General features: G+C 72.6%; 42 protein-coding genes (1 of these 42 running past the window's edge). 20 read left to right on the forward strand and 22 right to left on the reverse strand.

Annotated elements, in window-relative coordinates:
- Positions 1-362 precede the first annotated feature (362 nt).
- Positions 363-773 (reverse strand): MarR family winged helix-turn-helix transcriptional regulator, encoded by a 411-nt coding sequence (locus ADL15_RS37060; RefSeq protein ID WP_067701431.1) that lies wholly within the window; start codon positions 771-773, stop codon positions 363-365.
- Positions 774-949: 176 nt separating this feature from the next.
- On the opposite strand from ADL15_RS37060, the gene ADL15_RS37065 reads away from it, so the two are divergent.
- The 5 genes from ADL15_RS37065 to ADL15_RS37085 are packed head-to-tail and all read left to right on the forward strand — an operon-like array spanning position 950 to position 5,984.
- A complete protein-coding gene (locus ADL15_RS37065; RefSeq protein WP_067701434.1) occupies positions 950-1,834 on the forward strand; it encodes an SDR family oxidoreductase in 885 nt (294 codons plus the stop codon).
- Positions 1,831-2,706, forward strand: coding sequence for an amidohydrolase family protein (locus ADL15_RS37070; protein WP_067701436.1), 876 nt, complete (start codon positions 1,831-1,833; stop codon positions 2,704-2,706). Before ADL15_RS37065 ends, ADL15_RS37070 begins: the two co-directional genes overlap by 4 nt.
- Entirely contained in the window at positions 2,703-3,158 is a 456-nt protein-coding gene (locus ADL15_RS37075; RefSeq protein ID WP_067701439.1) for a MaoC family dehydratase, read from the forward strand. The genes ADL15_RS37070 and ADL15_RS37075 overlap by 4 nt, the downstream gene beginning before the upstream one ends.
- A gap of 9 nt (positions 3,159-3,167) precedes the next feature.
- Complete coding sequence (locus tag ADL15_RS37080) at positions 3,168-4,643, forward strand: acyl-CoA synthetase (protein WP_067701442.1); 1,476 nt, start codon at positions 3,168-3,170, stop codon at positions 4,641-4,643.
- 42 nt (positions 4,644-4,685) lie between these two features.
- Entirely contained in the window at positions 4,686-5,984 is a 1,299-nt protein-coding gene (locus ADL15_RS37085) for a DUF4832 domain-containing protein (protein WP_067701445.1), read from the forward strand.
- 215 nt (positions 5,985-6,199) lie between these two features.
- Here the strand turns inward: ADL15_RS37085 and ADL15_RS37090 are convergent, their stop codons facing one another.
- Entirely contained in the window at positions 6,200-6,976 is a 777-nt protein-coding gene (locus tag ADL15_RS37090; protein ID WP_067701548.1) for an SIR2 family NAD-dependent protein deacylase, read from the reverse strand.
- 1,074 nt (positions 6,977-8,050) lie between these two features.
- Here ADL15_RS37090 and ADL15_RS37095 point away from each other — a divergent pair.
- Positions 8,051-9,259: a hypothetical protein gene (locus ADL15_RS37095; RefSeq protein ID WP_157441832.1), complete on the forward strand. Its 1,209-nt coding sequence runs from the start codon at positions 8,051-8,053 to the stop codon at positions 9,257-9,259.
- Here the strand turns inward: ADL15_RS37095 and ADL15_RS37100 are convergent.
- Positions 9,247-10,059: an alpha/beta fold hydrolase gene (locus tag ADL15_RS37100; RefSeq protein WP_067701451.1), complete on the reverse strand. Its 813-nt coding sequence runs from the start codon at positions 10,057-10,059 to the stop codon at positions 9,247-9,249. The genes ADL15_RS37095 and ADL15_RS37100 overlap by 13 nt on opposite strands.
- Before the next feature lie 119 nt (positions 10,060-10,178).
- Between ADL15_RS37100 and ADL15_RS37105 the strand changes: the two genes are divergently transcribed.
- Entirely contained in the window at positions 10,179-11,843 is a 1,665-nt protein-coding gene (locus tag ADL15_RS37105; protein WP_067701454.1) for a GMC oxidoreductase, read from the forward strand.
- The gene (locus ADL15_RS37110; RefSeq protein ID WP_067701458.1) at positions 11,840-13,291 is read left to right on the forward strand and encodes a flavin-containing monooxygenase; all 1,452 of its coding nucleotides are present in this window, start codon (positions 11,840-11,842) and stop codon (positions 13,289-13,291) included. The genes ADL15_RS37105 and ADL15_RS37110 overlap by 4 nt, the downstream gene beginning before the upstream one ends.
- 337 nt (positions 13,292-13,628) lie before the next feature.
- Here the strand turns inward: ADL15_RS37110 and ADL15_RS37115 are convergent, their stop codons facing one another.
- From ADL15_RS37115 to ADL15_RS37145, 7 genes are all read right to left on the reverse strand, one after another.
- A complete protein-coding gene (locus tag ADL15_RS37115; RefSeq protein WP_083972252.1) occupies positions 13,629-15,341 on the reverse strand; it encodes a putative bifunctional diguanylate cyclase/phosphodiesterase in 1,713 nt (570 codons plus the stop codon).
- Positions 15,338-16,777 (reverse strand): PAS domain-containing protein, encoded by a 1,440-nt coding sequence (locus ADL15_RS37120; protein ID WP_067701470.1) that lies wholly within the window; start codon positions 16,775-16,777, stop codon positions 15,338-15,340. Before ADL15_RS37120 ends, ADL15_RS37115 begins: the two co-directional genes overlap by 4 nt.
- Before the next feature lie 48 nt (positions 16,778-16,825).
- A complete protein-coding gene (locus ADL15_RS37125; RefSeq protein WP_067701473.1) occupies positions 16,826-18,229 on the reverse strand; it encodes a glycoside hydrolase family 43 protein in 1,404 nt (467 codons plus the stop codon).
- A gap of 11 nt (positions 18,230-18,240) precedes the next feature.
- Positions 18,241-20,727 carry an alpha-L-arabinofuranosidase C-terminal domain-containing protein gene (locus tag ADL15_RS37130; RefSeq protein WP_067701476.1) on the reverse strand — a complete coding sequence of 829 codons (2,487 nt, stop codon included), beginning with the start codon at positions 20,725-20,727 and terminating at the stop codon, positions 18,241-18,243.
- Positions 20,728-20,943: 216 nt separating this feature from the next.
- Positions 20,944-23,784, reverse strand: coding sequence for an AfsR/SARP family transcriptional regulator (locus ADL15_RS37135; protein ID WP_067701479.1), 2,841 nt, complete (start codon positions 23,782-23,784; stop codon positions 20,944-20,946).
- A 693-nt stretch (positions 23,785-24,477) separates the two neighbouring features.
- Positions 24,478-25,257, reverse strand: coding sequence for an AfsR/SARP family transcriptional regulator (locus ADL15_RS37140; protein WP_067701482.1), 780 nt, complete (start codon positions 25,255-25,257; stop codon positions 24,478-24,480).
- Positions 25,254-25,913, reverse strand: coding sequence for a hemerythrin domain-containing protein (locus tag ADL15_RS37145; protein ID WP_198171178.1), 660 nt, complete (start codon positions 25,911-25,913; stop codon positions 25,254-25,256). Before ADL15_RS37145 ends, ADL15_RS37140 begins: the two co-directional genes overlap by 4 nt.
- Positions 25,914-26,248: 335 nt before the next feature.
- Here ADL15_RS37145 and ADL15_RS37150 point away from each other — a divergent pair, with 335 nt between their 5' ends.
- The 4 genes from ADL15_RS37150 to ADL15_RS37165 all read left to right on the forward strand — a co-directional run bounded on the left by ADL15_RS37150 (position 26,249) and on the right by ADL15_RS37165 (position 32,126).
- Positions 26,249-28,357 (forward strand): PhoX family protein, encoded by a 2,109-nt coding sequence (locus ADL15_RS37150; protein WP_067701487.1) that lies wholly within the window; start codon positions 26,249-26,251, stop codon positions 28,355-28,357.
- A 131-nt stretch (positions 28,358-28,488) separates the two neighbouring features.
- Positions 28,489-29,985: a glycosyltransferase family 39 protein gene (locus ADL15_RS37155; protein WP_067701490.1), complete on the forward strand. Its 1,497-nt coding sequence runs from the start codon at positions 28,489-28,491 to the stop codon at positions 29,983-29,985.
- Between the two features lie 19 nt (positions 29,986-30,004).
- On the forward strand, positions 30,005-30,943 hold the full coding sequence (locus ADL15_RS37160) for an NAD(P)-dependent oxidoreductase (RefSeq protein ID WP_067701495.1): 939 nt from the start codon (positions 30,005-30,007) through the stop codon (positions 30,941-30,943).
- A gap of 31 nt (positions 30,944-30,974) precedes the next feature.
- Positions 30,975-32,126, forward strand: coding sequence for a sensor histidine kinase (locus tag ADL15_RS37165; RefSeq protein WP_232344778.1), 1,152 nt, complete (start codon positions 30,975-30,977; stop codon positions 32,124-32,126).
- A gap of 74 nt (positions 32,127-32,200) precedes the next feature.
- On the opposite strand, the gene ADL15_RS37170 is transcribed toward ADL15_RS37165, so the two are convergent.
- Both ADL15_RS37170 and ADL15_RS37175 read right to left on the reverse strand, forming a co-directional pair.
- Positions 32,201-32,962 (reverse strand): enoyl-CoA hydratase/isomerase family protein, encoded by a 762-nt coding sequence (locus tag ADL15_RS37170; protein ID WP_232344779.1) that lies wholly within the window; start codon positions 32,960-32,962, stop codon positions 32,201-32,203.
- A 9-nt stretch (positions 32,963-32,971) separates the two neighbouring features.
- Entirely contained in the window at positions 32,972-33,553 is a 582-nt protein-coding gene (locus ADL15_RS37175; RefSeq protein ID WP_067701498.1) for a helix-turn-helix domain-containing protein, read from the reverse strand.
- A 74-nt stretch (positions 33,554-33,627) separates the two neighbouring features.
- Between ADL15_RS37175 and ADL15_RS37180 the strand changes: the two genes are divergently transcribed.
- The 4 genes from ADL15_RS37180 to ADL15_RS37195 all read left to right on the forward strand — a co-directional run bounded on the left by ADL15_RS37180 (position 33,628) and on the right by ADL15_RS37195 (position 43,724).
- A complete protein-coding gene (locus ADL15_RS37180) occupies positions 33,628-35,208 on the forward strand; it encodes a bifunctional NAD(P)/FAD-dependent oxidoreductase/class I SAM-dependent methyltransferase (RefSeq protein ID WP_067701558.1) in 1,581 nt (526 codons plus the stop codon).
- Between the two features lie 103 nt (positions 35,209-35,311).
- Positions 35,312-40,600 (forward strand): DUF3320 domain-containing protein, encoded by a 5,289-nt coding sequence (locus ADL15_RS37185; protein WP_067701501.1) that lies wholly within the window; start codon positions 35,312-35,314, stop codon positions 40,598-40,600.
- Between the two features lie 357 nt (positions 40,601-40,957).
- The gene (locus ADL15_RS37190; protein WP_067701504.1) at positions 40,958-42,166 is read left to right on the forward strand and encodes an acyl-CoA dehydrogenase family protein; all 1,209 of its coding nucleotides are present in this window, start codon (positions 40,958-40,960) and stop codon (positions 42,164-42,166) included.
- A 13-nt stretch (positions 42,167-42,179) separates the two neighbouring features.
- Positions 42,180-43,724: an AMP-binding protein gene (locus ADL15_RS37195; RefSeq protein ID WP_067701506.1), complete on the forward strand. Its 1,545-nt coding sequence runs from the start codon at positions 42,180-42,182 to the stop codon at positions 43,722-43,724.
- Here the strand turns inward: ADL15_RS37195 and ADL15_RS56645 are convergent.
- On the reverse strand, positions 43,721-44,305 hold the full coding sequence (locus tag ADL15_RS56645) for a hypothetical protein (protein WP_067701508.1): 585 nt from the start codon (positions 44,303-44,305) through the stop codon (positions 43,721-43,723). The two genes, ADL15_RS37195 and ADL15_RS56645, sit on opposite strands and share 4 nt — an antisense overlap.
- Before the next feature lie 37 nt (positions 44,306-44,342).
- Here ADL15_RS56645 and ADL15_RS37205 point away from each other — a divergent pair, with 37 nt between their 5' ends.
- A complete protein-coding gene (locus tag ADL15_RS37205; RefSeq protein WP_232344780.1) occupies positions 44,343-45,110 on the forward strand; it encodes a M23 family metallopeptidase in 768 nt (255 codons plus the stop codon).
- On the opposite strand, the gene ADL15_RS37210 is transcribed toward ADL15_RS37205, so the two are convergent.
- The 3 genes from ADL15_RS37210 to ADL15_RS37220 are packed head-to-tail and all read right to left on the reverse strand — an operon-like array spanning position 45,070 to position 50,092.
- The gene (locus ADL15_RS37210; protein ID WP_067701511.1) at positions 45,070-45,777 is read right to left on the reverse strand and encodes an HAD family hydrolase; all 708 of its coding nucleotides are present in this window, start codon (positions 45,775-45,777) and stop codon (positions 45,070-45,072) included. The genes ADL15_RS37205 and ADL15_RS37210 overlap by 41 nt on opposite strands.
- Before the next feature lie 7 nt (positions 45,778-45,784).
- The gene (locus ADL15_RS37215) at positions 45,785-46,786 is read right to left on the reverse strand and encodes a radical SAM protein (protein ID WP_067701514.1); all 1,002 of its coding nucleotides are present in this window, start codon (positions 46,784-46,786) and stop codon (positions 45,785-45,787) included.
- A gap of 45 nt (positions 46,787-46,831) precedes the next feature.
- Positions 46,832-50,092 carry an SIR2 family protein gene (locus ADL15_RS37220; protein WP_157441834.1) on the reverse strand — a complete coding sequence of 1,087 codons (3,261 nt, stop codon included), beginning with the start codon at positions 50,090-50,092 and terminating at the stop codon, positions 46,832-46,834.
- A 141-nt stretch (positions 50,093-50,233) separates the two neighbouring features.
- On the opposite strand from ADL15_RS37220, the gene ADL15_RS37225 reads away from it, so the two are divergent.
- Positions 50,234-50,782 carry a hypothetical protein gene (locus ADL15_RS37225; RefSeq protein ID WP_067701519.1) on the forward strand — a complete coding sequence of 183 codons (549 nt, stop codon included), beginning with the start codon at positions 50,234-50,236 and terminating at the stop codon, positions 50,780-50,782.
- Here the strand turns inward: ADL15_RS37225 and ADL15_RS37230 are convergent.
- Together ADL15_RS37230 and ADL15_RS37235 are read right to left on the reverse strand one after the other, a co-directional pair.
- Entirely contained in the window at positions 50,760-51,623 is an 864-nt protein-coding gene (locus ADL15_RS37230; RefSeq protein WP_067701522.1) for a MaoC family dehydratase, read from the reverse strand. The genes ADL15_RS37225 and ADL15_RS37230 overlap by 23 nt on opposite strands.
- A 1-nt stretch (position 51,624) precedes the next feature.
- A complete protein-coding gene (locus ADL15_RS37235; protein ID WP_067701524.1) occupies positions 51,625-52,965 on the reverse strand; it encodes a 3-oxoacyl-ACP reductase in 1,341 nt (446 codons plus the stop codon).
- Between the two features lie 69 nt (positions 52,966-53,034).
- Between ADL15_RS37235 and ADL15_RS37240 the strand changes: the two genes are divergently transcribed.
- The gene (locus ADL15_RS37240; protein WP_067701526.1) at positions 53,035-54,312 is read left to right on the forward strand and encodes an acetyl-CoA C-acetyltransferase; all 1,278 of its coding nucleotides are present in this window, start codon (positions 53,035-53,037) and stop codon (positions 54,310-54,312) included.
- A 3-nt stretch (positions 54,313-54,315) separates the two neighbouring features.
- On the opposite strand, the gene ADL15_RS37245 is transcribed toward ADL15_RS37240, so the two are convergent.
- The 4 genes from ADL15_RS37245 to dhaM form a co-directional block, all read right to left on the reverse strand.
- Positions 54,316-54,891, reverse strand: coding sequence for a hypothetical protein (locus ADL15_RS37245; protein ID WP_067701528.1), 576 nt, complete (start codon positions 54,889-54,891; stop codon positions 54,316-54,318).
- A gap of 31 nt (positions 54,892-54,922) precedes the next feature.
- Positions 54,923-56,275, reverse strand: a complete 1,353-nt coding sequence (locus ADL15_RS37250; protein WP_067701530.1) for an endo-1,4-beta-xylanase — start codon at positions 56,273-56,275, stop codon at positions 54,923-54,925.
- Positions 56,276-56,413: 138 nt separating this feature from the next.
- Positions 56,414-56,674, reverse strand: coding sequence for an HPr family phosphocarrier protein (locus ADL15_RS37255; RefSeq protein WP_067701533.1), 261 nt, complete (start codon positions 56,672-56,674; stop codon positions 56,414-56,416).
- Positions 56,658-57,041 (reverse strand): dihydroxyacetone kinase phosphoryl donor subunit DhaM, encoded by a 384-nt coding sequence (gene dhaM, locus ADL15_RS37260; protein ID WP_067701536.1) that lies wholly within the window; start codon positions 57,039-57,041, stop codon positions 56,658-56,660. Before dhaM ends, ADL15_RS37255 begins: the two co-directional genes overlap by 17 nt.
- 65 nt (positions 57,042-57,106) lie before the next feature.
- Here dhaM and dhaK point away from each other — a divergent pair, with 65 nt between their 5' ends.
- Positions 57,107-57,671 carry the 5' portion of a dihydroxyacetone kinase subunit DhaK gene (dhaK, locus tag ADL15_RS37265; protein ID WP_067701539.1) on the forward strand. It continues 428 nt past the right edge of the window, so only the first 565 of its 993 coding nucleotides appear in the window; the start codon lies at positions 57,107-57,109; the stop codon falls past the right edge of the window.

Below are 57,671 nucleotides of genomic sequence, written 5' to 3' on the forward strand. Positions count from 1 at the left end.
GCAACCTCTTACGTCCCTGCGGCCGACGATCACCACGGATCTCGAACACGAACAACTCCTGATCAGATCAGGTGTTGCAACGTTCCCTTGAACTCAAGCTGGTTCTCGGGGGTGTCTCCGGGGGTGCGAAGCACCCCTGGGAGCCAGCCGGGGTCCGGTGCGCGCCTGGCGGTCCGGTGGGGACTGCGTCGCGGGGCCCGGGATACACCCGTGCGGCGCCCAGCGATCCTGAGCGGGGCTGCGTCGCGGGGAGGCCCGGGACTCCGCAGCTGCTGTTGTGAAGGCACCCAGGTCGTAGCGGAAAAGGGCGGCGCGGAACCAGAAGCGGTCATGAGGCGGCGGCATGGTCGTGATCCGTCGCGTCAGGTGAGCGACTGCCAAGCGGTGATCAGGGTTTCGCGGAAGGCGGCGGACTCGGCTTCGGTGAGTTTGGCGATCATGCGGGTTTCCAGGTCGTGGACCGGGGCGGCGACCGATGCCAGCAGGCCGCGGCCGTCCTCGGTGAGGTGCAGGAGGAGCTCGCGGCGGTTGGCCGGGTTGCGTTCACGGCGGAGCAGGCCGTGGCTCTCCAGGGTGCGGACCATGTCGGCCATCGACTGCGCGGTGACGAACGAGTCGCGGGCGAGCTGGGCGGCGGAGAGGCCGTCGTGGCGTTCGAGAACGGTCAGCGCGGTGTACTGCAGCGCGGTGATGCCGTGGCCGCGGACCAGCTCGTCGAGGCGGGCCCGCACCGCGAGTTCGAGCTGTTTGACCAGGTAGAGCAGCGATGGCATCAGTGGATCTCCTCGGCGAAAGATACCGGCAGACTACCCCATTGACAGGAAACCTGATCGTCATGAAGACTCGGCATCAACAGGAATCCTGTTGATTGTGGGCGGCGCCGGATTCGACGGGCTGCGGGGCCCGAAGCCGTCGCGCCGCCCGCCCCCTTCGTGAGAGGTTGACACACATGGATCTGACCGGCAGGGTCGCCGTCGTCACCGGCAGCGGCCGGGGCCTCGGCCTCGCGTATGCCAAGGCCCTCGCGGCGGCCGGCGCGTCCGTCGTGGTGAACGACGTGGACCAGGCGGCGGTCGACGCCGCGGTCGCCGAGATCCCCGGCGCGGTCGGCGTGGCCGCCGCGGTCGGCGACACCGAGAGCGCGGAACGTCTGGTGGCCGCCGCGGTCGAGGCGTTCGGCCGGCTGGACGTGCTGATCACCAACGCCGGCATCCTGCGCGACCGGGTGCTCTGGAAGATGACCGACGACGACTTCGACGCGGTGGTCCGGGTGCACCTGCGCGGCACGTTCACCTGCGCCCGCGCCGCGGCGATCCGGATGCGGGCGCAGGGCACCGGCGGGCGACTGATTCTGATCGCCTCGCCGGCCGGCCAGCGCGGCAACTTCGGGCAGACCAACTACGCGGCGGCCAAGGCCGGCATCGCCGCGATGGCCCGCACCTGGGCCCTCGAGCTGGCCCGCAGCGAGATCACCGTGAACGCGGTGGTGCCGATCGCGGCCACCGAGATGACCAAGACGATCCCGGCCTTCGCCCCGGTGATCGAGGAGGCCGAGCGGACCGGGCAGCCCTATCCGGCCTGGCTGCGCCGCGACGAGGGCCTCGGCACGGTCGACGACGTCACCGGGCTGATCACGTTCCTGGCCTCGGACGCGTCGAAGGGGATCACCGGGCAGGCGATCGGGATCGGCGGCGACAAGCTGGCGCTCTGGTCGCACCCGGCGGAGAAGCAGGTCGCCTTCCGCGACGGCGGCTGGTCGGCATCGGACATCGCGGCGTCCTGGGACTTCCCGGCGGAGACCTACGGCATCCCGGCGCCCCGGGTTCCCTCGTGAAGATCGACGATCTCGTAGCCATCGACGTGCACACGCACGCCGAGGTGAGCAAGGACGGTCACAGCTCGCTGAGCCCCGAGCTGCTCGGCGCGTCCGCCGACTACTTCCAGGCGCACGGTCACCGGCAGCCGACCATCGCCGAGATGGCCGACTACTACCGCTCCCGCCGGATGGCCGCGGTCGTGTTCACCGTCGACGCCGAGCACGCCACCGGGCACCCGCGGATCGCCAACGAGGAGATCGCGTCGAGCTGCGCCGAGCACCCCGACGTGCTGATCCCGTTCGCCAGCATCGACCCGCACAAGGGCAGGGCCGGCGTCCGCGAGGCGCACCGCCTGGTCGACGACTACGGCGTTCGCGGTTTCAAGTTCCACCCCAGCATCCAGGGTTTCGCGCCGGACGACCGGCTGGCCTACCCGCTCTACGAGGCGATCGAGGAGCTCGGCGCGGTCGCGCTGTTCCACACCGGGCAGACCGGGATCGGCGCCCGGGTGCGCGGGGGCGGCGGCATCCGGCTCAAGTACTCCAACCCGATGCTCGTCGACGACGTCGCGGTGGACTTCCCGGACCTGCGGATCATCCTGGCCCACCCGTCGTTCCCGTGGCAGGACGAGGCCCTCGCGGTCGCCACGCACAAGGAACACGTCTACATCGACCTGTCCGGCTGGTCGCCTAAGTACTTCTCGCCGCAACTCGTCCGGTACGCCAACAGCCTGCTGCAGGACAAGGTGCTGTTCGGCTCGGACTACCCGGTGATCACGCCGGACCGCTGGCTCGCCGACTTCGCGCAGCTGGAGATCAAGGACGCGGTCCGGGAGAAGATCCTGCTGCGCAACACCGCCCGTCTGCTTTTCGGAGAGGAATCGACATGACCACGATCGTGAACGGTATCGACGGCATCAAGTCGCTGGTCGGCAAGGACCTGGGCGCCAGCGAGTGGCTGGAGATCACCCAGGAGCGGGTGAACACGTTCGCCGACGCCACCGACGACCACCAGTGGATCCACGTGGACACCGAGCGCGCCACGGCCGGCCCGTTCGGCGGTCCGATCGCGCACGGCTACCTGACCCTGTCGCTGGTCATCCCGCTCTTCGGCAGCCTGCTGAAGGTCGAGGGGATCTCGATGGGCGTGAACTACGGCCTGGAGAAGGTGCGGTTCCCCACGCCGGTCAAGGTCGGCGCTCGGATCCGGCTGGCGGCGACCGTGGTCAGCGTCGAGGACGTGCCCGGCGGGGTGCAGAGCACGTTCGACTTCACCGTGCAGATCGACGGTTCGGCGAAGCCGGCGTGTGTCGCCCGCACCGTCTACCGCCAGTACGCCTGAGGTCCGACCATGCACAACGCAGGGCTGGGCTCCTGGCCGGCGCGCCGGGCGGCGATGTCGCCCGGGCGCACCGCGCTGATCTTCGGCGAGCAGCGGATCACGTACGCCGCGTTGCACCAGCGGATCGCCCGGCTCGCCGCCGCACTCCGGTCGTCCGGGGTGCGGCGCGGTGACCGGGTCGCGTACCTGGGGCCGAACCACCCGGCGTTCGTCGAGACGATGTTCGCGACGTGGGCGCTCGGCGGGGTCTTCGTGCCGCTGAACTTCCGGCTGACCGCGCCGGAGCTGGCATATCAGCTCGAGCACAGCGGGGCGTCGGTGCTGATCCACGATCCGGCGATGCCCGCTGTCGAAGCGCCGGTGACCGTGTCGCTCCTCGGGTACGCCGCTTTTCTGGAAAATCCGATATTTCCGGACGAGGCGGTCGGGCTGGACGACGCGGCCTGCATCCTCTACACGTCCGGGACCACCGGGCACCCCAAGGGCGCCGTGCTCACCCACGGCAACCTGGTCTGGAACAGCTATCACCTGCTGATCTGCGTCGACGTGGCCAGTGACGAGGTGACCCTGGTCAGCGCGCCGCTGTTCCACGTCGCGGCGCTCGACCAGTGCCTGCTGCCGACGTTCCTCAAGGGCGGCACCTCGGTGATCATGCCGGGCTGGGACGTGGACGGCTGTTTCGACCTGATCGCGCGGCACCGGGTGACCTGGATGTTCGGGGTCTCCACGATGTACGCCGGGCTCAGCCAGTCACCCCGCTGGGCGGACGCCGACCTGTCCTCGGTGCGCAGCCTGATGACCGGGGGCGCCGCCGTGCCGGAAGCGCTGATCCGCCGCTATCAGGAGCGCGGGCTGGCGTTCTGCCAGGGCTACGGGATGACCGAGACGGCGCCCGGCGCCACGTTCCTGGAAGCGCGGGAGAGCCGGGAGCACGTCGGGTCGGCCGGGCTGCCGGTGTTCTTCGCCGACGTCCGGTGCGTACGGCCGGACCTGACCGACGCGGAGCCGGGCGAGCCCGGGGAGGTGCTGGTGCGCGGGCCGAACGTGACCCCGGGTTACTGGAACGACCCGCAGGCGACCGCGGCCGCGTTCGTCGACGGCGGGTGGTTCCGCTCCGGGGACCTGGCCGTGGTCGACGCCGACGGGCATTTTCACATCGTCGACCGGACCAAGGACATGTACATCTCCGGCGGGGAGAACGTGTACCCGGCCGAGGTGGAAGCGGCGATCTTCGAGCACCCGGGAGTGGCCGAGGTGGCCGTGGTCGGGGTGCCGGACCCGAAGTGGGGCGAGGTGGGGCGGGCGTTCGTCGTACCCCTGGACGGTGTTGATCTGAAGCCCGGTGACGTGCCGGTGTTCCTGCGGGAGCGGCTCGCCAAATACAAGATCCCGGTGTACGTCGACGTGGTGGCGGAACTGCCGAAGACGGGTTCGAACAAGGTGCGAAAAGGACCGCTGCGGGCGCTGCCATTACCTTCCCGCTGATTCCCTCTCAGCTCCGGTGGCGCTCCGACGATGAACGCGGGCATGCGAATCCTGCCGGTGGTAGCCGCTGCGACCGTTCTCCTGCTGCCCGGGGTGGCCTGTGCCGCACCGCCGGCGACGACGTCCAACACCCGGACCTACGACGCCTCCGACGCCGACTTCGCCAACCCGGGCCGCGGTTTCTTCTCCTGGTCCGAGACCCATCTGTACGCCGACGGCACCGGCTGGGCGCCGCTGGACGCCGACGCCCTGGCCGCGGCCCGGGAGTCCGAGGCGCACAGCGTCGTCTACCGGATCGTCTACCTGGAGCGCTACCGCGACAGCGACACCCTCGCGGCCGCCGACCTGAACCTGATCAAGGCGGACTTCGCCGCGGCCCGCCAGGCCGGTGTGAAGCTGGTGCTCCGGTTCGCGTACACCGCCGACGACGACGCCGACGCGCCGGTCGCCCGGGTGGTCAAGCACATCCGGCAGCTCGCCCCGCTGCTCACCCAGAACGCCGACCTGATCACCGCGTTGCAGGCGGGCTTCGTCGGCCGCTGGGGCGAGTGGTACTACACCCAGAACTTCGCCGCCTGGCCGGACCGCCGCAAGGTGATCAACGCGCTGCTCGCCGCCACCACGGCCCCGATCCAGGTGCGCACGCCGGAGATCAAGAAGCGCCTGGTCCCGGCGGCGTACGCGGCCCGGGTCGGCATCCACGACGACTGCTTCCTGGCCGGCACCGACGACTACGGCACGTTCCCGGCCGACACCGACTTCGCCTGGATGGCCGCGCAGAGCCCGTCGATGCTGGTCGGCGGGGAGACCTGTGAACCGTCCGACCGGTCCGGCTGGGCGTCGGCGTCGAGCGAGCTGGCGGCCTATCACTGGACGTACCTGAACCCGAGTTTCAACACCGACGTCCTCACCTCGTGGGGTGCCGACGGCCTGGCCGAGGCGTCCCGCCGCCTCGGTTACCGGTTGAGCCTGGTCTCGGCCGCGGCGCCCAGCACGGTCAAGGTGAACGGTGCGGTCACGGTTCGCTTGACGCTCACCAACCAGGGGTACGCGGCGCCGGCCCAGAAGCGCCCGGTCCGCCTCGTGCTGAGCGGCCCGATCACCCAGTCCGTGATGATCCCGGCGGACGTGCGTACCTGGGCGCCGGGGAAGACGGTCTCGCTCACGGTCTCGTTCACCGCCCCGTCGAAGGCCGGCGCGTATGACCTGGCGCTGTCGTTGCCGGACCCGTCGACGCGGCTGGCGGCGACCCCGGCGTATGCGATCCGCCTCGCCAACCCGGACACCTGGAACCCGGACACCGGCACCAACCCCCTCGGCCTCACGGTCACCGTCAAGTAGCGGCGCCCCGGCTGGCGCCCAGCGGCCACCGGGCTCGGCTCGCCGTGCTCGGCTGGTGCTGGTGGTGGTATCGGCGGCCTGGATACCACCATGGGCGCCAGCTGGACGTTTCCGGCTGGTGCCCAGCGGTGTCTCGGGGTGGGTGAGGCACCCCTCAGCGCCAGCCGGGGTGGGGAGGCGCGGTGCGGTCCGGGCTCGGCTGGTGGTGGCGGCCGTTATGGGGTGGACAGCGGCGGTCCGGGCCAGGTGGTGGTGAGCAGGGCGGGGAGCAGTTCGGCGGCGGGGCCGGGGAGGTTCACCGTGGCCAGGGGATCCAGCGGGGTGGGCTGGGGGTTGACCTGGATCACGGCGGCACCGGAGCGGGCGGCCAGGCGGGGAATCTCGGCGGCCGGGTAGACCAGGCCGGACGTGCCGACGGTGAGCAGGACGTCGCAGGACGAGGCGGCGCGGACGGCGGACTCCAGGGCCTGTTCGGGGAGGGCCTCGCCGAACCAGACGACGCCCGGGCGGACCGGGCCGGCGCAGTGGGCGCAGCGGGGCGGGGGCACCCGGCGGCCCCCGGCGGGCTGCTCCTCCGTGGTCGCGGGCAGCGGGGCCGGGCGGGAACAGGCGGCGCAGCGCGGGGCGAAGAGACTGCCGTGCAGGTGCGTCGGTGTGTCGGAGCCGGCGCGTTCGTGCAGGTCGTCGACGTTCTGGGTGATCACCGTGAGCTGGGGGACGTGGTCCTTCAGGCGGGCCACGGCGAGGTGGCCGTGGTTCGGGCGGACCTGCTGGACCTGCTGGCGGCGCCACTCGTACCAGCCCCAGACCAGGTCCGGGTCCTCGGCGAAGGCCTGCGGGGTGGCCAGGGACTGCGCGTCGAACCGGGACCACAGGCCGGTGAGCGCGTCCCGGAACGTGGCGACGCCACTCTCCGCCGAGATGCCGGCGCCGGTGAAGACGACCACGTGGCGGGCCTTCTGCAGCAGTTTCGCGGCGTCGCTCAGGGCCATCTCGGTGTGCTCCTCGTCCGGGGCGGGGCGCTCCCACGTATCGGTGAGAAGTGTGGCAGCGGCCGCGGCGGGCCGCATCACCGTTCCCGCCGTGGGTCGTTTGAGGAGCAGACGGCTCGGTGGTGGAGGTGCGGTGAAACGAGGACGGTTCCTCCTGATGGCCGCGGTGCTGGCCGTGACGCCGCTGGCCGGGTGCGGCGGGTCGGCTGCGGATTCGGCTCAGGCGCCGCGGATGTTCACGCCGGTGGCGGACAGCCTGCCGCCCGGCCCGGCCGGTGCTGGTCAGCCCGGCGGCAGTGACCCCGGCGCCGGTCAGCCCGGTGGAGTCCAGTCCGGCGCCGGCCAGCCGGGTCCTGCCGGTGTCGCGGCTCCACCGATCCCGGGTCAACCCGGTGCGGGTCAGCCCGGGGTCGGGCAGTCCGGTGGGCCGGGGCGGATCGTGCTCGCTCCGGAAGGGCCGGTGCGGGATGTCCTACCGGGTGACGAGCTTCCGGGTGACGAGACGTCGGCGGCCGGTGATCCGGCGGGAAGTGCCCACTCGGCCCCGGGAACCCTCAGCGCACCCGGAACCGACGGCGCGCCGCGAAACGCGACCAATGGTGCGAACCGCGACGGAACCGACGGTGCGCATCGCCACGGGGCCGACGGCGCGACGAGAAAAGCTGGGCCGGGCGCCGCGCGGCGGGGCGATCGGGCACGGCCTTCGGTGCGGTCCGGGCGGACGCGGGGGGACGACCGTCCCCGGCCCACTCGGGATCGATCGGGCATGCCGGACCGGCGGGGCATGCAGGATCCGTCGGTCACCTCGGATACCGAAACCCCATCGAAGCCGTCGAACCGGCCGAGGAAGCCGGTGAAGAAGGATCCGAATCCGGCGACCGAACCGGCCTCACCGGTGCAGCCCGACCCGGCGGACCCGCCGGCGGCTCCGGCGAAGACCGCCTCGCCGGCGAGGACCACGGCGCCGGAAAAGGCCGCGGCGCAGGGCAGGACGGCGGCCTCGGTGCCGGGCGCGGCCTTGGTGAGAGGTCTCGTACGGGAAAAGGGGCGGGCCGTGGGCTGCGGGAGTTCGGGGTGCCTCTGACGCCGGCGCGGGGCGTGGCGGACTGGCGGGAGCGGCTGGACCGGGTGGGTGGCCGGGCGATGACCGTGGTCGGGGACTGGCTGTCGCCCGGGGAGCGGGTCAGCCGGTCCGAGCCGCGGATCAGCGCGCTGGTCGCCGTGGTGGCGGTGGCCGGTGGGGTGCTGCCGATCCTGGTGATGGCGGTGACCTGGGCGGCCAAGCCGGATCCGGTGGCACACGTGCCGGCCTGCCGGGTGGCGCACGAGATGACCGGGTACGTGCTGGCCGACCGTCCCGCGGAGGACCGCTATCAGCCGGACCGGCAGTGCAACTCGGCGGACGCGCCGAACACCGTCGAACGCACCGGGACCGGGCGCTACCTGGTCGTGTTCGGCAAGCTCGGCCGGGACGGCGGCGTCGCCGCGGTGACACCGGTGACCGGTGATGACCGGATCTGCACACTGCCGGACTGGCGGCCCGAGGGTGACGACGAGCTGGTCCAGGTGGACTGCTTCGACAGGTCCGGCGCGGCGGCGGACAGTGGTTTCACCGCACACTTCTGGAACGTGAGCCCCGCGGGCGAGACCGGGGGGACCGCCGCCTACCTGCGACTGGGTGATCCGGGCCGGACCAGCCAGACCGTGGAGGACGCGTACAGCCACAACTCCGCGGGCGGGGCGAACTCGGCCGGGCGCGAGGACGTCGGGTCGTACGTGGTCTATTTCGGTGGGTTGGAAGCCGTCGAGGGCGGGACCGTGCGGGTCACGCCGGTGGCCGACGCGGCGACCGTGTGCGGGGTGGAGCGGTGGTTCGCCTACCCGGAGGGGCGCTATCTCGCCGCGCGGGTGCGGTGCCGCGACGCCGGTGGGCAGCCGGTGGACGCGCGGTTCGCGGTGACGTTCACGCTCGGTGTCGGCGCGCCCGGTGTCGCCGGCGCCCACGTGCTGGCCGACCGGCCGGCCGAGGCCTCCTACACGCCGGAGGGCGTGGCCCAGTTCAGCAGCGGCGGGCGGGCGGCGGCGGTCACCCGGTCCGAGCCGGGTGAGTATCGTGTCGAGCTGCCCGGGCTGGCCCTGAAGAGCGGGAATCTGCAGGTCACCGCGTATGACTCGGCGGCGTCCTGCGTGGCCCGGACCGCGATCGCCGACGTACGGATAACGTGCCGCGACCCGTCCGGCGCCGCCGCCGACACGAAGTTCCTGCTGACCTACTGGGACTGAGCCGACAGCAGCAGCTCGGCGCAGCGGTCCGGCGCGTCCGGGAACGGCAGGTGCCCGCAGCCCGGCAGCGTCACGTGCCGGGCACCCGGCAGCGCCGCGCGGGCCCGGAAAGCCTGTCTACGGTACGGCAGCACGGCGTCCCGGGTGCCCCACGCGATCGTCACCGGCACCCCGGCCAGCGGCCCGATGTCCGCTCCTGACCACGGCGTGAGCCCGCCGAACGCGGTCCGTGACGCCGTAAACCCGGGCGCCCGCGCCAGCGCACGGGCCGCCGACAGGCACTCCTGCGGGTCCAGCCGGGACGGGTGGGCGTAGAAGACCGAGCACAGCGCGGCCCGCCCGGCCCGGGTCGCCAGCAGCCGGGGCAGCAGCGGGTCCAGTGTGGTGCTGCCGGCCCGCGCGGCGCCGACCACGAACCGGCCCCAGCGCCCGCCGCCGGCCGGCCAGAAGCCGACCGGGGAGAACGCGGTGACGGCGCTCGCCCGGCCGCGCCGCCCGAGTTCGAGGGCGATGCCGCCGCCCATCGAGCTGCCGCCGACCTCGACGGCGCCGAGGCCGAGCGTGTCCAGGAACGACTCGACCAGGCCGGCGAGGTGCGGCACCGAGCCGGGCGTGACACCGGCGGCCGGCGCCGGCCAGAGCGGGGACGTGCCGAAGCCGGGCAGGTCGACGCTGATCACGTCGCGGTGCGGGGCCAGCCGGTCGAGCAGCGGCGCCCACACCTGCCAGTGGCTGCCGATGCCGTGGATCAGCAGCAGCGGCGGGCCGGCGCCGCGCCGGTCGTGGGTCAGCGAGGTCATCCGGGCACCCTGCCGGGAAACCGGCCGCAGCGGCACCCCGGCGCGGGTGGATTGACGCTGCGAGCAAGACCGGAAACACGTTGTTGACATGTTGCCAATAAGGGCGTGATGCTACGGCGATGTCGTACGACTACGACGTCCTCGTGATCGGCTCCGGGTTCGGCGGCAGCGTGACCGCGCTGCGGCTGACCGAGAAGGGCTACCGCGTCGGCGTTCTCGAGGCCGGCCGCCGATTCGCCGACGAGCAGTTCGCCACAACGTCCTGGCGGCTGCGCGACTACGTCTACGCCCCGGCGCTGGGCTGTTACGGCATCCTCCGGCTCACCCTGCTGAAGAACGTGCTGATCATGTCGGGGGCCGGTGTCGGCGGCGGCTCCCTCGGCTACGCGAACACGCTCTACGAGCCGCCCGCCGCGTTCTACGCCGACCCGCAGTGGTCCGCGATCACCGACTGGGAGCGGGAGCTCGCCCCCTACTACGACCAGGCCAAGCGGATGCTCGGGGTGACCGTCAACCCGGTGGAGACCGCGTCCGACCAGGTGCTCAGAGCCGTGGCCGAGGACTTGGGCGTCGGGCACACTTATCGGCGTACCCCGGTGGGGGTTTTGTTCGGCGAAAAACCCGGCGCCGAAACGCCGGACCCGTATTTCGGCGGGGTCGGCCCGAGCCGCAGGACCTGCACGCTGTGTGGCTCGTGCATGACCGGCTGCCGGGGCAACGCCAAGAACACCCTGGTCAAGAACTATCTCTACCTGGCCGAGCGGGCCGGTGCGCGGGTGCACCCGCTGACCACGGTCCGCGACGTGCGGACGCTGCCCGGCGGCGGGTACGCGGTGCACACCCGCCGGACCGGTGGCCTGCGCACCCGGACGTTCACCGCGGAGCAGGTGGTGTTCGCGGCCGGCGCGCTCGGCACCCAGCGGCTGCTGCACCGGCTGCGTGACCGCGGCCGGCTGCCCGGGGTCTCGCCGCGGCTGGGCGAGCTGAGCCGGACCAACTCGGAGTCCATCCTGGGCGCGCGGACCCGGCGCACCGACCGCGACTACAGCCACGGCGTGGCGATCACCTCGTCGATCCACCCGGACCCGGTCACCCACGTCGAGCCGGTGCGGTACGGGCCGGGCAGCAACCTGCTCGCGCTGCTCTCCACCGTGCTCGTCGACGACGCCGGCAACCGGCCGCGCTGGTGGGCGGGCCTGAAGACGCTCGCCCGGGCGGGCCGGGACCTGCGGTTGTACCTGTCGCCGCGGGACTGGTCCCGGCAGACCGTGGTGCTGCTGGCCATGCAGCCGCTGGACAACTCGATCACGGTGTTCCGCCGACGGGGGCGGCTGACCAGCCGGCCCGGGGTGGGCGAGCCGAGCCCGGAGTGGGTGCCGGCCGCGCACGACGTGGCCCGGCGGGTCGCGGAGAAGGTCGACGGGGTGCCGCTGGGTTCCTACACCGAGCTGATCGGCAAGCCGGTCACCGGGCACTTCATCGGCGGGTGCGCGATCGGGGCGGATCCCGAGCACGGGGTGGTCGATCCGTATCACCGGCTGTTCGGGCATCCCGGGCTGCACGTGATCGACGGGTCGGTGGTGGCGGCGAACCTCGGGGTGAACCCGTCGCTGACCATCACGGCCCTCGCCGAGCGGGCGGTGGCGCTGTGGCCGAACAAAGGGGAGAACGATCGTCGGCCCGCGGATAAATATGTACCGATAAATCCGACACCACCCCGCCATCCGGTGGTCCCGGACACCGCGCCGGCGGCCCTGCGGCTTCTCCACATCGAGAACCGATGACCCGGATCCTGATCATCGGGGCCGGGTTCGGCGGGATCGCGGCCGCGAACGAGCTGCTCAAGGCCGGGTTCACCGACATCACCCTGCTCGACAAGGCGGACCGGGCCGGCGGGGTGTGGCGCGACAACGTCTATCCCGGCTGCGCGTGCGACATCCCGGCGCCGCTCTACTCCTATTCGTACGCTCAGAATCCCACCTGGACCCGCCGCTTCCCGCCGCAGGCCGAGATTCTCGCCTACCTCGAACGCTGCGTGACCGATTTCGGTCTCGCCGGAAAGCTCCGGCTCGGTGTCGAGGTGACCGCGGCCGACTGGACCGGCACGGACTGGCGGGTGACCACGGCCGGTGGCGAGGTCCTCGAGGCGGACGTGCTGATCCCGGCGGTCGGCCAGCTCTCCCGCCCGCTCGTCCCGCAGCTGCCCGGAACGTTCGACGGCCCCGCCCTGCACACCGCGCACTGGGAACCCGGGCTGTCGCTGGCCGGCCGGCGGGTCGGGGTGATCGGCACCGGCGCGAGCGCGATCCAGCTGGTCCCGGAGATCGCCGGGACGGCCGCGCACGTCACCGTCTTCCAGCGGACGCCACCGTGGACGCTGCCCAAACCGGACCGCCGCTACGGCCGGGTCCGGCGCGCCCTCTACTCGCGCTTCCCGGCGCTGATGGGCCCGGCCCGCGCCGGGACCTGGGCGATGACCGTGGTCACCGGCGCCGCGCTGCAGGGCAACCGGGCCGCCGGCGCGCTGCTGCACGGCGCGTCCCGGCTCCAGCGGAGGCTGCAGGTGCGCGATCCGGAGCTGCGCCGCAAGGTCACCCCGGACGAGCCGATGGGCTGCAAGCGGGTGCTGTTCACCAACGCGTGGCTGCCGGCCCTGGCCCGCCCGGACGTCGATCTCGTCACCGAGCCGGTGGTCGCGGTGACGGCGGGCGGCGTGCGTACCGCGGACGGCGCGGAGCATCCGGTGGACGTGCTGGTCTACGGGACCGGCTTCGCGGCGACCGAGTTCCTGGTGCCGATCACGGTGACCGGCCGGGACGGGGTGCGCCTCGACGAGGTGTGGCGCGACGGCGCGCACGCCTACCTCGGCCTCGCGGTGCCCGGATTCCCGAACATGTTCCTGGTCTACGGACCGAATACGAACACCGGCAATACCTCGGTGGTCTACTTCCACGAGGCGCAGGCCCGCTGGATCAGCCAGGCCGTCCGGCAACTAGATCAAGATCAAAAACCCTTCGAGGTACGGGCGGACGTCGCCGAGGCCTACGACCGGGAGCTGCAGTCCCGCCTGGCCGGCAGCGTGTGGACGTCCTGCCGGAGCTGGTACCGCACGGCGACCGGCCGGATCGTCACGAACTGGCCGGGCATGGCCGCCGAGTACCGCCGCCGCACCGCGCGCCTGCGCCCGGCGGACTTCCGCGGCCGGGACGACGCTGCCCGGCACCTCCGCTGAACCGCCGCGGCACCTGACCGGGTCGGCGCTGATCCTGCTGCTGGCGGCGTTCGCCAGGTTCCAGCGGTCGCTCAGTGGCGCTTCGCCGGGTCGGCGTGGGTGATCGTGCCGATGGGGCGATGGAGGTCCGCGCTCGGCCCGGAACGCACGACCGTGCACTCGCCGGCACCCCCGGTCACCGTATCACCGCCCGGCCCGCCCGCATCACCGCCCGGACCGCCCGCACGCTCGGCGTTCCCGGCTGGTGTTCAGCGGTGTCTCGAGGACGGGCAGGCACCCCTGAGGACCAGCCGGGAACCGGCAGGCGCTGGGGTGGTGCTCGGGTCGTACCGGGGGATCAGACGATCTGGGCCAGGGGGCGGACCGGGAGCAGCGGGACTGCCTCGGGTGGGGTGGGGCGGTTGAGGTGGAAGCCCTGCAGCAGGTCGACGCCGGCGTGGGCCAGGTCGGCGGCGGTCTGTTCGTCCTCGACGCCCTCGGCGACCACCTTCATGCCGAGCGCCTTGGCGATCGCGATCACCGAGTCGATGATGGTGGCGTGTGCCGGTGAGTCGTGCATCTGGACCACGAAGGAGCGGTCGATCTTCAGCTCGTCGATCGGCAGGCGGGGGAGCAGGCCCAGCGACGTGTAGCCGGTGCCGAAGTCGTCGATCGCCACCCGGACGCCGCGCAGCCGCAACTCGGAGAGCTGTGCCGCGACCTGATCCGGATTGGTCAGCACCGCGGTCTCGGTGATCTCGACGGTGAGCAGGTCCGGTGACACCCGTTCCAGCTCGAGCATGGCCAGGATGGTCCGCACCGCGCGGTCCTGTGCCAGGTACGCGGCCGGCAGGTTCACCGACACCGGCACGTGGTGGCCGTCGCGTTTCCACGCCGCGGCCTGGTGCAGCGCCTCGGCGAGCACCCAGTCGGTGAGCTCCAGGATCACGTCGGAGCGTTCCGCGTCGGGCAGGAAGACACCGGGTGGCAGCAGTCCGCGCTGCGGGTGCTGCCAGCGGACCAGCGCCTCCACGCCGTGCATCTCCCGGGTGGTGGCGTCGTGCAGCGGCTGGTAGTGCAGCCGCAGGTGCCCGGCGCGCAGCCCGGTCCGCAGTTCGGTGAGCTGCCGCAGGTCGACCCGCTGGGTGCTGTCCAGGCCGGGCGTCCACTCGACCACGCCGGTGCGGTCCTGCTTGGCGCGGCGCATCGCGGCGGCCGCGCGGCGCTGCAACACGGTGATGTCGTGATGGTCGGCGGCACTCACGCCGATGCTGACCTCGACGCTGATCGGCAGGCCGTCGATCGGGTGCGGCCCGCGGATGCCGGTGGCCAGAAGCCGGCCCATGCTCTGCGGGGTGTGCCCGGCCGGCAGCTCGGAGACCAGCACCAGGAACTGGTCGCCGTCCAGCCGGGCGACCAGGTTTCCGGGACCGCGGACGGCGCTCAGCGTGGCCGCGACCCGGTGCAGCAGGGTGTCCGCGCCGTGGTGGCCGAGCACGTCGTTGGCATCCTGGAACCGGTCCAGGCCCAGGTGCAGCACGGCGACCAGGCCACCGGCGTCCAACCGGCTCTGCCCCTCGGCCGCGATCATGCTGCGGTTGGGCAGGCCGGTGAGCTGGTCGGTGCGGGACAGCCGGGCGTACCGGCCGGCCATCGCGGCCAGCAGGTCCATCATCGGTGCGATCCCGTAGCGGCCGTCCGGCCAGCTGACCAGCACCGGCTCCTCGCGGTCGTCGGCCGGGCGGGCCAGGGCGGCCTCGGCGGCCACGTCGATGTCGGTGCCGGCCGGCAGGGCCTGCGCGTCGGCGGGAGTCAGGTCGCCGGCGGTCCGGTGCACGGTCAGGGCCCGGCCGAAACCGAGGCGCCCGGTTGCCGTCCGTTCCAGCAGGGAGCGGCTGACCAGGCGGTGCCCGGTCTCGGTGCGGAGGATGACGCCCGGCCGGTGCCGGTCGTCGCGCAGCAGCGCCTCCAGCTCACTGACCGGGGTGTCGGCCGGCAGCGGGGTCATCGGGATGCTGATCTCGCCGAGCTTGCGGGGCAGGCGCGGTCCCGGTCGCCCCGGCTCGGTCACGGACGTCCCTCCAGGTGGAAGCCGGCGCCGTCGACGACCAGGCGGTCGTCCTCGGTGCGCGGGCGCAACCGGACCCAGAGCCGGCCGCCGTCCGGGCCGGCCGCGGCGAGTTCGGCGTCGGCCGGCTCACCGGCCCGGGCGACGGCCCAGATCCGGGTGAGTTCGGCGTGGTCCGCCGGGTCGACCAGCGCGGCGACCGGGTCGGTGCGGTCGTCGGCGGCGCGGGTGAACGAGATGCTGGCCAGCCGATGGGCGAGGTCCTCCAGCTCGCGGCGGGCGACGTGCTCCCGGGTGCGGTCCAGCAGCATCCCGTCCCAGACGGTGGCGCCGCCCGGCTCGCGGTGCGGGCGGGCGATGCCGTAGAGCCAGCGGCGTTCACCGTCGCGGCGGACGATCCCGCCCTGCCACTCCCAGGGTTCCAGGGTGCTCGCCGAGCGGCCGACCGCGGTCCGGTAGGCCGCCCGGTCCTCCTCGACGATGAAGTTCATGATGTCGGCCTCGGACGTGGTGATCTGCCTGGGCTCCAGCCCGAACAGGCTCCGGCACGCCTGCGACACGAAGCTGAAGCCGGAGCTGCCGTCCGGCTCGATCCGGAACTGGTAGAGCATGCCGGGCGCGTTGTTGACGGTGTTCCGGAACCGTTCCTCGCTCGCGCCGAGGGCGGCCTCGCTGCGGCGGCGGTCGGTGTCGTCGATCGCGATCGTGCAGACGCCGTAGACCGAGCCGTCCGGGTCGGTGAGCGGGACCCGGGTGACCACGTACTGGCGGATGTCGTCGCCGAACGGCAGCTCTTCGAGCACGGTCCGGGCCGCGCCGTTGCCGGCCACGTCGATGTCGTGGGCGCGGCTGCCGGCGGCCACCGCGGCGGGCAGCACGTCCTCTTCGCCCCGGCCGACCATGTCGGCGGCGGCGACCTGGAAGACCCGCTCGTACTCGCCGTTGACGAACAGGTAGCGGCCGTCCAGGTCCTTGGCAGAGATCACCGCGGTGGTGTGCTGCAGGATCGCGGTGATCAGCTGGTTGCTGCGCTGCAGCTCCTGGCGGGCCTGGTGCCACTCGGTCTGGTCGGAGATGAACGCGCAGAAGCCGTCCGGGCCGAGGGTGTCCATGGTCATCGAGATGCTCAGCTCGGAGCCGTCGCGGTGCACGGCGGGCATCTCGAAGCGGTGGCTCATCCCGGGGCCGTCACCGTCGGCGAGCCGCCGGGCGAACCCGGCGTTGTGCGCCGACCGCAGCGCGGCCGGGATGATGGTGTCCGCGAGCGACCGGCCGACCACCTCGTCGCGGCGCCAGCCGAACAACTGCTCGGCGGCCGGGTTCCAGTCCTGGATCAATCCGGTGCGGTCGACCTGCACGAAAGCCAGTGCGGAGGCGTCGACGGCCCGGTACCGGGCGTCGGCCACCGGCTGCTCGATGATCTGAGGGGCGCTGAACACCCCCGCCTCATCGGGCCGCCGGTGGCCGACCTGAGCCTTGCTCTCCGGTCAGCTGAGCCGGAACACCGTTCCGCTCTTTCCTGCCGTGATCACTCCGGCGGTCTTCCGCAAGTGGATCGCCGGGTCGGCGGCGCTGCGGATCAGCACGCCGCCGCGGGCCGGTACCCGGCGGACCGGGGTGCCGGTGGTGGCCAGGGCCACCGTCGCGCCGTCGATCCGGACGAACAGGGTCGGCTGGTCCACCGACTGGATCGTCTCGGTGCCGTCCGCGGCGGCCACGAACCGGAACTGGGTGGCGGCCAGGTCCCGTGGCGCCTGGGCGACGTCGACAACGGTGCCGGTGTGGTGGACGTACTGCGCGCTGGAGTCGGCCGGGGACAGCCGGACGATCGGGCCGCCGTCACCGACCGGGACGCCGAACAGCGGGGTACCGTCCGGGTGCCAGTAGAGCTTCTGCACCCGGGCGTGCCGGTTCGGGTCGTAGAGCGGGTCGCCGGTGATGTCCCGGTAGTCGCGGGCGTGGTAGACCAGCACGTCGGTCTTGCCGTCCTCGGCCACCGTGAACGAGTTGTGGCCCGGACCCCAGCGCTCGGTCGCGTCGTTGCTCACGAAGATCGGGTCCGGGGTCTTCACCCAGCTCGCCCGGTCCAGCAGGTTCGCGCCGGCGTCCGCGGTGAGCAGGCCCATGCAGTAGCGCGCGTCGGTGGCGCTGGCCGAGAACGTGAGGAACACCCGGCCGTTGCGGATCAGCACGGCCGCGCCCTCGTTCACCCGGTACCCCTGGATCTCCCAGCTCTTTGTGGGCGTGGTGATCCGGGTGGGCTTGCTCTTCAGCGTCCACGGGTTCGCCATCTCGGCGATGTACAGGCTGGAGTTGACCGCGATCTCCGGCTCGCTCTGCGCCCACACCAGGTACCGCTTGCCGCGGTGCGCGAACGTGGTCGCGTCCAGGGCGAAGCTGTCCCACTCCAGGGCGACCTTGCCCTTGAGGGTCCAGCCGGCCGGGTCGCGCGGGTCGGCCAGCGACGACTCGAGCACGTAGATCCGGACCCGGAACACGTCGTCGGCGTCACCGGCGGCGAAGTAGACGTACCACTTGCCGTCGATGCGGTGCAGCTCCGGCGCCCAGATGTGCCCGGCCATGGTGCCGGTGGCCGGCCGCGTCCAGATGGTGGTCTCGGCGGCGTCGGTCAGCCCGGCGAGGGTGTCCGCGCCGCGCACCACGATCCGGTTGTACTCCGGCACCGAGCCGGTGAAGTAGTACGTGCCGTTGACCCGCGGGGTGATGAACGGGTCGGCGCGCTGGCTGACCAGCGGCTGGGTGGTCGGCACGCCGTAGATCGTGGCGTCACCGACGACCGGGTCGGCCTGGGGCGCGCCCTCGGCGCCGGCCGGCAGGACCACGGCGAGGGCTCCGGCGGCGCCGCCGATCAGCAGGGTTCGACGATTCATGATCGGGCTCCTCATCGGGTCCGGATGCGCAGGAAGGTGACCGAGTTCGCCGGGAACTTCCGGGTGAAGGTCGACGCGACGCCGTGGATGGTGCTGGTCACCGGCAGGATCGGCTCGGCGGTGCGGGTGTTCTGCTCGCCCGGGTCACCGGCCAGCACCGTCGCCTTCGCCGTCGGCGCGACCTTGCGGCCCCCGAGGTCGATCTTCGTGACCGCCGGCTTGTCCTGGGCGTTCACCACCTTGACGATCAGTTCACCGGTCTTCGCGTCGCTTGTGACGACCTGGGCGAACGGCTCGGTGACCGCGTTGTCGTCGAAGCTGGCCCACTCGGCGCCGTCCAGGAAGAGCGTCACCTTCGTACCCCGGACTTGGATCTTGAGGTTGTAGGTCTGCCCGGTGTTGACCGTGTTCGGCTTGGTGAGCAGCTGCTCCTTGGCCGAGGTGACGCCCTTCTCGACGGCGCCCTGGGTGTTGTTCCAGCCGCCCAGGTTCCACCAGTAGAAGTTGCCGGTCTCCTGGATGCCGAACGCGACCAGGAAGCCCTCGGCGCCGGCCTGCTTGGTGGCCTTGAGCGTGTAGTCGTAGTCGGTGTCCGTGACGGTGGCGGCCTTGACCATGGTGTCCTCGGAGACCGTGTCGGTCTGCGCGTATCCGCCGCTCGCCGCGGTCCACGTGCCGCGCGGCTGCACCGCGGTCCAGCCGTCGGCGTTACCGTCGTTGAAGTCGTCGGCGAAGATCGTGCTGCCGTCCGGGCGGGTGACCGTGACGTCGTCGTAGGTCGCCGCGGTGCGCCAGGTGGAGAGGCCGATCGCGCCGGTGATCGGCTTCGGGGTGATCACGCCGCCGCCGGTGACCGTGCTCGGCACCACCCGGTCGCCGACGTTCGTCATGAACAGCTTCTGCATCTGGTAGCTGGTCGAACCCCACGACTCGTCGTTGTCAAACCAGATCATGTCCGGTTTCCACTGCACGTTGTCGATGTTGGCGAGCAGCGGCGCGTAGCTCGCCATCTTCACCACGTCGGCGTTGCGCTCCAGGCCGGTCATGTAGGCCGCCTCGGCCAGTGAGTTGGCGAACTTCGCGTCCAGCGAGGCATATTCACCGAGGAAGACCTTGGGACCCGAGCGATCGTACGAGTCGTAGCGCGCGTTGTTCTGCAGGAACCAGGCCGGGCTGTTGTAGTAGTGCTCGTCGACCAGGTCGGTGCCGTTCGCCTTGTTCTTGGCCCACAGGTTGTCGAACGTGCTGCCCTGGTCGTCCGGGCCGGAGTTGCTGACCAGCGCGATCTCCGGGTGGGCCGCCTTGATCGCGGCCTGGAACTGCAGGAAGTTCGCCCAGTACTCCTCGGGCAGGTTCTCCTCGTTGCCGACCGCGACGGTGGTCAGGCCGAACGGCTTCGGGTGGCCCATCGACGCGCGCACCTTGCCCCAGGTCGAGGTGACCGGGCCGTTGGCGAACTCGATCAGGTCGAGGGCGTCCTGGACGTGCTGCTGCAGCAGGGCCGGGTCGTTGGTGGCGCGGTTCTGGCCGCAGCCGGTGACCAGGGCCGGCAGCACCGGCAGCGGCATGGCGCCGATGTCCTCGGAGAACTGGAAGTACTCGTAGTAGCCGAGGCCGTAGGACTGGTTGTAGCCCCAGAAGTTCTTGTTCGTGGCCCGGGTCTCGACCGGTCCGACGGTGTCCTTCCACTGGTACGACCGGGCGCGCGGGTAGTTGTTCGCGGCGTCGTACGGGTACATGCTACCGGTGTTGACCAGGCAGCCGCCGGGGAAGCGGACGAAGCCCGGCTTCAGCGCGGCGATCTTGTCGGCGAGGTCCTCGCGCAGGCCGTTGGCCCGGCCTTTGTAGGTGTCCCGGGGGAACAGCGAGATCTCGTCGAGGCTCACCGGCGCCGCTGAGCCGACCGTGAGCCGGCCCTGGTCGCTGGTCGCGGTGGCCTTCAGCGTGCCGGTGTACTTGGTCCAGGCGTCGCCGGTTGGGCTCACTTCCACCGGCGCGGCGAGGGTGACCCCGGCCGCGGTCTGCAGCGTCACCTGGAGCGGCGCGCTGCCCCCGGCCCGCGCCCACACCGAGAAGTCGTATTTTTCGCCCTTTTTGACGGCGATTCCGGTGTTGTACCCGGCGTTGGTGACCGTGCCGGTCAGCTTGAGGTAGTTGCGGTTGCGGTCGTTGAGCCGCTGGGCGTCGTTGACCACGGTGGCGGTGCCGGTGGTCGTCCAGGCGGTCAGGCCGGTGTAGCCGCCGGCGTCGGTGGCGTTGAACTCGAACGAGCGGTTGCGCACCAGCTCGGCGTAGAGGCCGCCGTCGGCCGCGTAGTTGATGTCCTCGAAGAAGACGCCGTACTGGGACTTGGCCAGCGCGGGGCCGTCGGCCTTCGGGCTCAGGGCGATCGTGTAGTCGGGTTCGACCGCGGCCGCGGAGACCGGCGGGGCGATCGCCAGCGGCAGCGTGACCAGCAGGGCGGCCAAGCCGACCAGGCGGGTTTTGTTTTCAGGCATGAAGAGTCCTCCGGTGCGGGGTGGAGACGCAACGTGAGTGTGTCGGGGATGTTTCCGTAGGGGCGTAAGAGCAATGTGTACGCAAACATCGATGCCGCTGTCAAGAGGAGGCCGTCGATGTCCTGGCTGGTAATACCCTGCTCTGGCGCTGTTTCCGGCAACTTGTTAGCGTTAACGAAAACGCCTGGCCGATCCTCTGGTTAGGACGGTTTCCTGTCAGATCTGCGGAGCGCCGAGCACCGCTTGGATCCGGGCCAGATCCGGGTACCGCGCGGTCTCCAGCAACCCCAGCGCCTCGGCCCGGGCCCGTTCCGCCGCCGCGTCGTCACCGGCCGACCGGTGCGCGGTGTACAAACCGATCAACGGCTCGATGCGCCGGCTCGGCATCGACGTGCCGTACAGGTCGAGGGCCTGCTGGAACGCCGCGATCGCCGCCGGGAGATCGCCGCTGGTCTGCATCAGCAGGCCCATCTGGATCGCCGCGCCGGCCGCGCCCAGGGTGTTCTCGCCCCGCATGTGGATCTCGAAGCTCTGCTGGAACAGCTCGCGGGCCTTCGCCCGGCCGCCCGGCTGGTAGAAGTGGTACCAGCCGATCGGGTGCAGCGAGCTGGCCTCCTCGAACCGGGCCATCTCCGCGTTGTCCAGCCGGTACGCCTCGAGCGCCTCCTGGCCGTACGGATACGCCGCGATCGCCTGCTCCCGGGTCGGCGCGCTGTTCAACCCGATGATCGCGACCGCGGTGCCGAGCAGCCCGTGCGCCAGCCGCAGCTTGTCGCCGGTGCGCCGGCCCACCTCGATCGCCTGCTCCAGGTAGGGCCGGGCCTCGTCCATCCGGTTGAGCCACAGGTGACCGCGACCGATCACATAGCTCAGGAACCCGATCCACCACTGGTCGTCGCTGCGCTCGGCGACGGCGAGCGCCCACCGGGACAGCGTGAACGAGTCCTCCAGGTGGAACCGGATGTCCTGCTGGTAGGGGATCAGCGCCCAGACGAACGGCCCCAGGTAGCGCTCCCGCCCCGGGGTGCGGCACAGCTCGGCCAGCGCCATGGTGGTCTCGTACTCGGCGTCCATCCAGGCCAGCGCCGCCTCGCGGGAGGTGAACCGGTCCGGCACGATGTCCGCCGCCATCGCACCGCCGCGGACCGGGCGAGGGTACGACAGGTAGACGTCCGCCGCGCGCAACGCCGTGTGCAGGTGGTACTCGACCAGCCGGCGGAGCACGTCGGCGCGGGCGGCCGGCTCGTCCTGCCGGTGTGCCAGCTCGACGGCGTACGCGCGGACCAGGTCGTGGTAGCCGTACCGGCCCGGGCGGCGCTCGCTCATCAGGTGCGCGTCGCAGAGCGTGCGCAGCAGCGCCCGGGTGCCGGCCCGGTCCCGCCCGGCCACGTTCACCGCGGCCGCCAGGGGCAGATCCGAGCCGGGGTGCAGCGCCAGGTGCCGGAACAGCTCGGCCGCGGCGGCCGGCAACCGCCGGTACGACCAGGAGAACACCGCGCGCAGGTCGTGCTTGACCCCGTCCACCGCGAACGCGGCCAGCCCCTCCTCCTCGGCCAGCTCCTCGGCGACCGTGCCCAGGGTGAACCCGACCCGGGCGCAGACCACCGCGAGCGCCAGCGGCAGGCCACCGCAGCGGGCCACGATCGCGTCCCGGGCGGCCGGTTCGCCGTCGACGAGCGCCGCGCCCAGCCGCCCGCGCAGGTACGCCCGCGCCTGCTCGTCGCGGAACCCGTCCAGGTGCAGCGGCCGTGCCCCGTCCGTGACCAGCAGCCCGCCGAGCCGGTTGCGGCTGGTCACCACGACCGCGCAGCCGGCCGCGCCGGGCAGCAGCGGGCGCACCTGCTCGGCGTCCCGGGCGTTGTCGAGCACCAGCAGCATCCGCCGGCCGGCCAGCACACTGCGGAACAGCGTGGTGCGCTCGGTCTCGCCCGGCGGCACCCGGTGGTCGGCCACGCCGAGCGCGCCGAGGAAACCGAGCAGCACGTCGCCGGGGGCGAGCGGGGTGTCCTCCGGGCCGTATCCGCGCAGGTCGGCGTAGAGCTGGCCGTCCGGGTAGCGGCCGGCGGCCTGGTGCGCCCAGCGGACCGCGAGAGTGGTCTTGCCCACCCCGCCGACGCCGCTGATCACGGTCAGCGGGGTGCCGTCCGGGTCGGCGGTGTGCCGGTCCAGCTCGGCCATCTCGGACTCGCGGGCCGCGAACGTGGCCGGTGACCGGGGGAGCTGGGCCGGGCGTACCGGAAAGGGGTCGTCCGCGGGCAGGCCGAACCGCAACTCGGCGGCGAGCACCTCGTGGCGCTGCTCCAGAATGGCCTGTTCCAGATCGGCCAGCGCCGGCTCCGGCTCCAGGCCCAGCTCGTCGGCGAGATGGCGGCGGTGCCGGCGCAGCACGTCGAGCGCCTCGGCGGACCGGTGCGCGGCCCACAGCGCGACCGCCCACAGCCGCCAGGCCAGCCCGCGCAACGGTTCCGCCTCGGCCAGCGCCCGGGTCGCCGGGACCGCCTCGCCGAACCGGCCCAGCACCAGCAGCGACGCCGCGATCCGTTGCCGGGCGATCAGCCGGGACTCGGCCAGCCGGGTGATCACCGGGCCGGCCCAGGGCTCGTCGGCGAACTGCTCGTACGGGTCGCCGTGCCAGAGGGCGGTGGCGCGGCGCAGCAGGGTCAGGGCGGCCTCCGCGTTGGCCGGTGACAGGCCCAGCGTGCGCATCTCCTGGACCTGCTGCAGCAGGTGCTCGAACTCCCACGCGTCGACGGCGCCGGCGGGCAGCCGCAGGGCGTACCCGGAACCCTCGCTGACCAGGACCACGGCGGCGGCGCGCGGCAGGCGGTCCGGTTCCAGGAGGCGGCGCAACCGTGAGACGTACGCCTGGAGCGACACGAGGGGCCGCGGTGGCGGGGTCTCGCCCCAGAGCTGGTCGACGATCCGGTCGACGGTGACCACCTCGCCGCCGGCCGCGACCAGCATGGCCAGCACCGCCTGCTGCTGGTGGCCACCGAGCGGGACGACGTCGCCGCGGACCAGAGCCTCGACCGGGCCGAGCACACGGATCTCGATCATCGGGGGGGTCCTTCGCTCGGTCCGTTGTCACGCTGGGTGATTGGCGAGATGGCGCTCCGTGCTGCCGGTCGGTGCCCGGCGGTGTGGTTCCGGAACCACACGCAGGGTTACCGCACGTGGTGTCGTCCCGGGATCTTAAGGGGTCACGCGAGTCGTTCTCGTTTCCTGTGCGGCTCTCGTCGGCAACGCGACAGTAAGGCGATTTCCCGTTGTCGATCACCCGTCGAGGCGGTTGACCGGCAACGGTGCGGGCCCCGGCCGCCCCTACTGTCAACAAAGCGGGGAGTAATCGCCAGGGGGCCGGTCGGCGGTGCTCGCCGCCGTGGTGGCCGGGGCGCCGCCCGGCACGCACCGTGCAGATCGTCACCGCGGTGGCCGTGCTCGCCTCGCTGTACCCCGGCTGGTGCTCAGGGGTGTGTCCCGGCCCTCGAGGCACCCCTGAGCACCAGCCGGGAATCGGGGGCCGCGGCACGGCGGTGGGTTCCGGGGGCGGCGCGCGGGCGGTTCGCGGGCTGGTCGTGAGGGGTGTCTCGCGGACCGCGAGACACCCCTCACGACCAGCCGGGGCCTGGGGCGCGGCGCGGCCGGGAGGCGGCAGGACGTCGCGCGAGGCTGCCACGGGACGTGGCTGATGCCTGCGGACGGGACTCCTCACGCGTACGGAATCGCGGTGAATCCGGTGATCGGGAGCGGTCAGGTGGGGGAGGGCAGGAGGCGGCCCGGGTCGCCCAGCAGGATCCGCTGGTGGAGGTGGCGGAGGGCCGGAGTCGGCTCGACGCCCAGCTCGTCGGCGAGGATGCGGCGGACCTTGCGGTAGTGGGACAGTGCGTCGGCGGTGCGGCCGGCGCGGTAGAGAGCGGTCATCAGCAGCGCGTGGCAGCGTTCGCGCAGCGGATCCTCGGCGACCATGGCGCGCAGGTCGGCGATCGCCTCGGGGTAGCCGCCCAGCTCGACGGTGACCGCGACCAGGTCCAGGGCGGCGCTGCGGCAGAGCTCGGTCAGGCGGGCGCGCTGGCCCTCGACGTAACCGCCGGCCGCGCCGGCCAGCGGGGTGCCCCGGTGCAGGCCGACCGCGGCGCGCAGGGCCACCGCGGCGGCCGGGTGGTCGCCGCGCCGCATCGCGTCGGCGGCCTGGGCGGTGTGCTGGTGGAACAGCTGGACGTCGAGCGAGCCGGGCGGGGCGGACAGCACGTAGCCGCCGCCGATCCAGCCGATCCGGACCGCGTTCGGCGAGCCGGACGGCCCGCAGAGCAGCCGGCGCAGCCGGGACAGGTAGGTGCGCACGGTGGCGACCGCGGAGGCCGGCGGGTCGACCGGCCAGATCGCGTCGACCAGCTCGTCGACGGTGGTCAGCAGGCCCTCGCGGAGCAGCAGCACGGTCAGGGCGGTGCGCTGCTGCGGTGAGCCGAGCGGGACCTCGGCGCCGTTGCGCCAGGCGCGGACCGGCCCGAGCAGGGCGAAGGTGACCGTCATGCGACACCGCCGCGCAGCGTCGCCATCTGCCGGCGGTACTGCCGCCGGCCGACCAGACGCCACAGCAGCCGGCCGGGCGCCGGCACCTTCTTCAGGAACTCGGCACGCTCGGCCGGGGTGGCGTCCTCCAGGATCGCGCCGAGGGCCAGGAAGATCTTCGACTTCGGCACGTTCTCCAGCCCCTGCTTGCCGACCTGCTCCCACTCCGGCGGGGTGAGGAAGTCCTCGACCAGCGGCATCACCAGCGACTCCTCGTCGGCGAGGTGCTGGTGCAGGATCCGCAGGTGCACCACGAGCGCGTCGGCCAGCGCGGCCCGGTCCTGCTCCTCGGCAGTGGCCTCCCAGCGCGGCAGGTGCGTCTGGATGTCGGTGAGGGTGCCGTCCAGCGCCTCGTGCTGCTGCTCCATCCGGACCACCAGGTCGTCGTAGACCTGGGCGCGGGCGTGCAGCAGCGGCCAGATCAGCTCGTCCTCGGTGGTGTGGTGGTGGTGCAGGGCGCCGATGTACTCGCGGACCGCGTCGGCCACCTGCCGGGACCGCGCGACGTCGCCCTCCCCGGCCACGCCGACGAACTGCAGCAACAGGGCGGCCTCGCGGCGGAACACCCGATGGATCATGATCATTTCTTGGGTGTACGGGGTGCTCGTGCCGGGCAAGGGGTCGCTCCTCGGTGTGACTGTCGGCTTCGGAGCGGACAGTGTTCCCGGACCCACTTGCCTGTCACTTGCATCGGTGCTCAGAGCCCCTTGCGCACGACGGCGGGCGGCGAGCGCCCGGCGGCCGCCCGCCACCACGTACCCGCCGCCCCCGCCGTCAGTAGGGTGACGGCCCGTCGCTGTCGTGCCCTCGCATGCTGGCCGGGCCGGGTAGACGACGGATATACGACATCGACGTTCATCGCCCGTTCACCCGGATCCGGTGGCCGGCGCCGGGCGGTGCACCTACCTTCCCGGGAGCCGCCATCGGCGCGGACGACCACGAGGGAGATGCGATGACGGACGAGAAACGCCGCTTCCTGCCACTGCTGGGGCACAGCGGTGGCAGCCGGGACGCGATGACCTGTCTCTACCGCTGCGGGAACGCCTGCGACCACCCGGCGCCCAACGCGTCCGCCAACCCGTACCTCGGTGACGTGGTCAACGCCGAGATGAGCCGCCGGGGCGTGATCCGCGCGGGTGCGGTCGGCGGCATGGTGCTCGGCTTCGGCGGCGCCGCGGCCGCCCTGGCGAGCCCGGCGACGGCCGCGCCGGCCACCGAGGTCCTGAGCAGCGGGCAGCAGCTCAAGCCCTCGAAGGCCGGCGCGCTGACCTTCGAGACGGTCGCGCCGAACACCCGGGACGCGGTGACCGTCCCGGCCGGCTACGAGACCGCCGTGGTGATCCGCTGGGGTGACCCGGTGGTGGCCGGCGCCCCGGCGTTCGACCTGCACCAGCAGACCGCCGCCCGGCAGTCCCGGCAGTTCGGCTTCAACAACGACTTCGTCGGCGTGCTGCCGCTCCCCGGCCGCCACGACCGGGCGCTGCTGGTGGTGAACCACGAGTACACCAACGAGGAGCTGATGTTCCCGGGCTTCACCAGCCTGGACGCGCTCACCGTGGAGCAGCTCGAGGTGGCCATCGCCGCGCACGGGCTCTCCGTCGTGGAGATCGAACGGGCCGGCCGCTCCGGCCGGTGGACGCCGGTGAAGAGCCGCCACCTGCACTACAACCGGCGGCTCACCGCGCTCGCGTCGACGTTCCGGCTGACCGGCCCGGCAGCCGGCTCGGCGTGGCTGCGGACCGCGGCGGACCCGCGCGGCACCACCGTGGTCGGCACCCTGAACAACTGCTCCGGCGGTGTCACGCCGTGGGGCACGGTGCTCTCCGGCGAGGAGAACTTCAACCAGTACTTCGTCGGCGCCGACCAGTCCCCGGAGGCCCTCAAGCCCAAGCTGACCCGGTACGGCATCACCACCACCGCCCGCTACCCGAGCGGCTCGCGCAAGTGGGACCGCGCGCAGGAGCGGTTCGACCTGGGCAAGCACCCGAACGAGGCGCACCGGTTCGGCTGGATCGTCGAGGTGGACCCGTTCGACCCGGAGTCCGCCCCGCGCAAGCACACCGCGCTGGGCCGGCTCAAGCACGAGGGCGCGAACGTCATCGTGGCCAGGGACGGTCACGTGGTCGCGTACATGGGTGACGACGAGCGGTTCGAGTACCTCTACAAGTTCGTGTCCGACAAGAAGTTCCTGCCCGGGCACTCGCACCTGGCCCGCAAGCACAACCTGACCCTGCTCGAGTCCGGCACGCTCTACGTCGCCAAGGTGACCGGGGACAGCCCGGCCGGTGAGATCGACGGCACCGGCACGCTGCCCGCCGACGGCCGGTTCGACGGCAAGGGCCAGTGGATCAAGCTGGTGTCCGGGAGCCGGTCGTACGTGCCCGGGATGACCGCGGCCGACGTGCTGACCTTCACCCGGCTGGCCGGCGACGCGGTCGGCGCCACCAAGATGGACCGCCCCGAGGACGTGCAGCCCAGCCTGCGCACCGGGAAGATCTACGCGGCGATGACCAACAACACCAACCGCGGTGTCGGCACGAACGCGCCGGCCGACGAGGCGAACCCGCGCAACGCCAACAAGCACGGCCACATCTTCGAGGTCACCGAGGACCACGGCGACCACACCGGCACCACGTTCACCTGGACGCTGCCGATCGTCTGCGGTGACCCGGCCGCCGCCGACACCTATTTCGGCGGGTACGACAAGTCCGCGGTCTCGCCGATCTCCTGCCCGGACAACGTCGCCTTCGACAGCGCCGGCAACCTCTGGATCTCCACCGACGGCAACGCGCTGGGCAGCAACGACGGCCTGTTCGCCACGCCGATCGAGGGTAAGGAGAAGGGCCACCTCAAGCAGTTCCTCACCGTGCCGCGCGGCGCCGAGACCTGCGGCCCGTTCATCACCGGCGACGACAAGTCGGTCTTCACCGCGGTGCAGCACCCGGGCGAGATCTCCGGCGCCACCGTCGACAAGCCGGCCTCGTTCTGGCCGGACGGCGGCTACGCCAAGCCCGCCGTGATCGTCACCTGGCGCCCGGACGGCGGCCCGGTCGGCAGCTGAGCGAGCGTCCCGGAACGGCCCCGGCGCACCACGCGCCGGGGCCGTTCCCACGCATGACTTAACTCACGGTAAGGGCTGGCGGCGACGAGCTACGTTTCTATCGCCAGCAACCGGCCGGGGGAGAACACTGAGTGATCGAGTCGCCGTCCGTCCGTGACCGGATCCGTGCCGTGCTGCCCGGGCTGGTCTCCGGCCTGCTGATGCTCGTGGTCGCGCTCTACGCCGCCACCCGTCCCCGGCTCAGCTGGGACGAGGTGACCTCGGCCGAGGTGGCGACGCGGACCACCGGGCAGATCTGGCAGCTGGTCCAGCACGTCGACGCGGTGTTCGGCGCGTACTACTGGTTCCTGCACTTCTGGACCGGGATCTTCGGCGACAGCGAGCTGTCCCTGCGGCTGCCGTCGATCCTGGCGATGGCCGGCGCGGTCGGGCTCACCGCCGAGCTCGGGCGGCGGCTGTTCACCCCGCTGATCGGCCTGACCACCGGCCTCATCCTGGTGATCATTCCGAACACGTCCCGGTACGCGGCCGAGGCCCGTCCGTACGCGTTCGTGTGTCTTTTCTCGATCCTGGGTCTGCTTCTGCTGCTCGCCGCGGTTCGCGGCGGCCCGGCCGGTCGGGTGCCGAAAGCCGTCGTCTGGGCGCTCTACGGGCTGTCGGTGCTGCTCCTCGGCGGCTTCAACCTGATCGCGCTCACCGCGCTGGCCGCGCACGCCACGGTGGCCGGCATCGTCGCCTGGCGCCGCCGGGACTGGCGGCCCGCGGGGGTCTGGCTGCTGACCGTGGCGCTGGCCCTGCTGCCGCTGGCCCCGCTGGTGTATTTCGGCACCCAGCAGGACAGCACCCAGCTGCACTGGGTCAAGCCGATCACGGTCGCCGCGATCCGCGCGATGCCCGGCGAGATCACCGGGTCCAGCCGGGTGGCCTGGCTGCTGATCGGCCTGGCGGTGCTGGCCGCCTGGCAGCCGGCCCGCCGGCTGACGCCGATCGTGGTGCTGGCGCTCGGCCCGTTCGCCGCGGTCGCGCTGGCGTCGGTGCTGCTCTCGCCGATGTGGGTGGCCCGCTACATGATCGTGGTGCTGGCGCCGCTGGCGATCCTGGCCGCGGTCGCGCTGGTCGCCGACACGCCGGAGCCCCGCGCGTGGCGGGACCTGATCGGCGGGCGGATGGTGCGGATCGGCGCGGTGCTGCTCCTGCTGGCCGCGATCGCCCTGCCCGGCCAGCGGTCGATCCGCCTGCCGACCGCGAAGAACGGCCCGGACTACCGCGGCCTGGCCACCCTGGTCGGCACGTACGACCAGCCCGGCGACGTGATCGTCTACCCGCCGAAGAACCGGGCGATGCGCGCCGGGATGGACTACTACCTGCGCGGGGTGCCGGACCGGCCGCGGGACGTGCTGTTTCAGACTCCGGCCGGGCAGACCGGGCTGCTGACCGCCGGTGAGTTCACCGACGACGCCGCCCGGGTGGCCGGCGCCACCGGCGTCTGGCTGGTCATCGCGGATCAGCGCGCCGATCCGCTCACCGCCCGGCCGCACCTGCGCGCGCTGCTCACCGCGAAGTACGTCGAGGCCGGGCGCTGGAAGAAGAAGCACGCCACCGCGGTGCTGTACCGGCTGCGCGGCTGATCTGGTTAGCTCACCGGTCATGAAGGTGCTGCTGCCGGACTCGGTGGAACTCGACGTCAGCCTGCCCGCCGGCGTCACCGCGGTGGTCTACCCGATCGGCGAGCCGATTCCCGACGAGCACTGCGACGCCGAGGCGCTGGTGGTCTGGGGCAACCCGGCGCCGCAGCTGGCCGACGCCGCCCGGCGACTCCGTCGGCTGCGCTGGGTGCAGAGCCTGGCCGCCGGGCCGGACGCCGTGCTGCAGGCCGGGTTCGCGACCGGCGTGCTGGTCACCGCGGGGCTCGGGCTGCACGACCGGACCGTCGCCGAGCACACCCTGGCCCTGGTGCTGGCCGCCGCCCGCCGGTTGAACCTGCTGATCCGGGCACAGGTCGGGCACCGGTGGGCGGGGGAGCTGGGCGGGTTGCAGCCGGTCCGGGAAGAAGGATCCTTCCGTACGCTGCGCGACGCGCACGTGGTGATCTGGGGGTTCGGCGGGATCGCCGGGACCCTCGCGCCGCTGCTCGCCGCGCTCGGCGCCCGGGTCACCGGGGTGGCCCGTACGGCCGGCGAGCGGTACGGCTTCCCGGTGGTCACCGCCGCCGAGCTCCCCGCGCTGCTTCCCGCCGCGGACGTGCTGATCTCGATCCTGCCGGCCACCCCGGAGACCGCGGGCGTGCTGGACGCCACGGTCCTCGGGCAGCTCCCGCCGCACGCCTGGGTGGTGAACGTCGGCCGGGGCAGCACCCTGGACGAGGCGGCCCTGCTCGCCGCGCTGCGGTCCGGCCGGATCGCGGGCGCGGCCCTCGACGTCTTCGCGACCGAGCCGCTGCCGCCGGGCTCCGGGTTGTGGGACGAGCCGAACGTGATCATCTCGCCGCACGCGGCCGGTGGCCGTCCGCTCGGCGCCGCCGCGCTGATCTCGGAGAACCTGCGAGCGCTGCTCGACGGACGCCCTCTCCGGAACCAAATATGCTGACGTAGTAGAACAGACCGGACCATTTCGCCTGTTGGGTACCGGGCCGCGTGCCGCGGCCCGGCAGTCGGCTGCGCTCCTGGCCCTGGCCGGCGCGCTGGCCCTGCTCGGCATCCTGAACGATCCGGGCCAGTCCGCGAAGCTGCTGCTGGTCGCGGTCTGTGACGGCGTGGTGTCGCTGTTCGCGTTCCTGTTCCCGTGGCACCGGACCGGCCGGAACGCGGCGGCCTGGCTCGGCCTGCCGGCGTTCGCCGTGCTCGGCCTCTCCACCTGGTCGTTCGGCGGGGTGGCGACCGGCACCGGCCCGTTCCTGGTGCTGCTCTACGCCTGGGCCGGCCTGCACTTCCCGCGCTGGATCCTGCTGGCCTACCTGGTGCCGGCCACCCTCGCCTACCTGGTGCCGCTGATCGTCACCGATCAGCCGGAATCCATCCTGGGCAGCGCGTTCGTGCTGATGCCGATCGCGCTGGCGGTGGCGATGCTGATCGAGGCGCACGCCCGGCACCTGCGCGACGACCGGGAACGGCTGGCCCGGATCGAGCAGTGGCGCTCGGCGATGATGAACACCCTGGCCCACGACGTGCGCAGCCCGCTGAGCGCGATCCAGATCGTGCTGGACGAGCTGCGTGAGGACGCCACCGGGGTGCCGGCCCGGATGCTCGACATGGCCCGGCGGCAGACCGCCCGGATCAACCGGCTCGCCGACGCGCTGCTGGACGTGCAGCGGATCGACAGCACCGGGCACCTCAAGCTGGACCGGCAGCTGTACCCGGCCCGGGAGCTGGTCACCGACGCGCTCTCGTACATCCGGGTGGACCCGCCGATCGAGGTCGAGATCGACGCGGGCACCACGATCTGGGTGGACAAGCAGCGGTTCGAGCAGGTGCTGCTCAACCTGGTCAGCAACGCGCATCGGTACGGGTCGGCGCCGATCGTGGTGCGGCTCGCCCGGGACGGCGACGTGGACCGCCTCGAAGTCCGCGATCACGGGCCGGGCATCCCGGACAGCCTGCGGGAGAACCTGTTCGGGCAGTTCGCGGTCGGTGGCGCGGAGGGGGTCGGGCTGGGGCTGTTCATCGTTCGGCAGCTGGCCGAGGCGCACGCGGGGCGGGCGGTGGCCGAGGCCCGCGACCCGGGGGTAGCGATGGTGGTGACGTTCCCGGTGACGCCGGATTTTTCCGGATAAAAGCGTTTTTGGCCTGCTCGGAGAGTGGCTGTTCCCCGAGCCGACGAGCGGCTTTTCGCGGGCTCGGCGAGCGGCTATTCGCCGGTGAAGACCGGCGCGCGGCGTGCCAGGCTCGCCGCGATGCCCTCGGCGCTGTCTTTCGTCGCCCAGTGCACCCGCTGCTCGGCCAGCTCGTGATCGAGCGCCTGCCGGACCCGGGCGGCCAGGTCGCCACGGAGCGTGGCCCGCATCGACCGGACCGCGAGCGGCGCCGACGCGGCGATCTCCAGGGCCAGCGCGCGGGCGGTGTCCCGGACCCGGCCGGGCTCGGCGAGCCGGTCGGCCAGCCCGATCCGGAACGCCTCCTCGCCACCGACCCGGCGTGCGGTCAGCAGCATGTCGGTGGCCTTCTGCGTCCCGATCAGCCCGGGCAGCGTCACGCTGAGACCGAAACCCTGGTGGAAGCCGAGCTTGCCGAAGTTCGCCACGAACCGGGTCGCGGCCTCGGCGACCCGGAAGTCCGCCGCGCACGCCAGGCCGAGCCCGCCGCCGACGGCCGTGCCCTGCACCGCGGCGACGATCGGCGTCCGCAGGTCGAACAGCTGCGCGGCCCGCCGGTACAGCCGTTCGGCCGCGGCCACGTGATCCACCGCGAAGTCACCGCCGCCGAAGTCCGCCCCGGCGCAGAAGTGCCGGCCCTCGGAGGCGAGCAGGATCACCCGGCAGGCCGGGTCGTCGTCGAGCGCGGTCGCGGCGTCCACGATCCGGCCGATCAGCGCCTCGTCGAAGTGGTTGGCCGGCGGCCGCCGCATCTCGAGCAGCGCCACCCCGCCGTCGACCGTCACAGAAAGATCCACGATCAAAACCTATCCTTTGGTACGGGCGCGCACGTGCACGCGCTCGCCCTGCGGGCCGAACAGGTTCAGCACCTCGGCGGGTTCCTGGTCCGGATTGAGGATCTTGTGGGGCAGTCGGGTGTCGAACTCGGCGGCCTCACCCGGGGTCAGCACGATGTCGTGCTCGCCGAGCAGCAGGCGGATCCGGCCACTCAGCACGTAGATCCACTCGTACCCCTCGTGGGTCTGCTGTTCCCGGTCGTGGTCGGCCGCGTTGAACGGGATGATCTGCTTGAACGCCTGCATCCCGCCGGGCCGCCGGGTCAGCGGGATGTACGTGTGCCCGTTGCGCTCGATCGGCCGCTGCCGGACCCGCGGATCGCCGGTCTCCGGCGCGTCCACCAGCTCGTCCAGGGTGACCTGGTACGCCTCGGCGAGCGGCAGCAGCAGCTCCAGGGTGGGCTTGCGGTCGCCGGACTCGAGCCGGGAGAGCGTGCTGACCGAGATGCCGGTGGTCTCGGCCAGCTGGGTCAGGGTCAGCTCGCGCCTCTGCCGCAGGGTGCGCAACCGGGGGCCGACGGCGGCCAGCGCGGCATCCAGGTCTTTTGCCATAACAGCAACGATACTTGCCGGTTTTGCGGCTCCGGGGGCACGGTGGGTTCCCGGACGACGAGAAGGAGCGGGCGATGGACGAGCGGACGTACGACGTACTGGTGATCGGCGGCGGCGCGGCCGGGCTGAGCGGGGCGGTGACCCTGGCCCGGTCGGCCCGGTCGGTCCTGGTGATCGACAGCGGCGACCCCCGCAACGCGCCGGCCGGGCACGTGCACAACCTGCTGGGCCGCGAGGGTGTGCCACCCGCCGAGCTGTACCGGGCCGGCCGGGCCGAGGTCGCCGCGTACGGCGGGGAGTTCCGCGAGGGCACCGCCGAGCAGGCGGAGCGCACCGCGGACGGCTTCCTGGTCACCCTGGCCGGCGGCGCCCAGGTGCGTGGGCGGCGGCTGCTGGTCACCACCGGGCTGACCGACGAGCTGCCGGCCATCCCCGGCCTTGCCGAGCGGTGGGGGCGGGATGTGGCGCACTGCCCGTACTGCCACGGGTGGGAGCTGCGCGGCAAGCGGATCGGCGTGCTGGTGGCCGGCCCGATCAGCATGCACGGCGCCCAGCTCTGGCGGCAGCTCAGCGACGACGTGCTCTACCTGCTCGACGGCGGACCGGCCCCGGAGCCCGAGCAGGCCGAGCAGCTGGCCGCCCGCAGCATCCCGGTGGTCGGCGAGCAGGTCGAGGCGGTCGAGGTCACCGACGACCGGATCACCGGCGTACGCCTGGCCGGCGGCCGGGTGATCCCCCTGGAGGCGATCGCGGTCGCCCCGCGCTTCGTGGCCCGCTCGGCGTTCCTCGAGTCGCTCGGCCTGAAGCCGGAGCCGCTGGAGATGAACGGGCACGTGATGGGCCTGCGGATCCCGGCCGAGGAGACCGGCGCCACCACGGTGCCCGGCGTCTGGGTGGCCGGCAACGTGACGAACCTGGGCGCGACCGTGGCGGTCGCCGCCGCGGCCGGGCAGGCAGCAGGCGCCATGATCAACATGGATCTGATCGCCGGGGAGACCCGGGCCGCGGTCGAGGAGTACCGGCGTCAGCAGGAGAGCATGCACGAGCCGGCCGCCTGGGAGGAGCGCTACCGGTCCCGGCCGGCGATCTGGAGCGGCAAACCGAACGTGCAACTGGTCGCCGAGGCCGCCGGGCTCCCGGCCGGGCAGGCCCTGGACGTCGGGTGCGGCGAGGGCGCCGACGCGGCCTGGCTCGCCGAACGCGGCTGGCAGGTGACCGGGACCGACATCTCCACGGTCGCCCTGGAGCGGGCCGCCGGGCACGCCACCGCTGCCGGGCTCGCCGAGCGGATCACGTTCACCCACGCCGACCTGCGCGCCGACCCGCCCGCCGAACGGTCCTACGACCTGGTCTCGGCGCACTTCATGCACCTGCCCGGCCCGGCCCGCCGCGAGCTGTACGCCCGGCTGGCCGCCGCCGTCCGGCCCGGCGGCACCCTGCTGATCGTCGGTCACCACCCGGACGACCTGGCCACCGTCCCCGGCCGGATGCACTTCCCGGACATGATGTTCACCGCCGAACAGGCGGCCGCCGACCTGGATCCGGACGTCTTCGACGTGCTGACCACGGAGAAACGCCCCCGCGCCGCCACCCTGCCGGACGGGACCGAGGGCATCATCCACGACACGGTGCTGGTGGCCCGCCGCAAGCGCTGAACCCGTCCCCGGAACGTCGCCCGCCGCGTCTCGAACCGATAGTGGCGGGTGTCATTCGGACGAATCGCCAGCATGGCACCGGTTGCCTTGCTGCAATGGGCACATGCGGCGCGATGAAGCAGATGGACAGCTCGGGCCGGGCGACGACGCCCGCACGGCGCTCGCCGCCTGGCGCGCCGGGATCGGCGACCCCGGCGCCGCGGACCGGCTCCTCGATCTTCCGAGGGCCGGCGCCGACCTGGTGGAGATCACCGGCCCGGGCCCGGCCGCGGTGACCGACCGGCTGCGGCGGGGGCGGGACTGGTCGTTCGGGCCGGGTGGCGCCGAGCGGCTGGAGACCGGGCTGCCCGCCGACACCCTGCAGACCCTGCTGCGGCACCTGCGCCGGCACTCCCACCAGGAGAGCCTGGACCACGGCGAGGACGTGCTGCACCTGGCCACCGGCCTGCTGCACTGGCAGGACGCCGACGGCGCCCGGCACGCCAGCCCACTGCTGCTCACCCCGGTCGAACTGGTCGCCCTGGGCCCCGGCGACGTGCCCCGGCTGCGTGCCGGCACCGGCGACCCGGTGCTCAACCCGGCTCTCGCGCACCGGCTGGAGCCGCTCGGCGTCGAGCTCACCGCCGACCTCGACGAGCTGCGCAAGCGCCTCGAGGGCAGGAACGGCTGGCGGATCGCCGACGCGGTCGTGCTGGCCCGCTTCGACCTGGCCGGCGAGGCGATCCGGCAGGACCTGGCCGAGCACGAGGACCTGATCCTGGCCCACCCGGTGGTGCGCGCGCTGGCCGCCGAGGACGGCGACCTGGAGTTCGAGCCGATCGGCGCCGACCGGCTCGACGAGGCGGAGACCCCGCTGCTGCTGGACGCGGACGCCGCCCAGCGGGCCTGCGTCGCGGCCGCCCTGGACGGGCACAGCTTCGTGATCGACGGGCCGCCCGGCACCGGCAAGTCGCAGACCGTGGCCAACATGATCGGCGCGCTGGCGCATGCCGGGAAGCGGATCCTGTTCGTCTCGGAGACCGCGTCCGCGCTCGACGTGGTCCAGCACCGGCTGGCCGCGGCCGGGCTCGGCAACTACCTGCTCGACCTGCACGGGCACCGGGCCGGGCGCAAGCAGGTCGCCGCGACCCTGGCCGCCGCGCTCGAGGCGGTGCCGCTGCCGTCGCCCGGGATGGACGAGCTGGACCGGCAGACGCTGCGCGACCGCCGGGAACGGCTGGACGCCTACGCGACGGCGGTCAACGAGGACCGCGCCCCGCTCGGGCGGAGCCTGCACGACGTGCTGGGACGGGTGGCCGCGCTCACCGGCGTACCCGATGGTCCTGTTCCTGCATGGCAGCCTCTGGCCCTGACCGACGACGTCCTGGACCGCATCCGGACCGCCACCGACCGGCTGACCGGCGCGTGGCGGCCGGCCACCGAGCGCAGTGGCTTCCGCTGGCGTGAGGTGATCGAGAAGGAGCCGCTCGGCGCCGCGCTGCAGGACGCGCAGCTCGCGCTGGAGGTGCTGACCGAGGCCACCGACGGGTACGCCGCGCTCGCCACCGCCTTCCACCTGCGGCTGCCGGTGGACGTCGCCGAACTGGCCGACCTCGCCGGTGCCGCCGCCGGGCGGCCCGCCGAGGTCGCCGACGCCTGGCTCACCGCGGCCGGCCTGCGCCCGGTCCGCGAGGCCGTGCAGACGCTGACCCGGCAGCTGGCCGAGATCCGCGCCGCCGAGGAACTGGCCCGCGAACGCACCGGCCTGCCCGCCGCCGAGCTGGCGCAGCAGGACGTCACCGCACTGCCGGAACGGCCCGCGCTGGACCCGCCCGCGATCGACCTGGCCCCGCTCACCGCGCCCGCCGCCAAGGCCCTCGCGGGCCGGTTCGCGGTGGACGCCGACGAGCTGGAGCACCAGCAGCGCGACCTCGACCGGATCACCAGCCGGCTCGGCCTGCCCGACGTGGTCAGCTTCTCCGACGTCGAGCTGGTCACCGTGGTCGCCGAGCTCGGCTCCCGGCCGGACAAACCCGAGCCGGCCTGGTTCGGCCCGGGCGCGCAGGCCGGCGTGCACGCCGCGGCCGGCCAGCTGCGGCGGCACGTCGAGGCGGTCGCCCAGGCCAGGGCGCAGGCCCGCGAGTACTTCACCGAGGCGGTGCTGCACGAGCCGGTCGAGGACCTGGCCGAACGGTTCGCCACCGTGCACCGCGGGCTGCGCCGGTTCCTGGCCGGGTACCGCTGGGACAAGGAGACCGTGGCCGCGCTCGCCGAACCCGGCGTCAGCGCCGAGGCGGCCGTCGCCCAGCTGCCCCTGGCCGTCGCCTGGCGCCGCGCCAACGAGGGCCTGGTCGCCGCGGAACGGCAGCACGCCGCCCTGCTCGGCCGGTTCTGGAAGCGGCTCGACACCGACTTCCTGGCGATCGGCCGGGCCCTGGAGACGGTCAACGAGGCACTCCGGGTCACCCCGCCGGAAGCCGTCCCCGCGGTCATCGAGTACGTCTGCAACCGCGGTGGCGACGGCGAGACGCTGCGCGCGGTCACCGAGGCCCGCGACGTGTTCCGGCACTGGCGCGGCACCCTGCGCCCGGCGCCGGAGGCGGCGGCCCGGCCGGAACTCGGTCACGGCACCATCGCCGCGGCGATCGGCTGGCTGCGCGCGCAGACCGGTCCGCTGCAGGCCGCCGCCGAAGCGCTCGGGCAGCTCGGCAACGTGGCCGGGCGGGAACTGGACCTGGCCGAGGCGCAGGCCATCGCCGAGGTGCGCGGCACCGTGCTCGGCACCGCGCAGGAGCTGGCCGAGAGCGCGCCGGCCCTGGCCGCCGCGCTGGGCGACGTCTACCGCGGCCGCGACACCGACCTGCGGGCCGTGGACCGGGCGCTCGACTGGGCGGCGCACGCCCGGACCCTGCGCAGCGGCGCCGACGTGGCGCTGACCCCGGACCAGGCGGCCGCGCTGGCCCCGGCGCCGGCGGCGGTGCCGGCCGGTGAGCTGCGCACCCTGATCGACGGCTGGCAGCAGGCCCGGCAGCGGATCCTGGACGCGTTCGGCCCGGCCCGGCAGGTCCGCCTCGGCACCAGCCTGGACCGCTACGAGACCGCCCGGGACCTGCTGCGCGACCTGCACGACGACGACAGCGGCCAGCGTGAGTGGTTCGACTACCTGGCCGCCCGCGAGGTGCTCGCCGAGCACGGCGTGGACACCGCCGTCGACTTCTGCGCCGACCACGGCGTCGAGGTCGGCCGGCTGCGCCCGGTGATCGAGCGGGCGCTCTTCCGGGCCTGGGCCGACGCGGTCATCGAGGGCGACGAACGGCTCGCGCCGCTGGCCGCGATCGAGCGCAACGAGCTGGTCGAGGAGTTCCGACGGCTCGACGCCGAGCTGGTCCAGGACGCGGCCGGCACGATCATCGAGGCGGTCAACGCGCGGCGCCCGGCGGTCACCGCCGACGGGGCGCCCGCGGTGATCCGCGCCGAGGGACTCAAGACCGATGGTCACCTGCCGGTCCGTGAGCTCCTGGACCGTACGTGGGAGGCGACCGCCGCTCTCAAGCCGTGCTTCGTGATGCCACCCGCGGCGGTCAGCCGTTACCTGCCCGCCGAGCGCCGCTTCGACGTGGTGATCATCGACGAGGCGTCCCGGATGACCCCGGCGGCCGCGGTGGCCTGCGCGTACCGGGGTGACTCGCTGATCGTGATCGGTGACGACGCCCAGCTGCCCCCGGCCGGCGGCCGTACCTCGGTGCTGGTGGCCGCGAACGACTCGGCGGCCTTCACCCGGCTCGCCCTGACCCGCCACTACCGCAGCCGGCACGAGTCGCTGATCGCGTTCGCCGGCCGGACGTTCTACCAGGGCCGCCTGGTCACCTTCCCGAGCGCGCACCCGGCCGGCCCGGACCTGGGCCTCGCGCTGCTGCCCGCCGTCGACGCGCCGGTCGAGGCCGCGCTGGTCGCCGAGCGGGTCGCGCACCACTTCAGCACCCGGCCCACGCTGTCACTCGGCGTGGTCACGCTGACCGCCGGGCAGGCCGACGCGGTCGCCGACGCCGTCGACACGGTCCTCGGCGCCCGCCCCGACCTGGAACGGTTCCTCGGCGACGACCCGCTCACCGGGTTCTTCGTCAAGCCCGCCGACGCGGTGCAGGGCGACGAACGCGACGTGATCATCCTGTCCACCGGCCCGGACCCGGCGGCGGCGGGCGGCCCGGCCGGCGCGCGCCGGCTGGACGTGGCGATCACCCGGGCCCGGCAGCGGGTCGAGGTGGTCACCTCGATCCCGGAGAGCCGGCGCGAGGAGCCCGCCGACGAGGGCGAGCGGTGCCTCGCGGCCTATCTCGACTTCGCCTCCGGCGCCACTTCCGGTGACGCCTCCGCCGCCGCCGACGCCGGGCCGCTTGCTGACGCGGTCGCCACCACCGTCGAGGGCTGGGGTTACGCCGTCACGCGCCAGGTCGGCGCGGGTCGATGCCGCATCGAGATCGGGGTACGGCACGCCGACCCGGCCGTCGACGCCTACGCCCTGGGCATCCAGTGCGACGGCCCCTCCTACGGCGACGCCGCCGTGGCCCGGGACCGGGACCGGCTCCAGGAGCAGGTGCTGCACGGCCTCGGCTGGCACCTGCACCGGATCTGGAGCGTCGCCTGGTACTCCGGCCGCGCCGAGGAGGAGGCCCGGCTGCGCACCGCGATCGAGAACGCCCTCGCCGTGCCGGACGTCTTCGCCGAGCCCGACCTGGACCTGGTCACCCGGCCCGCCCAGCGTCCGGAGTGGGCGCTGCCCTACCGGAACGCCGAGCTGGAGGCGCTGCCGCCGTCCGCCCGGGTCAACGACCAGGTGGTCCGGGCACTGCTGGTGCGCACCGTGGAGCGGATCGCCGAGGTGGAGGGGCCGGTGCACATCGCCGTGCTGATCCGCCGGATCCGCGAGGCGTGGGGGATCAGCCGGGTCACCCAGCCGATCCGCCAGGCCGTGGAGTCGGCGGTCATCGAGTCGGCCGCCGGGTTCGACGGCACGTTCGTCACCGCGGCCGAGGCGCCGATCCCGGCGGTCCGGGTCCCCGGCGACGGGGTGGCCCGCAAGCCGGAGCAGGTCGCCGAGTCGGAGCTGCAGCTGGCCCTGGAGTACCTGGTGCTGGACGCCGGCCTGGTGGAGAGCGACGACCTGCTGGCCGCGGCGGCCCGGCTGTTCGGCTGGAACGCCAACAAGGCGGGCGCGGCCCGGCTGGCCGCGATGCTCGACGACCTGGTGGCGGGCGGCCGGCTGATCGCGCACCGCAACGGCCTGATCGCCGCACCGGCCGACGACCTGCTCGACCTGCCCGACCCGGCCACCCTGCCCCGCCGCGACGACGCCCTGCCCTCCACCGCGGACGCGTCCCACGCCGGGTCGGAGAGCTCCAGCACGAACCGGTGAGCGGCGGGGCGACGGGTAGCACCGCACGTCCCGACCCCGGCTGGCCCTCAGGGCCGTTATCCGCTTGTTTTACGGGCCGTCAGGGCCAGCTGCGCGTGCCGGGCTGGTCCTGACGGCCGTTATGGGGCTGTTTTACGGGCCGTCAGAGCCAGCTGCGCGTGCCGGGCTGGTCCTGACGGCCCTTATGGGGCTGCTTTAAGGGGCGTCAGAGCCAGCTGGTCCCGGTTGCCCGCCGACCGCGGCGCGAGCTGGGCATCCCGTAGTTGAAAACCTCGGGGGGTTGTGATGTGGGTTACCCGGACCGTAGGGTTACCGGCGAGTTAAGTCGCCGTCACGCGCGAAGGGACCGGCCCCGCTGTGGAGTTCTGGCTCGACCTCAACGAGGAACAATCCGATCTGCGCGAGTGGGTGCACGGCTTCGCCGAGTCGGTGATCCGGCCGGCCGCGTCCGAGTGGGACGAGCGCGAGGAGACGCCCTGGCCGGTCCTCCAGGAGGCCGCCAAGATCGGGCTCTACGGCTTCGAGTTCCTGATCAACACGTGGTCGGACAGCACCGGGCTGTCGCTGCCGATCGCCAACGAGGAGCTCTTCTGGGGTGACGGCGGGATCGGCATGGCGATCTCCGGCACCTCGCTCGCGGTCGCCGCGATCTACGGCTCCGGCACGCCGGACCAGCTGGTCGAGTGGGTGCCGCAGTGCTTCGGCGACGAGGCCGACCCCAAGGTCGCCGCGTTCTGCAGCACCGAGCCGGAGGCCGGGTCGGACGTCGGCTCGATGCGCAGCCGCGCGGTCTACCACGAGGCCTCCGACGAGTGGGTGATCACCGGGCAGAAGGCGTACGCGACGAACGGCGGCATCGCCAACGTGCACGTGGTCACGGCCAGCATCGACCCGTCGCTGGGGTCGCGCGGGCAGGCCGCGTTCATCGTCCCGCCCGGCACGAAGGGGCTGGCCGGCACGAAGAAGCTGAAGAAGCTCGGCCTGCGCGCCTCGCACACCGCCGACGTGTTCTTCGACGAGGTGCGCGTCCCGGGCAGCTGCCTGCTCGGCGGCAAGGAGGCCCTCGACGAGCGCCTGGCGCGGGCGAGGTCCGGCACCCGGAACAAGAATTCCGCCATGCGGACGTTCGAGCTGTCCCGCCCGGCGGTCGGCGCGCAGGCGATCGGCATCGCTCGCGGCGCCTACGAGTACGCCCTGGAGTACGCGAAGAACCGCGTCCAGTTCGGCCGCCCGATCATCGAGAACCAGGCGATCGCGTTCGCCCTCGCCGACATGCGGATGGAGATCGACGCCGCTCGCCTGCTGGTCTGGCGGGCCGCCTGGATGGGCCGTAACGACAAACCGTTCACGGCCGGCGAGGGCTCGATGTCGAAGCTGAAGGCCGGCGAGGTGGCCGTCGCCGTCACCGAGAAGGCGGTGCAGATCCTCGGCGGCGCCGGCTACCTGCGCGAGCACCCGGTGGAGCGGATGTTCCGGGACGCCAAGATCTACACGATCTTCGAGGGCACGTCGGAGATCCAGCGCCTGGTCATCTCCCGCGCGATCTCCGGCATGCAGATCCGCTGACGGGGAGCCGACCGTGGACGCGCTCTTCATCGGCGGCACCATGCTGCGCCGCGGCCTGCTCACCCCGGGCAACCCGGCCCGGATCGTCCGGCAGTTCGCCGCCCTCGGCCGGTGGGGCTTCGGCCTGGCCGGGGAGCTGCGCCAGGCCGCCGCGCGCAGTCCGCAGCAGATCGCGATCATCGACGATCAACGGCAGATTTCGTACGAGACACTGCTGGACCGTGCGGAGCGCCTGGCCCGCAGCCTGCCCGTGGCGCCGGGCGAGCGGGTCGGCCTGCTGTGCCGCAACTCGGCCCGGATGATCGAGGCGCTGATCGGGGTGACCACCCTGGGCGCCGACCCGGTGCTGATGAACACCGGCCTGTCACCGCACCAGCTGGCCACGGTCGCGAAGGATCAGGGTCTGCGGGCGCTGATCCTCGACGACGAGTTCGCCCCGCGGGTCGCGCTCGTCGACGGCGTGGAGAAGATCGGCGAGGAGCGGTTCGAGCAGCTGATCGCGGGTGCCCCGGCGGCGGTGACGCACCCGCCGGAGCGCCCCGGCCGTACCATCGTGCTGACCTCCGGAACCACCGGCGTGCCGAAAGGGGCCCGGCGGCCGACACCCGGCGGATTCCGCCCGCTCTGCTCGGTGATCGACCGGATCCCGTTGCGGGCCCGCGACCGGGTGCTGATCGCCGCGCCGCTCTTCCACACCTGGGGCTTCGCCGGCCTGCAGATCGCCCTCGCGTTGCGCGCCACCGTCGTGCTGCGCCGCAAGTTCGAGCCGGCCGCGATCCTCGACGACCTGGACCGGCACGGCTGCCACGGCATGATCGCGGTGCCGGTGATGGTCCAGCAGCTGATGGAGCTGCCGCCGCCGGCGCGCCGACCGGCGTTGCGGGTGGTCGCGGTCAGCGGTTCGGCCCTGCCCGGCGGCCTGGCCACCAGGTTCATGGACCGGTACGGCGACGTGCTCTACAACCTCTACGGCTCGACCGAGGCGTCCTGGGCGTCCATCGCGACGCCGGCCGACCTGCGGGCCGCGCCGCACACCGCGGGCAGGCCACCCTACGGCACGAGGGTCGCGGTGCTCGGCGAGAACGGTGAGCCGGTGCCGGCCGGTGCGGTGGGCCGGCTGTTCGTCGGCAACGAGATGCTGTTCGAGGGGTACACCAACGGGTCCGCCCGCACCATGCACGGTGGACTGCTGGCCACTGGCGACCTGGGCCACCTGGACGCCGACGGCCGGGTCTTCGTCGACGGCCGCGAGGACGACATGATCGTCTCCGGTGGGGAGAACGTCCACCCGGCCGAGGTGGAGGACCTGCTCGCCGACCTGCCGCAGGTGCGCGAGGTGGCGGTGATCGGCGTGCCGGACGACGAGTACGGCCAGCGGCTGGCCGCCTATCTGGTGCTGCGCGACGGCGAGACGCTCGACCCGGAGGCGGTCCGGGAGCACGTCCGGCAGCACCGGGCCCGGTTCAGCGTGCCCCGGGACGTGGTCTTCCTGGCGGCGCTGCCGCGCAACGCCACCGGCAAGGTGGTCGGCCGCGAGCTGCCCCGCCCCGCGGCCTAGAGAACGACCACCAGGGCGAGCCAGCAGGCGAAGGTGATCGCCCAGGCCTGCCAGTAGGGGCGCTCGGAGAAGCCCATCGAGCGCGCCTTGCCGGCCCGCAGGTAGGCGAAGATCAGGCCGAAGATGCCGAGCAGGAGCGTGAGCACGACCACCGGCCAGACGGACGGCCGCGGACCGGCGATCACCGGCGGGCCGTAGCCGTAGGGGCCGGCCTGGGGCTGGCCCGGCATCATCGGCGGGGCGGCGACGGGGTATCCGGGCTGCGGGTAGCCGGACTGTTGCGGGTAGCCGGGCTGCGGCGGGTAGCCGGGCTGGGCATAACCGGTCTGTGGCGGGTAGCCGGGCTGCGCGTGGACGGCCTCGGCGTAACCGGGCTGGGCGTAACCGGCCTGCGGGGGATAGCCGGGCTGCGGGTAGGCGGGCTGGGGGTAGGCGGTCTGCGGTGGATAGCCGGGCTGGGCGTGGACGGCCTCGGCGTAACCGGGCTGGGCGTAGCCGGCCGGTGGGTAGGTCGCCGGGGCGGGCATGGGCGGTGCGTAACCCAGCGGAGTGCTCACGTCGGTGTGCTGACTGTCCGGCACGGCTGATCCCCTCGGCGGTGGGCGGTTGGTGACGGCCATGAGGATCGACAGCGTCCCGCCGGACCTGAGCGGTCAGCCGGTCCGGTCCGGACCCGGCATGCTGGAGACCATGACACCCCTGCTGCTGCCGTTCCGGGGCACCTGGATCGTGGAGAACAGCCCGGCCCGCCGGGTGCCCAGTCACGGCACGACCGCGTTCGGGTCGAGCCACGCCATCGACTTCGTCGCGGTGCGCGACGGGCGGACCGCACCGGTCCGGGACTGGCGGACCGCGGTGGCGACCGAGCCGGTCGACCGGTTCTACGCCTTCGGCCAGGAGATCCTCGCCCCGGCCGGCGGCCTGGTGGCGGCCGTTCAGGACGGTGTGCCCGACCTGGTGGCCCGGCGTTCACCCGTGGCCCGGATGCGGTACGCGCTCACCCAGCTCTCCCGGGCCCGGCAGGGCGCGCGGGGGCTGGCCGGCAACCACGTGATCCTCGACCTCGGCGGGTCGTTCCTGGTGGTCGCGCACCTCCGGAACGGCACGGTCGCGGTGCGGGCCGGCGAGACGGTGACCGCCGGCCAGCCGATCGGCCGGTGCGGCAACTCCGGCAACTCGACCCAGCCGCACGTGCACCTGCAGGTCATGGACCGGCTCGACCCGTTCGCCGCGACCGGCCTGCCGATCCTGTTCCGGGACTACGTGCTGCACCACCCGGACGGCACCGAGCAGTTCGTCGCCCGCGGGCTCCCGGACACCGGCACCGTCGTCGAGGACCGGAGCCTCAGTGGTCGCGCCGGCGCCGCTGACGGGGCACCGCGGTGAACTGCCGTACGTCGGCGATGTCCTTGATCTGGAACCGGGCGGTGCTCGGCCGGTGCGAGCGGACCAGGTGCACCGCGCGGATCCCCGCGCTGGCCGGCCCGAGCACGTCGGCGGCGAGGCTGTCGCCGACGAACAACGCGGACTGCGAGGTCGCCCCGGCCGCCGCCAGCACGCGCCGATAGATCTCCGGTTGCGGTTTGCGCAGGCCGGCCCGGGCCGACGACACGACGACGTCGACCATGTCGAGCAGCCCGCAGTCGGCCAGGTCGTCCTCCAGGTCCCACGACCAGTTGCTGCAGACCGCCACCTTGACGCCGCGGTCGCGCAACTCGGCGAGCAGCTCCATGACGCCCGGCAGCGGCGCCATCCGGCCGGGGTGCAGCTGCTCCAGCGCGGGGACGATCAGCGGCGCCGACCCGGTGGTCACCCCGAGCGCGGCGACCTCGTCGAGGGTGTTCGCGCACCAGGCCAGATAGGACGAGCGGGAGGCGGACGGGTCCCGATGGACCAGGCCCTCGCTGAGCCGCTGCAACTCGGGGAGCGTGCTCGGTGGCACGCCCCGCCGCTGCAGGCCGGTGGCGAAAGTGCCGTGCTGCCCGGCGCGGGGAAGCACGATGGTGTTGAACGCATCGAAGATGGTCAGTCTGACGTCAGCGTGAGCGGCCACGATGGAGTCATAACATCAGCCGATTGTAGATGCACAGCGGTGTGTAGCCGTCGTCACTCGACCGGAACGGGCAGCCGGTGCAGTCGTGGGCACGGGAGAGCTCGGTGTCGCCGGCGCGGGAGTAGAGCGTGCCGGACCGCCACTCGTAGGCGCTGCGGCTCTCGCTCTCCACCAGCAGGCCGCAGGAGAAGACCGCTCCGCTCGGCAGGAACTGGAGATTCGCCCGGTCCCGTACCGCGCAGTAGTCGCGGTCCTCGCCGGGCAGCCCGTACGCGTAGCTCAACTCGACGTCGACCACGTAGTCCGGCCGGGGTGGCCGGTACCGCCGGACGACCTCGAGCACCTGGGTGCGCCAGTCGGCGGGGCTGACCACCTCCCCGGCGGCGTGCAGCCGGCCCCGGCCGACCGCCGAGTACCAGTGGACGTTGAGCCGCTGCGCGCCCATCCGCTCGGCGAAGGCCAGCATCTCGGGGAACTCGGCGAGGCAGGAGCGGACGACGGTGCAGTTGATGTCGTACGGGATGCCGGCGTCCTGGAGTTGCCGGATGGTGGCCACCGCGTCGGCGAAGGCGCCGCGCCCGCGCAGCCGGTCCATCGACTCGTCGGTCGGCGCGTCGATGGACACCGCGACCCGGCTCAGCGCCGCGGCGACCGCGGGATCGGCGAGCGCGGCCCGGAACCGGCGGCTGCCGTTCGTGACGGTACGCACCCGGTGCCGGGCGGACGCCAGCCCGACGATCTCCGCGAAGTCGGGGTGCAGGGCCGGCTCACCGCCCAGGATCGTCACCTCGTCGGCCGGCTCGGCCCAGGCGACAATGGATCGCACCATTTCCACCGGCATGCGTTCCCGGCCGTCCAGGAATGCGTCCGAGAGGAAACAGAACGTACACCTCCGGTTGCAGAACGAAGTGATGTACAGGTCAATACTGTTGAGCTTGAAAGCATTTGCGTCCCACGAGTCGCTTCCCGCCTCGGGCCGCATGGTGGGCACGCCGAGAAGTTCGGTCATGAGGATTCCTCAGCAGGTGGCGATACGTCGGCAGAAGGCGGCAGACTATCGGATGGTCGCAGCATCATGGTAGAACCACGCACCGATTATCTCGGCAATTCGCCTGCTCGAGTCCTCGGGAATCTGATGGAGCTGCGCGGCGAAGGCCGGCCAGGACATCGTCGTGTCGTCCGGGTTGCGCAACGCGGGCACCGCGCCGTCCGAGGCGAACTCGGTGAGCCGGTTCGCGACGTTGAAGATCCACTCGAGCAGCGGGGCGCCGGTCTGCCACGAGCCCGCCGAGCGCACCAGCAGGCGCTCCAGATCGTGCAGGCCGAAGGTGCCGTACCGCCAGAGCTCGTTGATCTCCCAGGGGTTGTCGGGTGACTGCAGGCGCGGCACGTAGATGCTGGCGATCGGCACCACGTCCCGGCGCGCGCTCCACAGGTCCCACATCTTCTGCTCGTCGACGCCGCCGAGCGTGACCACCGGGCGATCGCGGTGCCGGTGCCGCTCCTGCGCCAGGTCGAGGGCCAGCCAGGTGTAGAGCGGGCGGAGCAGCCGGTTGGCGGCCGAGGTGTGGTCGACGATGGTGGCGCCCCGGTCCGCCTTGACCACCTTGGTGGCCAGGAGCGCGTCCAGCGCCGAGTTCTCCCGGGAGAACAGGTCGGTGCCCAGCCGCCACAACCGGGCCGAGAGCTCCGCCTCCGGGATCGACTTCAGCATTTCCTGAATGCGGAATATGCGTGGCGGCTCGTGCGCGCCGCACCTTTCGAACCATCCGGAAACCGCGTCGGCGAACTCCTCCGCGCGTTCGTCGGCATACCGGGTGGTCATGTCGGTGTCGTCGAGGTGCAGTTCGATCGGCACATTTCTCTTGCTGAGCAGCGCGGCGGTCAGCGCGTGCACACCGTGGATGAGATGCGGATGGCGGAGACGGTGCGGCCAGAACACGAAATTCGGTACGGTTTCCGGCCGGACATGACTGTGGCCGAATTGATAGCGCTGACTCAGCTGCTTCACCGTGCTGTAGAACGTCGGGTGGACGGCCGGCGGCTGCCGCCTGTTGTTGAGTTTCTCGCCGAGAATGCGGAAGAGGTCGTCCGCGCTGACACCGTAGAACGGCATCACGCCGCGCTGGTCGTACCGGCCGAAGAACTCGGAGAGCTCCGGGTCGACGTTCGGGTGTTCCGGCCGGGGTTCGTAGACGCCCCAGAGCACCTCGGCGCCCTGGTCGTACTTCTCCTCGCCGCCTCGGCCGAAGTGCTGGTGCAGGGTCCGCTGGATCAGGCCGTCCCAGCCGCTGTAGCCGAGCACCAGCAGGCGGTTGCCGCGCAGGATCGAGGTCAGCCATCGTTCGAGGTGGCGGTGGGGCTGCCCGATGTCGGCCGGGTAGTGCAGCGAGCCGGTGTGCGGGGTGCCGTGCAGATGGACGACCGTCCAGCGTTCGGTGCCGCCGCCGAGGTCGGTGACCGGGTCGCCGGGTCCCCGGACGGCGCGGCTGGGGCCGAGGTCCAGCCCGGCCCGGCGCAGCGCCACCTCCAGCAGCGGGTCGAAGTTCGTGGTGAGCAGGAACGGGTGGACGTTGCGGCCGTGCTGACGCAGCAGGCCGGCCAGCAACGTCAGGCCCTCGGTGCTCTGCCAGCCCGCCGGCGTGCCTTCGAGCTGCCGGTAGTCCGGGTCCGGCATCGCCTCACCGGTCAGCGGGGGCGGCTTGCCGGTGTCGTGGGCCTGCAGGCTCACCTGTTGCAGGAAGGCGCGCAGCCCGTCCGTGCCGCGGACCTCGCGGATGAAGTCCAGCGCCTCGACGTACTTCGAGATCAGCGACTGCTGGACGCCGGGGTTGACCGATCGGGGCTCGTTGGGGTCGGTCCGGGGGCGGGTCAGGCGTTCCCGGTCGGCGAAGTCCAGCGCCCAGGTGGTCAGCCGGGCCACCCGGGGCACTCGCGCCGCGGTGATCCCCGCGCCGACCAGGATGATCAGCTTCCGTTCGTCCTTGGCCGTCAACGCCTCCCGCAGGATGCTGGCCAGGCGGTGCAGGTCGTCCTCCGGGCTGTCGCCGGTCGCCGGTGGCGCCTGGTACGGCCGTGTCCCCGGCGTCCCGGCGTGCCCCGCGGTCGCCGGTCGCCGGGTGACGGCCGGAGCGCGGTGTCCCGGCGGGGGCAGGAACGGCGCCAGCGCCCGCGCCGCCACCTCGAGGTTCCACCAGCGGAGGTGGTCGGCGACGTCCGGCCGCGACACGGTGCGCAGGGCCGACGCGCCGAGCACGAGGCGGTGCTGCCGCTCCCAGCGCTCGACCGATCGGTGGTCGGCGGCCCAGAGCGCTGCCGACTCGTAGACCTGCCGGGCCACGGCGACGAAGCCCGCGGTGGAGACGGCGCCGTGGTACCCGCGGGGGTCGGTGATCAGCTGGGCGACGGCCGTTCGCACCGGTGAGTCCGTGCTGAGGTTGGCCAGCCAGCCCTCGGCGATGGCGAGCAGCAGCTTGGCCGGGTCGCGGGACAGCGGTGTGGTGATGCTGAACCGGCCGATGTCGATCAGACGGAACCGGCTCGCGTCGGCGCCGTCCCGGACGACCGGAACCATGATGTTGCCGGGATGCAGATCGCCGTGCCCGCGTCCACGGAAGACGGTCACCCGGCCGGGCCGGCCGTCGTCGCCGCTGAGCAGGAGGAGCGGATTGGTCAGGGGTTCGCCGTCGTCGGGGAAACGGACGACCGGTGGCGGGTCGTCGCGGTCCCAGCCCTGGCCCACCGCGAAGGCGCGCAGGTCGGACACCCGGGAGGTGAGGTCGTTGCGGAGGAAGTCGGCCGGGGTGTGGTCGGTGTGGCGGGGCTCGTTCTCCGGGGTGTTCCACTCCCGGGCGAGCGCGGTGAGGATCACCGCGCAGTAGTCACCCAACCGGGTGTCCTCGGTGACCGTGGAGAGCGCGCGCAGCTGCTCGGTGCCCGCGTGCGCGACGTCCTGCAGGTGGACCCATCGCCCGCTGTCGCCGGGCAGGGCGCTGACGTGCAGGGTGCGGGTCAGGTGTGCGTCGACGAACGCCGCGGGGCCGGCGTCCGCCGCGATGCCCACCGCACGGGACTCCCGCTGGGCCAGGTCCGGCGGAAGGATCTTGAGGATGGCGCCCGAGGTCCCGCCGGCCACCCGTTCGAGCGCCACGCTGGCCACGTGGGAGTCGCTCCGGCCGTCGGTGTTCCAGCCCAGCAGCCGCACGTCGAAGTGCTGGCCGCGCGCCCACTGCACCAATCCGGCGAAGACGTCCCTGGGCAGGGCTTCGCGCCACGTCTCGAGCGGGGTCAGTTTGCCGGCAGAGTCGTCGCTCACGTCGATCGGCACCGTCCTGCGATGATGAAGCCCTGCCGACACTGAAGCACACGCACGGTGATCAAACAATCGCCGGAGCTGGGGGCTCGCGTGGGATATCGATCGAAACCCGTCTCTGAACCGGCTGCCGGTGCCGACACCTTGACCCTGCTGCGCTGGCACCTGGACCGGTACGACCGGCTGCGCGCGTCGACGGTCAGCCGGGCCGCCGTCGTGCTGAGCGCGAGCGGCCTGGTCTCCGCGGCGTTCGCGGTGACCATCACGCAGCTGGTGGGCGACCGGTTCGCCGCAGTGCCGATCGCCTTCTACGCCCTCTGCGGCGTGATCGCGCTGACCGGCGTCGTCCTGGTGGTGGTCGCGATCTTCCACGCGACCGACGTGCTGACCACGCCGCGCGGCAGCAGCGCCATGTTCGCGCAGAAGGGTGCCATCCCCAGCAGCCCGGTCTTCAACAGCACCCAGACCGCCCGGGACATCGGCTCCTTCGCCGAGTTCTCCACGGTCGTGGACGGTCAGACCGGGCCCCGGGCGGCCGAGGCGGCCAAGGCCGAGCTGTGGATCTGCATCCTGCAGCACCGCTACCGCTACGAGCACATGCGCCGCGCGGTGCGGTTCCTCCGCTACGCGGCGGCGGTCCTGCCGGTGCTGGTGACCGCGGTCATCGTGCTCAGCGCGGTGTATCGCCGCTGACCGGCGCGGTGATCGTGCCGGTCAGGTGCGGGCGCTTCGACCGCACCGCGAAGCCGACGCCGTCGCCGGTCGCCGCGGAGGTGAAGCGGACCGTGGACGGCAGCAGGATCGGCTGCTTGAACGCGACGTCCACGGTGTACGCCGCCGGCAACCGGCCCTCCAGCGCCGCGAGGCAGCGCGCCTTCGTCCACATGCCGTGCGCGATCGGGCGGGCGAAACCGAACACCTTCGCGCCCAGCCGGGACGTGTGGATCGGGTTGCGGTCACCGGAGACGGCGGCGTAGTCCGTACCGATGCGGGTGGGCAGTCGCCAGAGGGCGCCGCCGGCGGGCAGCGGATCCGGACCGGCCGCAGCCGGGGTGGTGGAGGCGGACTCCTTGCGGAGGTACGTCGACACGCCCTGCCAGGCGACCGAGCCGTCCACCGACGCGGTCGCGACGATGTCGAACTGCCGGCCGCGCGGATGCTCGCGCAGATCGGTCGCGCGGACCGTGAGGTCGAGCCGGCTGCCCGCGTCGATCGGCCGGTGCACCGTGATCCGGTTCGTCACGTGCACCAGGCCGATCAGCGGCAGCGGGAAGTCGGCCGCCGACATCAGCCGCATGGCCAGCGGGAACGCCAGCACGTGCGGGTACGTGGCGGGCAGCGCGTCGGTCAGCCGCAGGCCGCAGACCCGGTCGTAGCGGGCCAGGTGCGCGCGGTCCACGGTGACGCCGCGGTGCACCAGTTCGACGTCCGGCAGGGCGCTGCCGCGGCGCCGGCCGGGCAGCAGGCCGAACGCGGCCCGCGCGTACGTCACGCCGGTGCCCGGGCCCCCGGTCAGTTCGACGACGGCGACCACGTCAGGCCCCCAGCAGACTCTGGCCGCAGACCCGGACCACGGTGCCGCTGATCGTCGCGGAGCCCGGCGACGCGTACCAGGCGATCGTCTCGGCCACGTCGATCGGCAGGCCGCCCTGCGACATGCTGTTCAGCCGGCGGCCGGCCTCGCGCAGGCCGAGCGGCATCTTCGCGGTCATCGCGGTCTCGATGAACCCGGGCGCCACCGCGTTGATCGTGATGTCCTTGCCGGCCAGCAGCGGGGCGGTCGACTGGACCAGCCCGATCACACCGGCCTTGCTGGTGGCGTAGTTGGTCTGGCCGCGGTTGCCGGCGATCCCGGCGATCGACGCGACACCGACGATCCGGCCGCCCGGCTTGATCAGCCCGCGCTCCAGGAGCAGGTCGTTGACGCGTTCCGGCGCGGTCAGGTTGACGCCGATCACCGAGTCCCAGCGGCTCTCGTCCATCCGCGCGATGGTCTTGTCCCGGGTGATGCCGGCGTTGTGCACCACGATGTCGATGCCGGCGTGCGGCCCGGCGGCCAGGTAGCCGGCCAGCCGTTCCGGCGCGTCGGCCGCGGTCAGGTCGAGTTGCAGGGCCCGGCCGCGGGCCTTGTTCGCCACGTCGGCCAGGGCGTCGCCGGCGCCCGGCACGTCCAGCGCGATCACCTCGGCGCCGTCGCGGGCCAGCACCGCCGCGATGGCCGCGCCGATGCCCCGGGCCGCGCCGGTGACCAGCGCGAGCTTGCCGTCGAGGGGTTTCGCCCAGTCGGCCGGTGCGGGCGCGGCCCCGGCGCCGACCCGGATCACCTGGCCGGACACGTAGGCCGAGCGGCCGCTGAGCAGGAACCGCAGCGTCGACTCGACGGACTGCTCGCCGCCGGGCGCCACGTAGACCAGCTGGCTGGTGACGCCGCGGCCGAACTCCTTGCCGATGCTGCGGGTCAGACCCTCCAGGCTCCGCTGCGCGGTCGCCTCTTTCGCCGAGGCGGTGGCTTCCGGTGGGGTGCCCAGCACGATGACCCGGCCGGAGACGTTCAGGCTTCTCGCGTACGGGTGGAAGAAGTCGAACAGCGCCCGCAACTGGGTCGAGTCCACGATGCCGGTGGCGTCGAAGACCAGCGCCGCGTGCCGGGCACCCTCGGCGGCGGTCGCCACGACCTGCACGCCGATGCTCTCCAGCAGCTTGCCGGCCGGTTCGGCGAGCCGGCCACCTGGCGCCGCGCCGAGCAGCACCGGGCCGTCCGCGACCGGGTCGCCCGGACGGTACCGTCGCAGCCGGGGCGGGTCGGGCAGCCCGAGTCGCTTGACCACGGTCCGGCCCAGCCCGGAGTTGGCGAAGTTCGCGTACCTGTCAGCCATGCGAGTACCCTACCGGTCAGTAGCTTTCCTGCTATGGGATGACTCAGCTTCGATATCTGGAGGAACGCCGTGCCTGCCGTGCGTCGCGTCGCCGTCCTGGGCGGTAACCGTATCCCGTTCGCCCGGTCGAACAGCAGGTATGCCGCCGCCAGCAATCAGGACATGCTGACCGCCGCGCTGGACGGGCTGATCGCCCGGTTCGGGCTGGCCGGCGAGCGCCTGGGCGAGGTCGTCGCCGGCGCGGTGCTCAAGCACTCCCGCGACTTCAACCTGACCCGGGAGACCGTGCTCGGCTCGCGCCTCGACCCGCAGACCCCGGCGTACGACATCCAGCAGGCCTGCGGCACCGGCCTGGAGGCGGCGATCCTGGTCGCCAACAAGATCGCGCTGGGGCAGATCGAGGCCGGTGTCGCCGGTGGTGTGGACACCACGTCGGACGCGCCGCTGCAGGTGAACGAGGACATGCGGCAGGCGCTGCTGGAGCTGAACCGGGCCAGGACGCTCGGCGCCCGGCTCAAGGCGGTCGCCAAGCTGCGCCCGCAGCACGCGCTGCAGCCGGAGATCCCGCGCAACGCCGAGCCGCGCACCGGGCTGTCGATGGGTGAGCACGCCGCGCAGACCGCGCTGACCTGGCACATCGAGCGGCAGGCGCAGGACGAGCTGGCCCTCGACTCGCACCGGCATCTGGCCGCCGCGTACGACAAGGGTTTCTTCGACGATCTGATGACGCCCTATCTGGGCCTGACCCGCGACCAGAACCTGCGGGCGGACAGCAGCCTGGAGAAGCTCGCGAGCCTCAAGCCGGTCTACGGCAAGGAGGGCGCCACGATGACGGCGGGCAACTCGACGCCGCTCACCGACGGCGCGTCCACCGTGCTGCTGGCCTCCGAGGAGTGGGCGGCCGCGCACTCGCTGCCGGTGCTCGCCTACTTCGCCGACTCGCAGGCCGCCGCGGTCGACTACGTGCACGGCGACGAGGGGCTGCTGATGGCGCCGGCCTACGCGGTGCCCCGGATGCTCGCCCGCAACGGCCTGACCCTGCAGGACTTCGACTACTACGAGATCCACGAGGCGTTCGCGTCGCAGGTGCTGTCCACTCTGGCCGCCTGGGAGTCGCCGCAGTTCTGCAAGGAGAAGCTGGGCCTGGACGCGCCGCTCGGCACGATCGACCGCGCCAGGCTGAACGTCAACGGCTCCTCGCTCGCGGCCGGTCACCCGTTCGCCGCGACCGGCGGCCGGATCGTCGCGACCCTGGCCAAGCTGCTCGCCGAGAAGGGTTCCGGCCGCGGCCTGATCTCCATCTGCGCGGCCGGCGGCCAGGGCGTGGTCGCGATCCTGGAGCGCTGATCTTTAATCGGGCGGGCAGCGGAGTTTGCGGGCCTGGAAGAACATCTCGGTGTCGGCGTCGGTGTCGCCCGTGAGGTTCTCGTCGCAGTTGAAGATGCCGCCATTGCCGCCGGCCCGCCACGACGTGATCGTGCCGGCGCTGGTAGCGCCGCCGCAGGTCCAGGTGAACGGGGCGTCGACGGTCCGGATCCACTCGATCGACACGAACCGGCCGACGGCGTCCGTGCTGCCCGAGTCGCCGGTAGAAGGATGGTGCACCGTGCCGAGGTCGACGAGCGGCTTCTCGGCGCCGACCTGCGCGGCGAACTGCCGGTAGACCTCCGCGGCGGGCACCCCGGCATCGGCCTGGACCGCGGCCGTGCGGGTGGCGATCTCCTCATATACGTCGTCGAACTTCTGGTTCTTGACGGTCGCCTCGTGCACCGGCGTCACCCCGGTGAGCAGGTTGCCGGAGGTGACCGTGCCGAAGGTGGCCTGCCCGCCCGAGCACACCGGAACGGGCGCCGGCTCCTTCTCGCCGGTGTCGGTGCAACCGGCGAGCAGGAGCAGCGGGACGAGAGGGAGGGGCCGCCAGTTCATCTCCTCATGATGACGGCCCCTGTCGACTCGGTCAGGCGCTGGTGCAGGTAGGCGTACCGGACGGGGCGGACCCGGTGCCCTGGAACCCGAAACTGGTGCTCGCCCCGGCCGCGACGGCGCCGTTGTAGGACACGTTGCTGAACGTGACCGCGCCGGTGGAGCCGGACGCGGTGCTGCTCCACGAGTTGGTGATCGCGGCACCGGTGGGCAGCGTGACCGCGACCCGCCAGCCGGTCAGCGCGGTCGTGCCGGCCTTGACCGTCACGGTGGTGACGAAGCCGCCGGTCCAGGCGTTCGTGGACAGCGTCGCGGTGCAGCCGGCCGTGCCGCCGCCACCCGGGGCGGAGCTGCTGGCCGACGGGGTGGGGCTGCTCGGGGAGGTGGTCGCGCCGAACGCGGAGATCACCGACGTGTACGCGGCCTTGGGGTTGCCGTTTCCGTCGAAGAGCAGCGGGGTGTCCGAGGCCCGCCACGAGTCCGAGTCCCGGATGCCCCAGACGGTGATCCCGGCGCACTTGCTCACCGCGAGACACGCCTGGACCACTTTGGCGTACGAGTCGGCCTGCGCGGTGCCCGACCCGGCGATGTCCAGCTCGGTGATCTGCACCTCGACACCCAGGTCGGCGAAGCGCTGCAGGTTGGCCTGATAGTCACTCGGCAGCGGCGACGCCGAGTTGACGTGCGACTGGAAGCCGACGCAGTCGATCGGCACCCCGCGGGCCTGGAAGTCCTTGACCAGGTTGTAGACCGCGGTGCTCTTCGCGTTGACGCCGTCGGTGTTGTAGTCGTTGTAGCAGAGCTTGGCGGCCGGGTCGGCGGCCCGCGCGGCCTTGAACGCGACCTCGATCCAGTCGTTGCCGGTCCGCTGCAGGTTCGAGTCGCGCCGGGCGCCGGTCGAGCCGTCCGCGAACGCCTCGTTCACCACGTCCCACGCATAGATCTGACCTTTGTAGTGGGTGGCGACCGCGGTGACGTGGTTGACCATCGCGCTGCGCAGCGCGGTGCCGGACAGGCTCGACGCCCAGCCGGGCTGCTGCGAGTGCCAGGCCAGGGCGTGGCCGCGGACCCGCTGACCGTTCGCCTTGGCGCGGGCCACGATGGTGTCCGCGCTGCTGTAGCTGAACGAGTTCTGGGACGGCTCGGTGGCGTCCCACTTCATCTCGTTCTCCGGGGTGACCATGGTGAACTCGCGGTCCAGGATCCCGGCGTAGACCGTGTCGCTGAGCTTGTACGCGGCGACGGCCGTACCGAAGTACTTGCTCTTCGCGGCGGCGGCCGAGCCGAGCGTGGTGGCCGCGTTCGCTGAGGGGGAGAGGGCGAGCACGGCGCCGGCGGTGACGGCGCCGGCGGTGAGGACGGTGAGGATGGCGCGCGATCGTCTCATGGGAGCTCCAGTCGGGGATCTGGAAGCATCGACAACTATCGAAGCCGATCGAAACGCTACCGACATGTTCCGGAAACCTCAACCGGTTCAGTGCATGGATCGCCAGTTGGCAGGCTCCGAAAGTTTCGGAGGTGTCGATCACTGGGCGCTGCGTAGCACCTCCGCGACGGCGTCGGCGGCCGCGACGGCGTCGGCGCCGGTGGCGACCACCGTCACCGTGGCACCCGCGACGGCGCCGAGCGACATCAGCTTGAGCGCGCTGCGGGCGGGCGCGGATCGGTCCTCATGTCGTACCGAAATGGTGTTGTCAAAGCGGGCCGCGGCCCGGACCACCTCGCCGGCCGGGCGGGCGTGCAACGCCGCCGGAAGGACCACCTCGACCTCAGAACTTTCCGACATCACGCGCCTCCCGGGCCGCCTCGGCGACCGTGTCCAGGTCGGCGCCGGCCGACGCGGTGACCGCGGCCGCGACCGCGCCCTCCACGAACGGCGCGTCCACCAGCAACGGACCCGGCGCGTCCTCGAGGACCGCGCGGGTGGTCAGCACCGCGCTGCCCAGGTCGGCCAGGATCACCACCCCGGCGCCGTCGTCGGCCCGGGCGATCGCCGCTGCGATGAGGTCCGGACTGGTGCCCAGATCGCCGTCGCCGGTCCCGCCGGCCGGTTCGATGCGCACCTCGTCCGTCGCGACCTGCCGCAGCAGGTCCCGCAGACCTGACGCCAACTGCTCGGAGTGCGATACCAGCACGATTCCCACAAGCCCCATGGATCTCGATGCTAGTAGGGGGAAGGATGCATGACGTGATGGCCTGACTACCGGAAGGCACCGTCGTGAAGAAATTCATCAACGATCCCGCCGACGTCGTGGCGCAGTCCCTCGCCGGGCTCGCCGCCGCCCACCCCGAGCTGCGGGTGGACACCGAGGAGCAGTACATCGTCCGGGCCGACGCCCCACGCGCCGGCAAGGTGGGCCTGGTCTCCGGCGGCGGGTCCGGGCACGAGCCGCTGCACGGCGGGTTCGTCGGGCCGGGCATGCTCGACGCCGCGGTGCCCGGCGAGGTCTTCACCTCCCCGGTGCCCGACCAGATCCTGGCCGCGACCAAGGCCGTCGACGGCGGCGCGGGCGTCGTGCACGTGGTGAAGAACTACACCGGTGACGTGATGAACTTCCAGCTCGCCGCGGAACTCGCCACCGACGAGGGGATCAGCGTCGAGACCGTGCTGGTCGACGACGACGTCGCGGTCGAGGACTCGACCTGGACCGCCGGGCGCCGCGGCACCGGCGCGACCCTGCTGGTCGAGAAGATCGCCGGGGCGCGCGCCGAGGAGGGCGGCAAACTCGCCGAGGTCGCCGCGATCGGGCGCGAGGTCAACGCCGCGTCCGGTTCCTTCGCGT

This window comes from Actinoplanes awajinensis subsp. mycoplanecinus, from assembly GCF_001509495.1.
GTDB classification, from domain to species: domain Bacteria; phylum Actinomycetota; class Actinomycetes; order Mycobacteriales; family Micromonosporaceae; genus Actinoplanes; species Actinoplanes palleronii.

Excerpts from the sequence above, each read along its gene's own strand:
- ADL15_RS37060 (WP_067701431.1), bottom strand. The coding sequence starts at position 773 with ATGCCATCGCTGCTCTACCTGGTCAAACAGCTCGAACTCGCGGTGCGG.
- ADL15_RS37065 (WP_067701434.1), top strand. The coding sequence starts at position 950 with ATGGATCTGACCGGCAGGGTCGCCGTCGTCACCGGCAGCGGCCGGGGC.
- ADL15_RS37075 (WP_067701439.1), top strand. The coding sequence starts at position 2,703 with ATGACCACGATCGTGAACGGTATCGACGGCATCAAGTCGCTGGTCGGC.
- ADL15_RS37080 (WP_067701442.1), top strand. The coding sequence starts at position 3,168 with ATGCACAACGCAGGGCTGGGCTCCTGGCCGGCGCGCCGGGCGGCGATG.
- ADL15_RS37085 (WP_067701445.1), top strand. The coding sequence starts at position 4,686 with ATGCGAATCCTGCCGGTGGTAGCCGCTGCGACCGTTCTCCTGCTGCCC.
- ADL15_RS37090 (WP_067701548.1), bottom strand. The coding sequence starts at position 6,976 with ATGGCCCTGAGCGACGCCGCGAAACTGCTGCAGAAGGCCCGCCACGTG.
- ADL15_RS37100 (WP_067701451.1), bottom strand. The coding sequence starts at position 10,059 with ATGACCTCGCTGACCCACGACCGGCGCGGCGCCGGCCCGCCGCTGCTG.
- ADL15_RS37105 (WP_067701454.1), top strand. The coding sequence starts at position 10,179 with ATGTCGTACGACTACGACGTCCTCGTGATCGGCTCCGGGTTCGGCGGC.
- ADL15_RS37110 (WP_067701458.1), top strand. The coding sequence starts at position 11,840 with ATGACCCGGATCCTGATCATCGGGGCCGGGTTCGGCGGGATCGCGGCC.
- ADL15_RS37125 (WP_067701473.1), bottom strand. The coding sequence starts at position 18,229 with ATGAATCGTCGAACCCTGCTGATCGGCGGCGCCGCCGGAGCCCTCGCC.
- ADL15_RS37130 (WP_067701476.1), bottom strand. The coding sequence starts at position 20,727 with ATGCCTGAAAACAAAACCCGCCTGGTCGGCTTGGCCGCCCTGCTGGTC.
- ADL15_RS37135 (WP_067701479.1), bottom strand. The coding sequence starts at position 23,784 with ATGATCGAGATCCGTGTGCTCGGCCCGGTCGAGGCTCTGGTCCGCGGC.
- ADL15_RS37140 (WP_067701482.1), bottom strand. The coding sequence starts at position 25,257 with ATGACGGTCACCTTCGCCCTGCTCGGGCCGGTCCGCGCCTGGCGCAAC.
- ADL15_RS37150 (WP_067701487.1), top strand. The coding sequence starts at position 26,249 with ATGACGGACGAGAAACGCCGCTTCCTGCCACTGCTGGGGCACAGCGGT.
- ADL15_RS37160 (WP_067701495.1), top strand. The coding sequence starts at position 30,005 with ATGAAGGTGCTGCTGCCGGACTCGGTGGAACTCGACGTCAGCCTGCCC.
- ADL15_RS37175 (WP_067701498.1), bottom strand. The coding sequence starts at position 33,553 with ATGGCAAAAGACCTGGATGCCGCGCTGGCCGCCGTCGGCCCCCGGTTG.
- ADL15_RS37180 (WP_067701558.1), top strand. The coding sequence starts at position 33,628 with ATGGACGAGCGGACGTACGACGTACTGGTGATCGGCGGCGGCGCGGCC.
- ADL15_RS37185 (WP_067701501.1), top strand. The coding sequence starts at position 35,312 with ATGCGGCGCGATGAAGCAGATGGACAGCTCGGGCCGGGCGACGACGCC.
- ADL15_RS37205 (WP_232344780.1), top strand. The coding sequence starts at position 44,343 with ATGAGGATCGACAGCGTCCCGCCGGACCTGAGCGGTCAGCCGGTCCGG.
- ADL15_RS37215 (WP_067701514.1), bottom strand. The coding sequence starts at position 46,786 with ATGACCGAACTTCTCGGCGTGCCCACCATGCGGCCCGAGGCGGGAAGC.
- ADL15_RS37235 (WP_067701524.1), bottom strand. The coding sequence starts at position 52,965 with ATGGCTGACAGGTACGCGAACTTCGCCAACTCCGGGCTGGGCCGGACC.
- ADL15_RS37245 (WP_067701528.1), bottom strand. The coding sequence starts at position 54,891 with ATGAACTGGCGGCCCCTCCCTCTCGTCCCGCTGCTCCTGCTCGCCGGT.
- ADL15_RS37250 (WP_067701530.1), bottom strand. The coding sequence starts at position 56,275 with ATGAGACGATCGCGCGCCATCCTCACCGTCCTCACCGCCGGCGCCGTC.
- ADL15_RS37255 (WP_067701533.1), bottom strand. The coding sequence starts at position 56,674 with ATGTCGGAAAGTTCTGAGGTCGAGGTGGTCCTTCCGGCGGCGTTGCAC.
- dhaM (WP_067701536.1), bottom strand. The coding sequence starts at position 57,041 with ATGGGGCTTGTGGGAATCGTGCTGGTATCGCACTCCGAGCAGTTGGCG.